The sequence below is a fragment of the Hymenobacter lapidiphilus genome, from assembly GCF_013377885.1.
Classification (GTDB): Bacteria; Bacteroidota; Bacteroidia; order Cytophagales; family Hymenobacteraceae; genus Hymenobacter; species Hymenobacter lapidiphilus.
Window position 1 is genome coordinate 1 of record NZ_JABKAU010000027.1, and the last position, 55,179, is coordinate 55,179.

The 55,179-nt window shown below is 58.6% G+C and carries 58 protein-coding genes; 25 read left to right on the plus strand and 33 right to left on the minus strand.

Translation table 11 applies throughout. The features are described from left to right. Positions 1-54: 54 nt before the first annotated feature. Positions 55-459 (minus strand): hypothetical protein, encoded by a 405-nt coding sequence (locus tag HW554_RS13870; RefSeq protein ID WP_176909182.1) that lies wholly within the window; start codon positions 457-459, stop codon positions 55-57. A gap of 194 nt (positions 460-653) precedes the next feature. On the opposite strand from HW554_RS13870, the gene HW554_RS13875 reads away from it, so the two are divergent. Together HW554_RS13875 and HW554_RS13880 are read left to right on the plus strand one after the other, a co-directional pair. Further along, positions 654-1,040 (plus strand): hypothetical protein, encoded by a 387-nt coding sequence (locus HW554_RS13875; RefSeq protein WP_176909183.1) that lies wholly within the window; start codon positions 654-656, stop codon positions 1,038-1,040. 133 nt (positions 1,041-1,173) lie between these two features. After that, the gene (locus tag HW554_RS13880) at positions 1,174-1,476 is read left to right on the plus strand and encodes a hypothetical protein (RefSeq protein ID WP_176909184.1); all 303 of its coding nucleotides are present in this window, start codon (positions 1,174-1,176) and stop codon (positions 1,474-1,476) included. Positions 1,477-1,565: 89 nt separating this feature from the next. Here HW554_RS13880 and HW554_RS13885 read toward each other — a convergent pair whose 3' ends face one another. The 4 genes from HW554_RS13885 to HW554_RS13900 all read right to left on the minus strand — a co-directional run bounded on the left by HW554_RS13885 (position 1,566) and on the right by HW554_RS13900 (position 3,473). Beyond that, positions 1,566-2,171 (minus strand): hypothetical protein, encoded by a 606-nt coding sequence (locus HW554_RS13885; RefSeq protein ID WP_176901552.1) that lies wholly within the window; start codon positions 2,169-2,171, stop codon positions 1,566-1,568. A 32-nt stretch (positions 2,172-2,203) separates the two neighbouring features. Further along, positions 2,204-2,518 carry a hypothetical protein gene (locus HW554_RS13890; RefSeq protein WP_176909185.1) on the minus strand — a complete coding sequence of 105 codons (315 nt, stop codon included), beginning with the start codon at positions 2,516-2,518 and terminating at the stop codon, positions 2,204-2,206. Positions 2,519-2,606: 88 nt separating this feature from the next. Next, complete coding sequence (locus tag HW554_RS13895; RefSeq protein WP_176909186.1) at positions 2,607-3,086, minus strand: hypothetical protein; 480 nt, start codon at positions 3,084-3,086, stop codon at positions 2,607-2,609. Between the two features lie 87 nt (positions 3,087-3,173). After that, complete coding sequence (locus tag HW554_RS13900; RefSeq protein ID WP_176909187.1) at positions 3,174-3,473, minus strand: hypothetical protein; 300 nt, start codon at positions 3,471-3,473, stop codon at positions 3,174-3,176. Positions 3,474-3,628: 155 nt separating this feature from the next. Here HW554_RS13900 and HW554_RS13905 point away from each other — a divergent pair, with 155 nt between their 5' ends. Beyond that, positions 3,629-3,964 (plus strand): hypothetical protein, encoded by a 336-nt coding sequence (locus HW554_RS13905; RefSeq protein ID WP_176909188.1) that lies wholly within the window; start codon positions 3,629-3,631, stop codon positions 3,962-3,964. 86 nt (positions 3,965-4,050) lie between these two features. Here the strand turns inward: HW554_RS13905 and HW554_RS13910 are convergent, their stop codons facing one another. After that, the gene (locus HW554_RS13910; RefSeq protein WP_176909189.1) at positions 4,051-4,470 is read right to left on the minus strand and encodes a hypothetical protein; all 420 of its coding nucleotides are present in this window, start codon (positions 4,468-4,470) and stop codon (positions 4,051-4,053) included. Positions 4,471-4,724: 254 nt separating this feature from the next. Here HW554_RS13910 and HW554_RS13915 point away from each other — a divergent pair, with 254 nt between their 5' ends. Continuing rightward, positions 4,725-5,588, plus strand: a complete 864-nt coding sequence (locus HW554_RS13915; protein WP_176909190.1) for a hypothetical protein — start codon at positions 4,725-4,727, stop codon at positions 5,586-5,588. Between the two features lie 78 nt (positions 5,589-5,666). Here the strand turns inward: HW554_RS13915 and HW554_RS13920 are convergent, their stop codons facing one another. The 4 genes from HW554_RS13920 to HW554_RS13935 form a co-directional block, all read right to left on the minus strand. Continuing rightward, the gene (locus HW554_RS13920; RefSeq protein ID WP_176909191.1) at positions 5,667-6,335 is read right to left on the minus strand and encodes a hypothetical protein; all 669 of its coding nucleotides are present in this window, start codon (positions 6,333-6,335) and stop codon (positions 5,667-5,669) included. A gap of 361 nt (positions 6,336-6,696) precedes the next feature. Next, positions 6,697-6,942 carry a hypothetical protein gene (locus HW554_RS13925; protein ID WP_176909192.1) on the minus strand — a complete coding sequence of 82 codons (246 nt, stop codon included), beginning with the start codon at positions 6,940-6,942 and terminating at the stop codon, positions 6,697-6,699. A gap of 183 nt (positions 6,943-7,125) precedes the next feature. Further along, positions 7,126-7,605, minus strand: coding sequence for a hypothetical protein (locus tag HW554_RS13930; protein WP_176909193.1), 480 nt, complete (start codon positions 7,603-7,605; stop codon positions 7,126-7,128). A 176-nt stretch (positions 7,606-7,781) separates the two neighbouring features. After that, complete coding sequence (locus tag HW554_RS13935; protein WP_176909194.1) at positions 7,782-9,023, minus strand: hypothetical protein; 1,242 nt, start codon at positions 9,021-9,023, stop codon at positions 7,782-7,784. A gap of 210 nt (positions 9,024-9,233) precedes the next feature. On the opposite strand from HW554_RS13935, the gene HW554_RS13940 reads away from it, so the two are divergent. Both HW554_RS13940 and HW554_RS13945 read left to right on the plus strand, forming a co-directional pair. Continuing rightward, positions 9,234-9,731 carry a hypothetical protein gene (locus HW554_RS13940; RefSeq protein WP_088466179.1) on the plus strand — a complete coding sequence of 166 codons (498 nt, stop codon included), beginning with the start codon at positions 9,234-9,236 and terminating at the stop codon, positions 9,729-9,731. Between the two features lie 41 nt (positions 9,732-9,772). Next, on the plus strand, positions 9,773-10,159 hold the full coding sequence (locus HW554_RS13945; protein WP_176909195.1) for a hypothetical protein: 387 nt from the start codon (positions 9,773-9,775) through the stop codon (positions 10,157-10,159). Between the two features lie 25 nt (positions 10,160-10,184). Here the strand turns inward: HW554_RS13945 and HW554_RS13950 are convergent, their stop codons facing one another. Next, entirely contained in the window at positions 10,185-11,072 is an 888-nt protein-coding gene (locus HW554_RS13950; protein WP_176909196.1) for an IS3 family transposase, read from the minus strand. Beyond that, positions 11,069-11,356 (minus strand): transposase, encoded by a 288-nt coding sequence (locus HW554_RS13955; protein ID WP_176909197.1) that lies wholly within the window; start codon positions 11,354-11,356, stop codon positions 11,069-11,071. The genes HW554_RS13950 and HW554_RS13955 overlap by 4 nt, the downstream gene beginning before the upstream one ends. A gap of 356 nt (positions 11,357-11,712) precedes the next feature. Between HW554_RS13955 and HW554_RS13960 the strand changes: the two genes are divergently transcribed. Next, a complete protein-coding gene (locus HW554_RS13960; protein ID WP_176909198.1) occupies positions 11,713-12,480 on the plus strand; it encodes a ParA family protein in 768 nt (255 codons plus the stop codon). Between the two features lie 2 nt (positions 12,481-12,482). Continuing rightward, entirely contained in the window at positions 12,483-12,794 is a 312-nt protein-coding gene (locus HW554_RS13965) for a hypothetical protein (RefSeq protein WP_176909199.1), read from the plus strand. Positions 12,795-12,946: 152 nt separating this feature from the next. On the opposite strand, the gene HW554_RS13970 is transcribed toward HW554_RS13965, so the two are convergent. The 8 genes from HW554_RS13970 to HW554_RS14005 all read right to left on the minus strand — a co-directional run bounded on the left by HW554_RS13970 (position 12,947) and on the right by HW554_RS14005 (position 20,177). After that, a complete protein-coding gene (locus HW554_RS13970; RefSeq protein WP_176909200.1) occupies positions 12,947-13,639 on the minus strand; it encodes a recombinase family protein in 693 nt (230 codons plus the stop codon). A gap of 312 nt (positions 13,640-13,951) precedes the next feature. Beyond that, positions 13,952-14,560: a hypothetical protein gene (locus HW554_RS13975; RefSeq protein WP_176909201.1), complete on the minus strand. Its 609-nt coding sequence runs from the start codon at positions 14,558-14,560 to the stop codon at positions 13,952-13,954. Between the two features lie 25 nt (positions 14,561-14,585). After that, positions 14,586-15,440 carry a DNA/RNA non-specific endonuclease gene (locus HW554_RS13980; RefSeq protein WP_176909202.1) on the minus strand — a complete coding sequence of 285 codons (855 nt, stop codon included), beginning with the start codon at positions 15,438-15,440 and terminating at the stop codon, positions 14,586-14,588. A gap of 65 nt (positions 15,441-15,505) precedes the next feature. Then, positions 15,506-16,897: a Y-family DNA polymerase gene (locus HW554_RS13985; RefSeq protein ID WP_246285235.1), complete on the minus strand. Its 1,392-nt coding sequence runs from the start codon at positions 16,895-16,897 to the stop codon at positions 15,506-15,508. Between the two features lie 45 nt (positions 16,898-16,942). Then, on the minus strand, positions 16,943-17,410 hold the full coding sequence (locus HW554_RS13990; RefSeq protein WP_088465841.1) for a LexA family protein: 468 nt from the start codon (positions 17,408-17,410) through the stop codon (positions 16,943-16,945). Between the two features lie 258 nt (positions 17,411-17,668). Then, positions 17,669-18,535, minus strand: coding sequence for an IS3 family transposase (locus HW554_RS13995; RefSeq protein WP_176909203.1), 867 nt, complete (start codon positions 18,533-18,535; stop codon positions 17,669-17,671). Then, positions 18,535-18,822 (minus strand): transposase, encoded by a 288-nt coding sequence (locus tag HW554_RS14000; RefSeq protein ID WP_176909204.1) that lies wholly within the window; start codon positions 18,820-18,822, stop codon positions 18,535-18,537. Before HW554_RS14000 ends, HW554_RS13995 begins: the two co-directional genes overlap by 1 nt. A 314-nt stretch (positions 18,823-19,136) precedes the next feature. Further along, positions 19,137-20,177, minus strand: a complete 1,041-nt coding sequence (locus HW554_RS14005) for a replication initiation protein (RefSeq protein ID WP_176909205.1) — start codon at positions 20,175-20,177, stop codon at positions 19,137-19,139. A gap of 3,854 nt (positions 20,178-24,031) precedes the next feature. Between HW554_RS14005 and HW554_RS14010 the strand changes: the two genes are divergently transcribed. Further along, the gene (locus HW554_RS14010; protein WP_176909206.1) at positions 24,032-24,541 is read left to right on the plus strand and encodes a hypothetical protein; all 510 of its coding nucleotides are present in this window, start codon (positions 24,032-24,034) and stop codon (positions 24,539-24,541) included. Between the two features lie 183 nt (positions 24,542-24,724). Next, positions 24,725-25,897 carry a DUF5712 family protein gene (locus HW554_RS20690; protein ID WP_246285245.1) on the plus strand — a complete coding sequence of 391 codons (1,173 nt, stop codon included), beginning with the start codon at positions 24,725-24,727 and terminating at the stop codon, positions 25,895-25,897. Between the two features lie 571 nt (positions 25,898-26,468). Here the strand turns inward: HW554_RS20690 and HW554_RS14020 are convergent. The 3 genes from HW554_RS14020 to HW554_RS14030 all read right to left on the minus strand — a co-directional run bounded on the left by HW554_RS14020 (position 26,469) and on the right by HW554_RS14030 (position 28,035). Next, positions 26,469-26,774: an HNH endonuclease gene (locus HW554_RS14020; RefSeq protein WP_176900933.1), complete on the minus strand. Its 306-nt coding sequence runs from the start codon at positions 26,772-26,774 to the stop codon at positions 26,469-26,471. A gap of 210 nt (positions 26,775-26,984) precedes the next feature. After that, positions 26,985-27,203 (minus strand): hypothetical protein, encoded by a 219-nt coding sequence (locus HW554_RS14025; protein ID WP_176900932.1) that lies wholly within the window; start codon positions 27,201-27,203, stop codon positions 26,985-26,987. A 232-nt stretch (positions 27,204-27,435) separates the two neighbouring features. Further along, a complete protein-coding gene (locus HW554_RS14030; RefSeq protein ID WP_176909207.1) occupies positions 27,436-28,035 on the minus strand; it encodes a hypothetical protein in 600 nt (199 codons plus the stop codon). A 281-nt stretch (positions 28,036-28,316) separates the two neighbouring features. Between HW554_RS14030 and HW554_RS14035 the strand changes: the two genes are divergently transcribed. After that, positions 28,317-28,535, plus strand: coding sequence for a helix-turn-helix domain-containing protein (locus HW554_RS14035; RefSeq protein ID WP_176900930.1), 219 nt, complete (start codon positions 28,317-28,319; stop codon positions 28,533-28,535). 161 nt (positions 28,536-28,696) lie between these two features. On the opposite strand, the gene HW554_RS14040 is transcribed toward HW554_RS14035, so the two are convergent. After that, positions 28,697-28,792: an HNH endonuclease gene (locus HW554_RS14040; RefSeq protein ID WP_176900929.1), complete on the minus strand. Its 96-nt coding sequence runs from the start codon at positions 28,790-28,792 to the stop codon at positions 28,697-28,699. Positions 28,793-29,945: 1,153 nt separating this feature from the next. Here HW554_RS14040 and HW554_RS14045 point away from each other — a divergent pair. The 7 genes from HW554_RS14045 to HW554_RS14075 all read left to right on the plus strand — a co-directional run bounded on the left by HW554_RS14045 (position 29,946) and on the right by HW554_RS14075 (position 40,480). After that, positions 29,946-30,395 (plus strand): hypothetical protein, encoded by a 450-nt coding sequence (locus HW554_RS14045; RefSeq protein WP_176909208.1) that lies wholly within the window; start codon positions 29,946-29,948, stop codon positions 30,393-30,395. Between the two features lie 198 nt (positions 30,396-30,593). Further along, the gene (locus HW554_RS14050) at positions 30,594-31,598 is read left to right on the plus strand and encodes a hypothetical protein (protein ID WP_176909209.1); all 1,005 of its coding nucleotides are present in this window, start codon (positions 30,594-30,596) and stop codon (positions 31,596-31,598) included. Positions 31,599-32,111: 513 nt separating this feature from the next. Continuing rightward, a complete protein-coding gene (locus HW554_RS14055) occupies positions 32,112-33,728 on the plus strand; it encodes an L-tyrosine/L-tryptophan isonitrile synthase family protein (RefSeq protein WP_176909210.1) in 1,617 nt (538 codons plus the stop codon). Between the two features lie 99 nt (positions 33,729-33,827). Next, entirely contained in the window at positions 33,828-35,594 is a 1,767-nt protein-coding gene (locus HW554_RS14060; RefSeq protein ID WP_176909211.1) for a TauD/TfdA family dioxygenase, read from the plus strand. A 50-nt stretch (positions 35,595-35,644) separates the two neighbouring features. Beyond that, complete coding sequence (locus HW554_RS14065) at positions 35,645-36,826, plus strand: NAD(P)/FAD-dependent oxidoreductase (protein WP_176909212.1); 1,182 nt, start codon at positions 35,645-35,647, stop codon at positions 36,824-36,826. A 215-nt stretch (positions 36,827-37,041) separates the two neighbouring features. Beyond that, positions 37,042-38,007 (plus strand): DUF4249 domain-containing protein, encoded by a 966-nt coding sequence (locus HW554_RS14070; protein WP_176909213.1) that lies wholly within the window; start codon positions 37,042-37,044, stop codon positions 38,005-38,007. A gap of 16 nt (positions 38,008-38,023) precedes the next feature. Continuing rightward, positions 38,024-40,480 carry a TonB-dependent receptor gene (locus HW554_RS14075; protein WP_176909214.1) on the plus strand — a complete coding sequence of 819 codons (2,457 nt, stop codon included), beginning with the start codon at positions 38,024-38,026 and terminating at the stop codon, positions 40,478-40,480. Between the two features lie 217 nt (positions 40,481-40,697). Here the strand turns inward: HW554_RS14075 and HW554_RS14080 are convergent, their stop codons facing one another. The 3 genes from HW554_RS14080 to HW554_RS14090 all read right to left on the minus strand — a co-directional run bounded on the left by HW554_RS14080 (position 40,698) and on the right by HW554_RS14090 (position 45,028). Next, positions 40,698-41,363, minus strand: coding sequence for an NHL repeat-containing protein (locus HW554_RS14080; protein ID WP_176909215.1), 666 nt, complete (start codon positions 41,361-41,363; stop codon positions 40,698-40,700). A gap of 676 nt (positions 41,364-42,039) precedes the next feature. Then, positions 42,040-42,465 (minus strand): response regulator, encoded by a 426-nt coding sequence (locus HW554_RS14085; protein ID WP_088466219.1) that lies wholly within the window; start codon positions 42,463-42,465, stop codon positions 42,040-42,042. Positions 42,466-42,469: 4 nt separating this feature from the next. Then, positions 42,470-45,028, minus strand: coding sequence for a PAS domain-containing sensor histidine kinase (locus HW554_RS14090; RefSeq protein ID WP_176909216.1), 2,559 nt, complete (start codon positions 45,026-45,028; stop codon positions 42,470-42,472). Positions 45,029-45,430: 402 nt separating this feature from the next. Between HW554_RS14090 and HW554_RS14095 the strand changes: the two genes are divergently transcribed. Together HW554_RS14095 and HW554_RS14100 are read left to right on the plus strand one after the other, a co-directional pair. Next, positions 45,431-45,919 carry a hypothetical protein gene (locus HW554_RS14095; protein ID WP_176909217.1) on the plus strand — a complete coding sequence of 163 codons (489 nt, stop codon included), beginning with the start codon at positions 45,431-45,433 and terminating at the stop codon, positions 45,917-45,919. Between the two features lie 181 nt (positions 45,920-46,100). After that, entirely contained in the window at positions 46,101-46,595 is a 495-nt protein-coding gene (locus HW554_RS14100; protein WP_176909218.1) for a hypothetical protein, read from the plus strand. A 58-nt stretch (positions 46,596-46,653) separates the two neighbouring features. Here the strand turns inward: HW554_RS14100 and HW554_RS14105 are convergent, their stop codons facing one another. The 3 genes from HW554_RS14105 to HW554_RS14115 all read right to left on the minus strand — a co-directional run bounded on the left by HW554_RS14105 (position 46,654) and on the right by HW554_RS14115 (position 49,152). Then, the gene (locus HW554_RS14105; protein ID WP_088465645.1) at positions 46,654-47,001 is read right to left on the minus strand and encodes a helix-turn-helix domain-containing protein; all 348 of its coding nucleotides are present in this window, start codon (positions 46,999-47,001) and stop codon (positions 46,654-46,656) included. Positions 47,002-47,054: 53 nt separating this feature from the next. Further along, positions 47,055-47,348, minus strand: a complete 294-nt coding sequence (locus HW554_RS14110) for a type II toxin-antitoxin system HigB family toxin (protein ID WP_176909219.1) — start codon at positions 47,346-47,348, stop codon at positions 47,055-47,057. A 136-nt stretch (positions 47,349-47,484) separates the two neighbouring features. After that, complete coding sequence (locus HW554_RS14115) at positions 47,485-49,152, minus strand: formate--tetrahydrofolate ligase (RefSeq protein WP_176909220.1); 1,668 nt, start codon at positions 49,150-49,152, stop codon at positions 47,485-47,487. 164 nt (positions 49,153-49,316) lie between these two features. Between HW554_RS14115 and HW554_RS14120 the strand changes: the two genes are divergently transcribed. Next, positions 49,317-50,432, plus strand: a complete 1,116-nt coding sequence (locus tag HW554_RS14120; RefSeq protein ID WP_176909221.1) for a PDDEXK nuclease domain-containing protein — start codon at positions 49,317-49,319, stop codon at positions 50,430-50,432. A gap of 115 nt (positions 50,433-50,547) precedes the next feature. Here HW554_RS14120 and HW554_RS14125 read toward each other — a convergent pair whose 3' ends face one another. Continuing rightward, a complete protein-coding gene (locus tag HW554_RS14125) occupies positions 50,548-51,033 on the minus strand; it encodes a DUF6756 family protein (RefSeq protein WP_176909222.1) in 486 nt (161 codons plus the stop codon). A 164-nt stretch (positions 51,034-51,197) separates the two neighbouring features. On the opposite strand from HW554_RS14125, the gene HW554_RS14130 reads away from it, so the two are divergent. Continuing rightward, positions 51,198-52,436, plus strand: a complete 1,239-nt coding sequence (locus HW554_RS14130) for an alpha/beta hydrolase-fold protein (protein ID WP_176909223.1) — start codon at positions 51,198-51,200, stop codon at positions 52,434-52,436. An 86-nt stretch (positions 52,437-52,522) separates the two neighbouring features. On the opposite strand, the gene HW554_RS14135 is transcribed toward HW554_RS14130, so the two are convergent. Further along, positions 52,523-52,888: a DUF1493 family protein gene (locus tag HW554_RS14135; protein ID WP_088466030.1), complete on the minus strand. Its 366-nt coding sequence runs from the start codon at positions 52,886-52,888 to the stop codon at positions 52,523-52,525. A 153-nt stretch (positions 52,889-53,041) separates the two neighbouring features. On the opposite strand from HW554_RS14135, the gene HW554_RS14140 reads away from it, so the two are divergent. The 3 genes from HW554_RS14140 (at position 53,042) to HW554_RS14150 (ending at position 54,759) form a co-directional block, all read left to right on the plus strand. Next, positions 53,042-53,551 carry a hypothetical protein gene (locus HW554_RS14140; protein WP_176909224.1) on the plus strand — a complete coding sequence of 170 codons (510 nt, stop codon included), beginning with the start codon at positions 53,042-53,044 and terminating at the stop codon, positions 53,549-53,551. A gap of 79 nt (positions 53,552-53,630) precedes the next feature. Then, complete coding sequence (locus tag HW554_RS14145; RefSeq protein WP_176909225.1) at positions 53,631-54,116, plus strand: hypothetical protein; 486 nt, start codon at positions 53,631-53,633, stop codon at positions 54,114-54,116. Positions 54,117-54,294: 178 nt separating this feature from the next. Further along, the gene (locus HW554_RS14150; RefSeq protein WP_116942414.1) at positions 54,295-54,759 is read left to right on the plus strand and encodes a hypothetical protein; all 465 of its coding nucleotides are present in this window, start codon (positions 54,295-54,297) and stop codon (positions 54,757-54,759) included. Between the two features lie 89 nt (positions 54,760-54,848). On the opposite strand, the gene HW554_RS14155 is transcribed toward HW554_RS14150, so the two are convergent. Further along, positions 54,849-55,139, minus strand: coding sequence for a hypothetical protein (locus tag HW554_RS14155; RefSeq protein ID WP_176900077.1), 291 nt, complete (start codon positions 55,137-55,139; stop codon positions 54,849-54,851). Positions 55,140-55,179: the final 40 nt, after the last annotated feature.

The following is a 55,179-nucleotide window of genomic DNA, read 5'->3' on the forward strand; positions in this document are numbered from 1 at the left end:
CAAAAACGGTCCGAAGCTAAACGCGCTCTATTCAGTTGCAGGAGCGTTATGTCCTCATTTGCTAGGGTAGTACGCCACTAGTTGCCACTTGCCTGCTCGGTACTCGATGCGGAATCCTGAGGGGTAGTAACCGGCCTCTAGGTCTAGTCGGCCCACTTCCAGCGCGGCTTCGGTCGGGCTCAGGAGCCGGACTCTCAGCGGCTCCTGTTGATACAACACGGCGAAGCGGCGCAGCGCTTCGCCGTACGCCGTTGGCTTGACTCCCTGCATCAGCGAGGCAAAGGCGGTATCGGTCATGAGTTCCTTGCTCGCAGCAAGTGAGCCGGTTTCCAGTTGCTTGAGCAGCCGGTGCCAGGCCTGTGCGACTTCCGTCTCTTGGGGGCTTGGCGCTTGCCCAAAAGAGGGGAAGGCGTGTCCAAGAAGAACGAGCATCACTACACAAGCGCATTTGGTCATCATCGTACGCGAAGGCAGCTGACAGTGAGGAGGGGCAACTTACAACAGTTCACATAAATGGTCCAAATAGCCAAAGGAGGATAAGTCTGTCCTCTATACCTTGCATTTTCGATATTTGTCTAGGACCGAGGCAACTGGGAAGGGCGCCGCCCCGCCGCGCTAACCCACCTTGGGGGGACTTCTATACTGCCCTTCGCATGCCCACTTTTTATTACAAACTGCTACTGTTCGCGGCCGTGCTGCTGCTGACCCGCTGGGGCTTGCGCGTCCTTCAGCGACGCTTGGGCGTGGCAATGCAGTATTACTTATTGGTTGGGACCACCGGCTTGCTGGCGCTGGTATTATTCAATATGCCGCTTGCCTTTTTGGACCGCATCCCCATGCTAGGATTTACCTTCAACTCCTGGCACGTAGTCCTGTGGTATGCGTCGCTCTGGTACTCCTTCGGGGCGCTGTTTCGCACCTCGTCCATCCCCCGGCTGCTCTCTCTGCCGTGCTTCTTTTGCTCGTTGCTTTTTTGCCTCATGCTGGCAGGAGCCGGTCTATTATGGGTGAGCACCGGAGGGGTAGGCCTCAGCATTTAGTTATCACAGTTCAAGAAAAGGGTCCGAAGGTAAACGTGCGCCGTTTGAAAATAGGAGCATTACTCTGTCCTCGAGAGGAACCAGCACCAAGCTACGCGTTCCTTCAATGCATCGCCTTTATCTTCGGGCTGCGATGGAAGACCTATATCTGGACGAATTGGAGGCCGTTTGGGAAATCGAAACTGGTTTTCTCGGGTGCTTGCGCGGAGGGGTCTTTGACCGTGCTCTCTACGGTGCGTTTGTGACCACCCTAATGCGGGTGCAGGTGGAGGAAGGCGCGTTGTTGCCTGCTCGTTTCGTGACGTTGCTCTGGTTTGTTCTGCCGTTTATGGAACAGCAGGCAGAACAGATAACGGCCACTTTTCCACGTGACGAGTACCAGCTCGCCCAAGCCCGCATACAGCAGCAGTTAGAGCGCATTTTGGGTTTTCCCTGAGCGTTCAAGAAAAGGGTCCGAAGGTAAACGCTGCGTTTGCTGAAAGGAGCCTTTGTTAGTTGCTGGTTCCTAAGTGAGAATATTATATATTATTTCAAGTCCATCCAAAAAGTATTACAATTGCCAAAATATTTTTTGCAACTGAAATTATTTCCAAGATCAATCGCGTTCAAATCAACTGATACGTATTTCGATGAAAAATACGCAATAGATTTGAATCCAGGATAACCTCTATTACTATTTGCGCCAATAAAAACTGTTGATAAAGGCGGAATAAAAAAAATAACTGAATCTTGGCGGTTAATATAGTCTAATTGTTTGTTAAAACTTTTAACACTGCTAAATGTTGGTTCTTTCAGGGATAGACTGTATGATAAATAATGATAACTTAATTTGGCACTAGTATTGGTTTTGGTTCTTATAAGGATGCATTTAATTTTTGTATTTGATAGGTTTCTAACATAAAAATGCATTGGTACAGTGCAACCTGCTACCATAAAGCAGCAAGAAAAAAGCAAGATTAAGGAAAAAGGCCAGTGAATAATATTAAGCCGGCCATTAGCTGATGGCTGGGTGTCGCTTACTGAATATCTGTGCTCCATTAGAACAGTGCTGCACTTGAGACTTAGCTGGCTTCCTCTCATAAAATGAGACCGATACAAAATATTAGATTTAACGGTGGCAAGGAAACGCATGCTGTTCAAACAAACGAGCGTACCGGCATATGTCAGTCGTAAAGCTGCATCATGCTCATGCCATTCTTAGCCATCAGGAACATAAATACCAATACCGCAACGCCCGTGAGTGCTTCCCTCGCGCTTCGGCCCACAACGGCTGTGTAAAGAGTCGTGCCAAGCAGCGCGAACGCAGGAATGAGATTATAAACGGTCATACCAAATAGCAGGTTAAACAGAAAGGGTTCGCTGGTTTCCGTATGGTCATCGGTGCTAAATAGGACCAGTCCCCACCAAGAAAGCAACGTGACGACCAGTACCACGACGGCCAAGGTTCGGTGAAGGGAACGAGTCAGGGAAGCCTCCATTTCGCATTTGTTGCCATTAGGCAGGTTAGTTCAAGAAAAGGGTCCGAATAGCGGAACAAGGAATAGAATCTATAGATAGGCAGCTCTCTTATCTTCTTAGTTTGTCAATCCGATCTTGAGGGCTGTAGCTAACCAAAGTTCCTCGGCGAAAATGCAGCGTCCACAGTTCATAGTTATCATTCGCAACGGGTCTTGGTGGAGGGCCCTTTTCAGGTGACCTGGTCTTAGGGATAGTCTTTTTCGCGATGTCGCTCGAGCTGATATAATAAAAGGCTTGATTTGGCTTCCCTTTAAAGATGACCGGATACCCTTTCACCGATTCCCTTCCTAGCATTTGGACTTCCTCAAGGCCAGGAAAGGCTTCCATGATGTACACGGTTGAATCATCTACTAGCTCGACCGCAACGCCATAAATTGCTGTGTGCTCTTGCTCCTTGAGCTGGATATAGGATGCGATGTAACTGTGTAGGATAGGATTTATACGTGCTTGGGGGGCGTCTCCTTGACAGGAGGAAAAACTTAGCAACAGAGCTCCGAAGAACAAGGAGAACAGTGGAAAGTGACGCATACAGGACAGATACTGAGGCAACCGGTTTTACACAAGGGGGGGCGGTGAGATTACTGTGTCCCGTTCAAGATAACGGTCGAAACATCACTAGATGGTGGTACTGAGCAAGTGGCTGCGGTCGCGGTCGGAGCCGTCGGCGGTGCCCCCTTGCACGTGCACATAGTATTCGACGAAGGTGCCCGGGGCGAAAACGTCTTCGTCCACGAACGGGCAGCGGGCGTGGACGGCCACCCGGTGCCAGGGGCCGGCGGCGCCGCCTACGCGGCGGAAGACGTGGGCGCGTTCGCCGGACTGCGCGGCAAAAGTCAACCGACGGCCCGTGGCCACCGGCGCGAGTTCGGGAATGGGCATGCCGTATATACGAACAAAAGGGTCCGTCGGAATCACCAAGCTACAAGTTTAGCGAAAGGGTCGAGGTCCAAACTCAATTTTTAACAAAGGAGGGGTTAGCCAAATGGCACTGGCGCAAGCGCCATTCAAGAAATGAAATGTTTGCAAATTACCAGTACCTTACAGCGGTTCTATGCTTGCTCTCTGGTTCTATGCTTGCTCTCTTTTGGGCATTCTTGCTGGGTGAACCTCGCACCACCACAGGCGCAAGCGCGCGGCCTTTCGTCAACGTTAACGTACCCCACATGCTTACCTCTTTGCGCGCCAAAATCCTACTCATCCTAATGGTCGTTGGGCTTTTCGTCGCCGGCGCGGGGATCGGGGCCAATGTCCGCCGTGACGGCGCCACGCCCGCAGGGGCCACCCAAGGGAGCGGACTGCATTTGGCTCCCGTCGCGGGATTCCTGACCTGGGGCGGGTTGGGCCTGGTTTTTGGCTGCTTTATGCTGCTTACAATCGAGCGCAAACGACAAGAAAAAACCAAGTAAGGTTCTTGATGATAACTTGTTAGTTCTGTTCAGCCAAACGGTCGGAAAGCTGAACAAGGAATAGACTCTCTGGATAGGCTACTCTCTTACCTTCTTATTTTGTCAATCCGATCTTGAGGGCCGTAGCTCACCAAAGTTCCTCGGCGGAAATGCAGCGCCCATAGCTCATAGTTGTTATTATCAACGGGCCTTGGTGGAGGCCCCTGTCTAGGAGTCCTTAGCTTTTGAGCCTTCCTTTTCGGGAGTTCGTGTGTGCTGCTATAATACAGATCTGGATTTGGCTTCCCATTAAAGACAACCGGGTACCCTGCTACGGATTCCCTCCCGAGCAGTTCGACTTGGACACCCCCAAGGCTAGGATCGTCTTCCTCAAGGGGAGGAAAGGCTTCCATGATGTACACAGTTGAATCGTCTACTAGCTCGACCGCAACGCCATAAATTGCTGTGTGTTCCTGCTCCTTGAGCTGGATATACGAGGCAATGTAGCTGCGTAGGGCAGGATTCATACGTGCATGGGAGGCATCTCCTTGACAAGCGTAAAGACTTAGCAACAGAACTCCGGAGAACAGCAGAAGGGGACGCATACGAGACAGATGCTGAAGTAACCGGTTTAGTAAAAGAAGGGGTGGTGAGTTTACCATATCCCGTTCAGGCAAACGGTCCGAAGGTAAACGCGCTTTGTTCAAATTTAGGAGCGTTTGCTTGAGTATGGAGGCAGCGTTCAGGGGCTGTCCTGCACTCGCGTTATTATCTTCCGGCCATGCGCCACCCCCTTCTGCTCTGTCTAACGATGTGCGGGCTGTTGTTTTCCTCCGCCTGTTCCACTCCCAATGACCCCGCCACGCGGGCCTTGCCGCGGTCCTTCGACTACGTCGGGCAGTTTGAGCCCTCTTTCCTGGAACACGCCACGTTTGCGGTGCGCTCCCAGCAGGGCACCGGGCAATTGCGTTTCACCCGCTACCACCGGCCCACGCCCGAGGACACCCTGCGCTACGCGGTGTTTGCCGATAGCGTCGCCCTCACCCTCCACGAGCTGCGGGAATTCTTCGCCGCCCTGGACAGCGTGCCGCTGCTGCGGATGAAAACCGGGGAACTGTGGGCGACCGACGGCATTTGGGTCCAGAATGAGGTCGAGCAGGACGGGGCGCGCAATGCGTTTGGGTTTCAATCGCCCCGAAAAGCACGCGAGCCGGCCGAGCACCGCTTGGTGGAAGCAGTCTTGGGCTTGGCCCGCCGAAAATTCAGGACCGTGCCGCAACGGGACTACTTCGAGCGGTTGGCGGAGTATTTCGATTTCGGGTTGCCCTGCGCCATCACCGCCACGCACCCGTTTGAGGTGCGGGTGCACGGCGTGGTGTACGACAAGTACGTAGCCGATGGCTCTTTGCCTGCCTTTTTGCAGCAATTGCCCACCGGGCAACCCGTCCTGATGGACTTGACCAACTCCCCGGGCATGGCCTACGGCTGCTTCCCGGCGCTGCGGCGGTTCCTCCGCGCCAACCCCCGCGTGTTTTGGGTGCCTTCGGCCGCCGCCGCCGAGGACTTGCAGGCAATGGGGGTTGAGCCGGGGCACCTTGCTGCGACCCTGGCGCAGGGGCGCGCGTTGTGCAAGGCCGCCCGTTAACTTGTTCCGGACTCCAATATCCGTTTAGTCAAACGGTGGCAAGGTAAACGAGCGCTGTCCAGTTGAAGAAGGATTACCCTAACCTTTCACTTCTACCTGCCACTCGCGGTGCGGGTAGCGGGCCGTCACCTTCACGGTTTGGTTGTCTACCCAGCTCACGGTGTGGAACTGCACGGGGTCATAGGCCGCGTTTTCCAGCAGGGGCGTTACGTGGGCGCCTCCGGTCGCTTTGGCCATCACCACCAAATCAACGCGGAACGAGTGCAGGGTCCACAGGCAGACCAAGCACGCCTTCGAGCGGCGGTCCGGGGAATACACAAACCGCTTCTTGCCCACCTGTATCACCCACGCATTGGCTAGATTGGCCCGTTGGCACTGCGCGTACGCCGCGTGAAACGGCTGGGGGTCCCATTGCTGGGCCGTGCCGACGGCCAGGCAGGCGGCGTGTAGCACCTCGAGTTGCAGCAGTGCCCGGGCCGGGTCGGGCAAGGTCGCGTACCACGACAAATCCAAGGACAGGCCCACCACAACTACGTTCAGCAACCGCAGCACGGGACCTATGGCTAGCGAGGCCACGTCTCTGGCCCCGGCGGTGTCCACGACCCCGATGTTCACTTTGACAATGCCAGCAGAATCAAAGGCCGGTAAAAAGGTGACGTACAACTGCGCCAGGGCCCACGTAGAGGAATTAAAGTCCCGATGGTGCGGCTCTTGCGCCGTTCCCAGCGAAATGTCCCGGATGGCCATGGCGTGTAAGAGACGCGACCCCGTGAGCCAGCGCGTGGAATAGGTGTAAACGAAGCGGTCCGTAAAATTACTCTTTCAAGGGCCGCACATCACCAATGGGGTAACGTCGGTAGCTACAGTTTACAAAAACGGTGGCAAGGTAAACGCGCTTCGTTCAATTGAAAGAGGATTATGTCAGCCGACTGGTCGCGATAAGGTTACCTTCGCGCTGGCCCTCTACGGGGAGGCTAACAAGCTCTTTGCTGGTAATAAACGGGCCCTAGCGCCTCATTTTGGGGAGTTTATGAAAATAAACACCCGTCAAAAATCCGCTACGGCCCGGCAGGTGCAGCGGCTTTTTGGGGGAGGCAATCCCTGGGGCTTACCCGGCGTCGCCGGACCCGGAAACGGTGGGCGCCGGGGCTTGGCGGGCCCGGGCCGAAGCCCGCAGCCGGCAAGCGTCGCGGTGCAACGCCGTGGCCGCGCGGGCCACCTGCTCGTTCAGTTCCACGCCCGGCAGGGCCCCACCCAGCACGCTGATGACCGCGAGGCAGGCCAGGGCGAGCCCCGCCGCGAGCAGCGCGGCCGTCCGGAACAACAGATGAGCATAGAACTGGAGCAGGGGCATAAGGCGGGGCAGCAAAAGCAGGAAGGGGAGTCCTTCCGGCGGGCTAATATATAGAAGAAAAATAGGCCAGTACCCGGGTGCTGGTGGCCTTATCCACCTGGCTGGTTGGCCAAGCAGAAATTGCGTTCAGCGAAAGGGTCCGAATAGAATAACGAGCATTTGTCAAGGACAGAGCTGCTCGGTTTAGGCATAGAGGTCAAATAAGAAGAGCGCTACACTCGCGGCGGTCCAGCTCCCGAGCCGTTGAGCAGTCAGTGAAAATCCATAATACGCGGCCGCGTTTTTGTGGACGAGCCAATAGGCAACGCCGACATAGAAGACCAGCAGCCCGGCAGTATACCCCGCTTCTGGGGTTCGGTTAACCAAGAGGGTGGTGTCCACCCACAGAAGGTTGTGGAGCACGTTGAGCGTCGAAACAATCAACGCGATGGCCAGCGCATGGCCTCCCCACCAGCGTTTGGCGAACGTGCCGGCCATGGCCACTAAACACACGAGTGAGAGTCCAACTTGGTGGGCCAGCCACATTGCGCCAGCCGGCGTGGGCAGTGCGTAGGGCCCCACCAACTCTTGATGCCCGAGATAGAAATTTCGGACTATCAGGGCAATGCCCACCGCAAACACGAGGGACAGCAGGCCCGCGGCGCTTTTAATTAAGAGATTCATGGAAGCGCAAGCATAAGGCGGCGGTTAAAAAGCACAATATTATACTGGCCCTGCTTATGCCACTGGTTCAGGAAAAGGGTCCGAATAGAAAAACGAGCGTATGTTTTACGTAGCTGACCACCGGGTCCGCACCCGGTGTTGTCATCCCACCAGTCCAGCCGCGGCGAAGAAAACCGTTAGTTCTGGATCACCCACGTTTGGCGGCGGCCATCGCGGCCCATGGCCAAGACCGTAAAGCTTCCCTTGGGCAGCGCGAAGCACTTCTTGTCTCCTGGGCCTTGCACTTCCACTACGTCCAGCGGGATGGCATGGGCTAGGTCTTCAGCGGCAGCATAGGCCAGCAGCAAGCAAGGATAGCCCACTGTGATTGGTTCGACAATGGCCACGGGCTCATAACCCGCGTGGAATACCCACGCGGGCCGACCGGCCTGGTACTTCGTGCGGGGGTGATAGACGTTTACGTCGACGGACATCGCCGGATCGGCGTGCGCATACGGCGCTTTGCCGGGCACGGGCAAGAACACCGCACTGCGCGTCGCGGTCGCCAGCCGGTAGCACGCCGCTTCCCCGGCCGGCGTTCCCGCTTCCGTGAGGGCGGTTTGGTCGATCGTGAAGGGGTCGATGCCGGTCAACTCCCGCAGCCGGGCCGCCATCGCGGGCAGCCCCCCCAGCCCATCGGGGCCCTCGTTGGCGTGGCTGAAGCCGCAGTGCACCAGAATTTTGGCCTGCGGATCGGTTTGCAAGAGGCGCGCAATGTTGCGCGCCTGCGCCGGCTCCCGGGCGGCGATGCTCGCGTGCATGTCGGGGCTCGGCTCCGCGCCGTAGTCGTAGGCCACCAGCTGGTACCCGCGCGCGTGGGCAATGCGCAGCAAGCGCCCAAACTGGGGCTCTTTGGTGTAGAACCCGGTTTCGCGGACCGGATACCCGCGGTGATTCAGCCGGGCGTCCTGCTGCTCGGCAATCGCCTCCACCGCTAAATACCGAAAGCCCAGCCGGGCCAGTCCCGGCAGCAAAGAAGAGGCGAAGACCCGGTGCCGCGGGTTGTGGTGCGCTTCGTTCAGGATGATAATCCGCTCGGTGCGCGCCCGGGCCAAGATGTAGCCCGCGGCCTCCACCGCGTGGAGGCCCACGAAGGCCAGGCTATCGGCCGCGGCCAACCGGCGGGGCGGCCCCGGCTGCTCGTCCCAGGCCCGGAGCGCGGCGGGGTAGTCCCCAATAAAGGAGTAGTCCCACGCGGCAACTTGGTTCGCGCCGGGGGTGTTCTTTGCGCATTCCTCCTTGATGACGGCCGAGAACTTATAAGGGAGGGGGGAATCGGGCCGCCGTACAGGCAGCGCACTTTCCGTCTGCAGGACCAAAAAAGCGACCAGGCTCCCAGCAAGCACCGGCCCCGCGAGGAGGAGTAAAGACTTTTTCATGGGGTCCAGCGGAGCGGTCGCCGGGCGGCGGTAAACGGGGTGGTAGACGGGAACGGGGGAAAAGCGAGCAGGACGGGCCCGCGGAATCCGTTGGGCAAAGTAAAGGTCTAAGCCGGCAACCACCTCCTCGTTTAGCAAAAGGGTCCGAAGCTAAACGCTCTCTGTTTGAAAAAACGAGGGTATGTTTAGGAAAATAACGATACTCGTAGCGTGACCAAGGAGCAAGCCATTGCCATCGCGACAGGTTTTGTCGCCCAGCAAAACCAGGATTCGTCTTTGCCCGCCGCTTACCACTGGGTGGTCGGCAAGCCGGTTGAACACGAAGAAGGATGGTACTTTGACCACGTCTTTGGCCTTCGTCCTGGTCAGTTGGCAGTCGAACCCCTCCTGCTCGGGGGCGCACCTGGTTTTCTGGTCTGCAAGAGCACGCAACGGATACGCACTATCTCCTGGAAGGAACTCCCCGAACTTCCCCTTCAAGATGCTCTGCGCAAGCAGGCAGTACAGCAAGCGGAGAACCTCTTGGCTGCGGGACTCACGTTGGCGAACCTGCGGTCCCACCTCCCGTTGCCGTTGTCGGAACTACAAGCCTTTAAGGCCCGGCTGACCGAAAGTAACGAGGCGGAACAACGTGCTATGTTAACCGCGCAACTGTACCAACACGCCTGGAAAGCACACGAACCAGACTTAAACCACAGCAACGGCTAGTTCACGCAAACGGTCCATATTCTTCACTACATTGCTTTTCTATGAGCAAGATATTATACAGCGCATGCTTGCTACAAGTGCTGGCGCATGCTACTTACGCGCAAACGGGGGCCGATATGCTCCGGAAGTACCAGGCCGCTATTGGCTCCTTCCGCACGGCCGATTACGTGGTACAGCGGATTGACACGTTTGGCAACGGCCAGGTATGGAATAATACGGGGCGCGTCGTTCTGCAACGCAACCCGACAAGCAAGTTGCTTGGGGCCGCCTTTTTAGCTTCCCGCCCCGACTTGGCCCAGTCCTACTTTTACGATGGTACTACCGGGTTTGAACTCGATGACAAAGCCAAGACCTTCATCCTGGTAAAGGAGCCGTACGAGCCAAGTGTGCTCGGCAGCCCGGCGGGTCAAATGCTGGTGGAAGAGTGAGGTGGTCTAGTTAAGCAGGAGAGAATTAGGCGATACTGTTAAGTTGTTGTTGGTGAAACAAATACGGCTTGCTGTAGCCAATGCTGGAGTGCCGACGCTCGTGGTTGTAGTAGTCAAAATAGTCCGTCACACTGGCCTGCGCGTCGGCCAGGTCGGCAAAGACAGGCCACTCACGGGCTTCGAGCTCCTCCGTTTTGAGGCGCGACCACAGACTCTCCGCTTGGGCATTGTCGTAGCACTCGCCGCGTCGGCTGTGCGAGAGCTGAGCCTGGGCCTCGCGCAGTAAGGCTTTGTAGGCGTTACTCACGTATTGTCCGCCGCGGTCGGAGTGCACGATTAGGCCGGGAGCGGGCCGTTGGGCCAGCAGTGCCCGCTGTAAGGCACTGGTGACCAAGGCTTCGGGCATATCGGCCCGCACCTGCCAGCCCACCACCTGCTTGCTGGCCACATCCTGGAAGGCGCACAGGTACGCCCAGCGGCCATTGGCTAGGGGCAGATACGTAATGTCGGACACCCACACCCGATTGGCCTGGGTAGGCCGCGGCTGGTCGAGCAGCAAATTGGGGGCGCACCGCCGGCCATGGGTCGAATCGGTGGTGCGCGGGGCGAAAGCCTTGGGCTGCAGCGCCCTTCGCCCGTGGCGGCGCAGGCTCGTACGCAGGGCCTGTCGGCCCACGCGGTGGCCCTTGTCCCGCAATTCAACCTGCAGGCGCCGGGTGCCATAGCGCCGTTTGTGGTGGTCAAAGACGGCTAGCATTTCCGTCTCCCAGGCCGGCGCTTGCGGGCGCACGGCCCCGCTGACTAGACGATGTCGCCAAGCGTAATAGGTGCTGGGCACCACGCTCAGTAGCCGGCATAGCTGCCCGACAGAATAATGAACGCGTTGCTGGTCAATAAATTGCAGCGCACTCATGGGGTCGGGGGATGTGAGAAGATGGCAATGGCTTTTTTTAAAATCTCCAGCTCCTGCGCCAGCCGCTTGTTGGCCAAGCGCAGGGCACGTACTTCGGCGGCCTCCGCCGGGTCTGAGGGCAAGGGTTGTTGCGCAGCTTTCTGCCACTGGTAGAGCAATTTGGCGTTGATATTGAGCGCGCGAGCAGCGGCCAGCGTCGAGCGGCTTTCGCTGGCCAAGCGCAGGGCTTCGGCGCGGAAGGCGGCATCGTAGCGCGGCCGTTTGGAGGGGGAGGCTTTTTCCATAGCTTCGGGAAGGTAGCACCCAATTCTCTCCTGTTTCACCCGACCACCTCACGCCTACCTCCCCTCCTCCCCACTGCCTCTTTTCAGCTTCCATACCTGTATTCGTTTAGAGGTAATTCCGGCATTAATCCTCTCACCATCAGATTTTAAATCTGTCTTACCACGTACTCACTGGTGCATACAGTAAACATGATATGCAGCTTATGCATACCATGTTTACTGTATGCACTATACATCACGTACAGACAATACGCATAATTATTATGAAGAATACCGTATGTATCATATTTTCTTTGTTGCACATGCAGATATTATGTCTCATATTTACCATATGCCCCAACCATAAAAGCCATGTAATGCAGATTCTCACATTTACAAACCAAAAAGGCGGAACCGGTAAGAGTAGCTCCGCTTGGGCTGTGGCGCATTGCTTAGCCAATCGAGGCAAACATGTTGTATTAGTTGACGCTGATCCACAGCGTAATCTAACGCAGAGCTTACTAGCGTTAGATGCCCAACAAAGCCTAACCTTAACTGATGTAATTGAAGGTACATATACGTTAGGGCAAGCAATGACTTCTGTGGCCAACAACCTCTGGTTGGTACCAGCGGCCAAGTCATTAGCGGCGGCCGAGAAAATCCTGGGGACTGACGCCATGTACGCGCTAATCTTCCGCAATGCTTTGCGGGATATGGATAGCCATATTGATTACGTGATCTTCGATACCAGCCCCAGCCCCAACTCGCCGCTAGCAATGGCTGCCATCACGGCCTCCGACTTGATATTCATTCCCACATCGCCGGAGTACTTCGCCTATAACGGCTTGGAAAATCTGCTGGACTTAGTTAAGCGCATCCAAAAAAACCTGACGCCGACGTTGCGAATAGGAGGGATCTTCTTTACCAAGTACTCGCCGACATATCGTCGTAGTCTGCACCACAGTTTCGTAAACATGATGAAAGAGCATCCGGAACTAGGGGCGCTAGTTCTTCAGACTAGTATTCGTGAAAACGTGGCCGTAGCTGAGGCTCAGGTTAACCAGCAGTCATTGTATCAGTGGGCTCCTGGTGCGACCGCGCTCCAAGATTACGAAGCCCTTACCGACGAAATTCTGACCCGATAATAATGGCCAAGAAACAGCACAATCTCAATCACCTCACTAGCCGGCCGGCCGCTGCTAAATTAGATGAGCTGTTGTTGGGCTCAACGCCCGACACACCGACTGTGACTGCCACAATTGAGAAGGTAGTAGAAAAGACACGCTTTACTAATGTGCTGCCTACCGATACTTTTCGTCGGCTACATCAGCTTTCATTCTGGTCGCGGCAAGACATGAGCGACATTCTGGACTCGGCTTTGGTTGCCTACTTTGCCAACCAACCTGATGCTGATAAGGCTCTACCGGAAAAGGAGCGACTTAAGCGTAAGATGCCGTAAGTGGGACGTCGCCTCCTTGGCAGCAGTTGCGCGATCAATCTATCTATTCGGGGTGGGGAGAGACGCACATATGCTTCTAATCCTGGATCTTTTTGACCCTTGATAAAAAATTGATTACTCAGGAGTACAAGGCCACAACCAGCGGAAACGACTTAGCCGATTGCATCAGTCCCTGTCAAGTTGGTCGAGGAGACATCCGGTTTGAGCAGGCGTAGCACGGTGGTTTTGTGGAAGCTTTTCCCGCGCCGCGTGCAGTAACCGTGAGCATTCAACTCGTCGGCAATAGCTAGCAACGTCAAGCCATCCCGTCGGAGCAGGGAGGCGAGGCGCCGGGCCTGTTTGTTGGGTATTGCTTCTTGGGCATTGCGCTGTACTGTTGCCCGGCCCAGGGCCCGGGAGTCGGCCGTGAAGTTGTTCGGGTTGCCCAGGGTGAAGCCGCGGGCCTTCTTGGCCAGCAGCCCCCGCTTCGTAGAATCGGAGATGTCCTTGGCTCCCTTCTGCGCGACGGCCGCCAGAATATTGATGGTAAACTCGTCGGCATTGGGAATGTCGCACGCCTTGAAGCGCACGCGCTCCTCCATGAGCTTGGAGGTGAAGTAAACGCTGCGGGCCAACCGCGACATTTCCGCCACCAGTAGTGTAGCCCCAGCCTGGCGGGTCTCGACAATGGCCTTCGCCATTTCGGGGCGATTATTCTTGCGCCCGCTCTCCACCTCGATGTACTCGGAGAGAATCCGGTCGCCGGGCTGCAGGAACCGATGCGCAATTAGGCGCTGGCCTTCCAGGCCCAGGCCACTTTGGCCTTGTCGCAGTGTCGAGGCGCGCAGGTAGAGAACGTAGTCCATGGCGGGTAGTCAGGAGGAGGAGACGGGAGGCCGAAGCTACGGAGTTACATGGTAAGAACCCTCGTCTTTAAGATGTAACTTTCTGCTATACGCTATGAGAACGTCTGCCAGCCTGTCGGTTCAGACCCAAGAAGTCAAAAGGTCACCCTTACTGGGGTGGTCTTTTGACTTCTTGGGTCTGAACCGACAGGCTGGCAGGTGAACACCAGGTGAGTCTGGAGGGGGCCAGTACCGACGCTGCTCACGCACACTATTCAGGCAGTAAGGAAAAAGGTAAAAGCGGGGAAAAGGGGAAAGACAGGCGGAGCCGGTTTAATAGGTTACATCGAAGCGGCCCTGTGTTACCTTGATAAGCTCCGCGCCGCGCTGGCCCGTAAACTCGAAGGTGCCGGCTACCACCCGGCCCACGGTGTCGAAGCGCGTAATCACCAGCTGGCCCGAGGCCGGGCCGGAGCCGGTGGGGTAATTGAAAACGGGGCTGGTGGTGTAGTCGGTCAGCACCCCGTGGCGGCCCTGCGCAGACGGAAAGGGAGCCGTAACCGATTCGTTTAAGGCAAACGAGCCCGGTGCCAGCACCGAGGGCAGGTAGAACCTGATGTTGGAATCAGGCTTGGGGTAATACTTTTCGCTGCCTTCCGGGGCCTGGCGCCTCAGCGAGAGCGAAAACTCAAAGCCCCGGCCACTTTGGGGCGTGCGGTTGACGCGTACCCGGTAGGCAGGGGACCCGAACAGCACCCCCGCCAGCGGCAGCCAGGTAGCGCCGTTGACCAGGGCACCGGCTTTGTTTGCGCCGGTTTGCGTTACCGGCGGCAGCACTTCGCGGGGAACTGAGGACGAGAGTTCGCAACCCGAAAGGGTGGGGGCCAGCAGGGTAAGGGTCAGGCCGGCCAGTAAGAGCCGGCTCAGGGGGGAGGTAGGCATAGGGGAAGGGAAGAAGGTGGCTAAACTACTGCGTTGGCCCGCTATCTACGCCGGTCTCTATCACCTGCTGCACTGCTATGGGCACGGCAGACAGCAGGTCGAGGCCAGTAGCAGCTTCGATGGCGTCGACGCTGACGCGGTACTGACCCCAGTCAGTGCTGATGGTGTTCTCGTTGGGCGTGTCAATGGCAATGACACGGGTGTTGGTGGTAATGCGGGTGGCGTCGTTGTCGCCGGTGGGCAGCACGACCACGACTTTCCAGAGGCGAGCGGGTACGGTGACGCGGCCCTGGTCGAGGGTAGTTTGGAAGCCATTGGAACCGGTACCCCCCTTGCCGTAGGACCCGCAAATGATGTAGACTTCGTTGCCGGTACTAAGGAAAGTACGGGTATAGTTTTCGAGGTTAGCCCAGGTCTGCTGGTTGTTACGCGGGGCCTGGGGGACCATATTGGTCATCAGGAAGGTAGCCGAGTTGTCAGCCACGGTGCTGGTGCGGTCAGCCGAGGGGCACTGGTGGCCGCGGTCAAAACCGGAGCCCGAGTAGCTGGTGGACTGGACCTGGTACCAGTCAGCGGGCAGCGTGTTGTCGGCCCGGAAGTCGTCCTGGCGGGCAGCGGCGCCGCGCCAGCTGGCGTCGAGGTGCCAGCTGACCCAGGTGGGAATACCCCGGTCGCGGTGATAGGACAGCGCGTACTGGGGCTTGCTGAGCAGATAGTTGGTTGGCTGGCTGCTATCGGTGGTAGCCCCGCTGGGGTTGCCGAGGGTCAGGTGCTCGGGGAGCGGGGTTGCGGGAGGCTGGATCGGGGTGGGGTCTTGGGTAGTCGAGCAAGCGGCGGTAAACGCCAGCAAAGCGACGAGAGCGTAACGGGAGACATACATGGACCAAAGGTAACGGGCCTGCCTGGGAGCTGCGGCAGGCTTTAGATTCTCTTTTGCGCAGGCAGTTACCCCACCACCAGCAAGTCCTCCAAGCGGGTGGTGTAAGCGGGGCTGCGGTGTTCGGCGCGGCCGAGCCAGGGCGCAGCGGACTGGCCAGGCGCAGCCGGCGGGGCTACACTGGCGGCGGGCCGCACGGTGCCGCGGCCGAACTGGCGGTTGAGCGAATCGAGACTTTGCATGAGCTGCCGGGCGCGGGCGGCGGACTCGGCCGTGGCGGCGGGCCGGTTGGTGACAGAATCAGTCGGGGCGAACAGGCTCAGCTGCTGGCCACGCCCGGGCGGTTCGAGGCCGTCGAGCACGACCCCGGCTTTGACGTAGCGGCGACCGGGCTCATAGAGCTTCTCCAGCATCCGCCGGCCGTAAGCCAGCAGCCGAAGCGTATCGGCCGTGGGGCCGCCGGGCAGCGTCAGGGTGGTTGAGCGGGTGTAGGGCGGGGGGATCCGCGTATCGTAGCGGTCCTGGCTGAGGAAGACGGTAAGGATATGGGTCTGGTCGCCCTGGGCGCGCAGCTTCTCGGCGGCCCGGCTCATGTACGTGCTCACCGCGCCCCACAGGTCGTCGAAGGCCGTCAGGCGCTGGCCAAAGGAGCGCGAGCAGCTGATGCTCTGGCGGGCCAGGGTGCCGTCCTCTGACGGGTTCAGGTCCTGGCAGGGCTGACCGCGCAGCTCCTGCACCAGCCGCCAGCCGACCACCCCGCCCAGGTGTTTGCGGGCCCAGGCCTCAGATACCTGACTCAGGTCCCAGGCCGTGGCCAGCCCCTGGGCGTGCAGCCGGGCAGCATATTGGCGCCCGATGCCCCAGACGTCTTCCACGGGCAGGGCGCGCAGGGCCCGTTCGCGGCGGGTTTCGGTATCGAGGCGCAGGATACCCTGCAGCTCGGGGTATTTCTTGGCCAGGCGGTTGGCCACCTTAGCCAGCGTTTTGGTGGGGGCCATGCCCACGCAGGTAGGAATGCCGGTGCAGCGGAGCACGTCCTGCTGCATGCGCCGGGCCCGGGCGTCGAGCGTGCCGCAGAACGTGGTCAGGCCGTGCAGATCGAGAAAGGCCTCATCAATGCTGTAGACTTCAACGGCCGGCACCTGGTCGGCGAGGCGGGCCATGACGCGGCGGCTCATGTCGCCGTAGAGCGGGTAGTTGGAGCTGAGCACGTGGCCCTGGTGGCGCCGCAGCAACTCGAGCACCTCAAAGAAGGGGGCCCCCATAGCAATACCGAGCTGTTTGGCTTCAGCGGAGCGGCTGACGACGTTGCCGTCGTTATTGGACAGCACGACCACGGGACGGCCTTCGAGGCGGGGCTGGAAGACCCGCTCGCAGGAGACGTAGAAGTTGTTACCGTCGACGAGGCCGTACATGGGTGATGAGCTGGTAGCTGACAGCTGTTGGCTATTAACTTTCATTCTGGGGGAAGCTTGAGCTTGAGTTATCAGCTCAAGCTTGAAAAATCAGTCGCGGCTGCGGAGCAGGGCAGTGAGCTTGCCGGGAATGAGCTCGTGGACGACGTGGGTGACGACGCCCCAGATGCGCAGGTTTTCGGGTTCGGTAATCGGGTAGTCGGGGTAGGCGGGGTTTTCGGCCTGCAGCCACCAGTTGGAACCCCGGCGTACGAGGCGCTTGACGGTGCATTCACCCTCTATCACGGCCACGACGATGTGGTTGTGGTCGGCCTCGATGTGCTTGTCGACGGCCAGCAGGTCGCCGGCATGGATTTCGGCCCCCTGCATGCTCTCGCCCGATACGCGGATCAGATAAGTAGCCTCGGGGTGGCGGAAGAGCAGGCGGTTAAGATCGAAAAGCTCCTCCAGCTCATCGGAGGCCGGGGAGGGGAAGCCGCAGGGAACCAGCGAGGCATAAACCGGCAGCCAGAGCGTGGTGATGGGCGTACCCACGTCAATCAGTTCGATGGTAGTCATAGCGCGAAACTGGCTGAACCAGCTACGCAATACTACTAATTTATTTAGTAAAAAGTTAATTGACTTCTCGCTTATCTACTTTATAGCATAGCCCAAATAGAGTAATAAGACTCATGATTACATTATTATACATCAGTTTATGCTCTGTCGGCCCCCTTAGCTTTGAGCTAAAATGAATGGTAATACCCCCTAACTATCGGCTAAGTGTCCCAAACTGGCTTCACTAGGCGATGTACTACTCCCCAAAAACTGGACAGTTTAGGAGGCGTTTGTTAAGCAAATGGGTTGGGGGCTGAAGGTAGGGTTTTGAGCGAAGATTTGCGCAGGTGTTTGGCCCTTCAGGCCTTGGTGAGGCCGCTGGTAATTGTAGTAGGTGAAGTAGGCCCGGAGCTGTTCGTAGAGGTGGCCGCCATCGGTGGCCGGGTTGAGATAGACACACTCCCATTTGACGGAGCGCCAGAGCCGCTCGATGAAGGCGTTATCCGTCGCCCGACCGCGCCCGTCGCGGCTGATTTGGCAGCCCGCCGCCAGCAAGGCCTGCTCGAAGAGCTGACTGGTAAACTGGCTCCCCTGGTCGGAATTGAAGATGTAGGGGGCCGGCTGGCGGGCCAGGGCCGCGCCCAGCGCGCTCAGACAAAAGCCCACGTCGAGCGTGTTGCTCAGCTCCCAACTGAGCACGTAGCGCGAGTGCCAGTCCAGGACGGCCACCAAGTACAGGAAGCCTTTGGCCATGGGAATATAGGTGATGTCGGTGCTCCACACCTCATTGGGAGCACTCAGCACCCGTTCGCGCAACAGATACGGATAGCGCGTCACGCCTTGCCCCGGCACACTCAGGCGCGGTTTGGGGTAGACCGGCTCCTGGCCCATAAGCCGCACGAGCCGGCGCACCCGCTTTTCATTGACCTGGTGGCCCAGTAGGCGGAGATGGTCGCGTAGGCCGAGTACGCCCTTGAAATTGTGGCGCGTGAACTCCTCATCGAGCAGGCGCATGAGCGTCAGGTTCAGATCCGTTTCGCCCCGGGGCTGGTAATAGTAGCTGCTGCGCGCCAGGCCCAGGGCCTGACAGCGGGCCTGCACCGAGCCCGCCTCACTGGCCTGCACCAGGGCGCGTTGTTGGGCCACTACCATGTGGGCAGCGTTTTTTTTAGCAGCTGGTTTTCCATTTCCAGCCGTCCGATGGCGGCATACAAGGGCTCGACGTCGGGCGGGGCCGCGGGGATAGCCCCGGCGTCGGTGAACACCTGCGCCGCCTGCTGGCGCAAGTGCAGCTTCCAGCGACTAATCTGGGGCACCGACAGCCGATAGCGGGCAGCCAGTTCGGCCAGCGGCTGCCGCTCCGTCAGCGCGGCTAAGGCCACTTCTGCTTTAAACTCGGCAGTGAAGCGGCGACGGGTACGTTTTGGGTTCATGGCGTTGACTAAGATAGCCACCACAAACTGTCCAAACTTTGGGGAGTACTACACGAAGAGTTGCATTATCATAATTAGCAAGCTGGGAAATGCAAACTACGGCCCTCCGAAAATCCGTATCAGAAGCTGCGGCTGAAGTACAAGATACGGAAGATGTAAGCAGTCTATAGTAGTATAAAAAAGTGCGTTTCTGAAGCGGAAATGAACTATTTTGTACTTTTAAGATTCGGTCTTATATGATAATGCGCAAACCTTGGTACTATAAGTTAATTGGAGAAAGCACCTTAAGGCTATCTGTTTAACGATAGCACTATTTAGGCTTTCTCATATGCATCACAAGCCTTCTTGACTTGAGTGAACTCTTTCTTCAGTCTGGCCCAAAGAACGGCTGGTGGGTTATCTAATTTATCCCAATCAGCATTTACGGCAGACATTGTATCCCGGAGCTTAGTATACTTTACGTCATCAGCACCGATGGTATCTTTCATTATCATAAGCTGCCATGAAGCAAAGGACCACTTCTTTCGCAACGAGTTCAGAATTGTAGCAGCCTTATCCATAGATGGTGAATCCTTGCTCGCGGATACTACCATGTCGATGGGCGGTTTGATTTCCGGATTCAGGCCAAGGGAGAGCTGGCGAGGAACAAGGATATCAGCTTTGGGGATTTCAAAATGGATACCGGTAACCTTTCGCCCTGTCTTGATCGGATTCCACGCTACCATAAACCCAACTTCTTTGGAGGTGAACTCCTTCATTATTGGCTCCAGAACGTAACGCTTGAAATCAGCAAAAACCGGATAAATGAACTCATCATTGAATAAAATATACTTCAACGATTCCAACGTTGGCGCGTACTCATGCTTCCCATATTGGTAACTCTTCAGTAACCAGTAAAACCGCTGGGCGTTCGGCGTCTTTAAAGTCAGCAGAGTTTCAATGTCGGCGCTAGTGAAATTACCAGCCTTAGTTAACTGTAGAAGATAGGGTTTAATAAGCGGAGCGAAGTTTCCAGTAACGTAACCAGTACCAGTATCGAGAGAAATATCGGATACGATACGAGTGAGGATAAATGAGCCCTTCTTATTACTTCCTTCGACCGGCTCCAAGTTTAGCTCCTTATCGAACAGGTCACGACAAGCCTGCTTAAGATTAGCATATGCAGAACCACCACGTTCACCATGAAGAATAGCATCGATGTGAATCCGGATGGGGGGAAGTTCATCATTGGATTGATGGATGCACCTTAAAGCTTCGACAAAGACACGAGCTTCGGTCTGGCCCATTTTCATCTGAGTGCGGATAAGATGGTTGTGCTGAAACACAATAGTGTTCTCCGCCTTAGTCGGATTCATAAGCAAATGAGCTGGTTAAGTTTCGAAGATATGAATCATGGAATAACTTTCAAACCTTTCCATGATTCAACGGCATTGCCTTCCATAGTTACCGGCATTGCCTTCCATAGTTACCGGCATTGCCTTCCATAGTTTACCGGCATTGCCTTCCATAGTTACCGGCATTGCCTTCCATAGTTAGCCTCATATATATTTGCTTTTCAGACAGTTGTGAGCTTCTAAGAATAGAAGAGAAAGAAGAGAAAGAAAAAACCGAAAAAGGGTTTCGGATTTTTAATTTATTTCTTCTTTCAAAAGCATCTACAGCGGGTAAATGCCTTGAGAGGGCTGGGAATAGCCAAAATCCTTGCTCTCCAAGACTTTCGTATCATCATGGGTACCAACGGTCGTAAGGGGTTCCAATCGTTCAGCAGGGCCACTAAACACGAGGATAAGTATAAATGGCCGAATCGTGTATGTACATGTATTAAATCTGCGTACCGGCATTTCCTTCCATAGTTCAGAGCGTGTGGCACCGGCATTTCCTTCCATAGTTCATAGTAAAAGACTCTATCATAGTGTCTTAGCGTTAGTATATTGAAATGTCAGGTAGGACGCTTTGATGAATAGGGTCATCTAACTATGGAAGAAAATGCCGGTGGATATTTAAGGGTAACAAGGGAGAGTCAAAAAATGTGGGGCAGGCTTATTGGGTTACTATCAAGCGGGTTTCTCATAGTACTACCGAAAGGACCATTCACCTGCTAGCGGCAGGGGCTACCTTGGCTACGCCACACTTTTTGATAATCCTCAAAATTGTAAGGCAAATTTTGGGGACCATTGAAAGACGGGCTGCCTCAAAATTGGGCATCGACTTATAATTAGAGCGAAAGGAAAAAGGCGGCTCGGGTGAAAAGTGGAGAAGAGGAAAAAAATTGCCAGCGTAAAAAACGGAACGACTCGAAAATTAGGGAAGGCTGGAGTTAGGGGAGGAGCGAGGAGGCGGGCGGGTTGGTTTTAAGTGGCCGGGATAGAAGTTGGTGGCGGCTGGTTACGGTCGGAAGTGCTGGAGCAGGGAGAGAGTGAAGAACCAGATAGCGCAGATGTTGGACTTGGAAGAATTGGAGGGGGCAGTCGAAAAATGAGAAACTGTGGAAAGGGTGGACGATCTTGAAATGGAATCAGACGGAAGGTTGGGGGAGTGCTTGGCGGGGGAATTGAGGTTTTGGTGGAAGGAGGACAGAACGAATGAGAAGGAGCTGTCCAAGGAGCGCACAACCGAGGAACAAGTGCAGTCGGTGGAGGTCGAGGAAAGGCGGGCTGACGCAATTTTGTAGAGAGTGGAGAGACAACCAGCTTGGAAGCAGTAAAATTATCGGCTGCGAATTTTGAGAAGATGGCTGAAAATCGGGCGATGTGAAAACAGGGCCAGCGTCAAATACTCAGGGTAGTTCGAAAAAGCAGGCAATCGAAAAAGAGCCAGTCGTAAGGAAGCAGACCAAGTAGAGAAGTGGCGGAATTGTGTGGGAGTAGCCAGGAGTAGCGAGAGGAAAAGCAACCGCAATGGAGAGAAATTACACCAGCCAAAACAGGAGCGACGGGAGGAAGGGCCAGCGTAAAAAAACGAAACCACTCCACAGGAAAAGAGCGGTGACGGGTATAGAGTGAGCGATGGTGGCAAAGAGCAGCTGGACATATTTTGGGGCGAATGCAAAAAACAGGAGAAGCGGATTTTGGTGAGGCGCTGATAAACGGACAAGGCAAACTTTGAGGGCTATCGAAAAAAAGGATGAAGCCGAAAGAGGGGCGGAGTAGAAAAATGGGTGGCGGCTTAAAATGGAGTTGGTCAAAAAGTTGGGCCAGTGGAAAAACTGACAGGAGCAGAAAAACGGGGGAGGTCGAAAAGCAATGTTGGTGCTGGAGGCGAGTAGTTCGAGAAAGTGCTGAGGTAGTTTCAGGTCGATGCTGGCGGGGGGAGGCGAGGAGTAAGTCCGGGTAAGGGGCGCGAGTAGTGGGTCGGCTGGAGGAGAGGCAACGCGCTATTTCGGGGAAGGTGAGTTGGTGGAGGTAGCCCAAAAAGCAGGGGTAGGTGAAATAGCTTGTCGGCGGGAAAAGGCAGGTTCACGTTTTAGACTTGCTCGGTGGTAATAGCAGTTGGGTGCGGCAGGCAGTTCAGAAATTCCGGCAAGATGAGCGGGCGGGTTCAAAGCAGAATGGAAGGGGCCGGGCTCATTTGGGAGGTGATGGAATTTCGGAGGAGCTGAAAAAATGGGAGAGGCAGCCGAGTAGAAAAATAGAATGATGGTCGGGTGCGGATTTTGGGAAGCTGGCGGAAAACTGGGTGGGATGGAAAAAGGGCCAGCGTCAAAAAATCAGGGTAGCTCAAAATAGAGAGTGCGCAAGTTGGGCGGGTCGGGGAGGTGGCGACTGAGGAGAGAAGGGGCGGGCGTAACAAATGCAGCTGGCGAAGAAAACGGGGGGCGCATGAAAAAGTCACTGGCGGAAAATCGAGCGGTGGGCAAAGTGGCCAGTGAAAAGAAAGACCCGAAACCACTCCAAAGGAAAAGAGCGGTGACGGGTGCAAATTGGTAGAAGGGCCGGCGTCAGGAAATCGAAAAGTGGGCCGCCGGATAAAAAGGGATAAGCGCTACTGGGGCAGAGAGTGGCGTCCGGTAGTCATAAGGTAAAAGGGAAAAGCGAGCCACTGAGAAAATGAGCCCAGTCGTGAAAAGTGGCGCGAGGAGTAGTTCGGTAGTAGGGCCAGGTCGGTAGTCGGGCAGGTAGTGGCAGCAGGCGGAGTAGTTAGAATAGTATCGGCAATGGGTTGGGATAATTCGGTAGAGCAGCGATAGAGTAGCGTGAGCCCAGGTAAGCAGTTAGAGCAGAAGAAGCAATAGCAGCTACTGAGCCATAGAGGTACAATGGCTGAAATGGGAAGGACTCGGTAGGCGCAGTAGTCGGGTAGTTGGGAAGGGAGCTGGGCGGGCTCAGGTGGATAAAGGGGAGGCAGTCCGAAAAGTCCAGGTGCAGGTAAAAGCCGTCGGGATGGAGCAGGCGGTAAAGGCGCAGGTGGAGGTAGGAACGGAAAACAGCAACCGGCAAAAACCAGAGAGCAGAGGTAACGGCAGAGGTAGTGGTTACCGGAGCTGGTCGATAATTTCTTAAAAGCTAATCGTTGGGTTGGACGCTTAGGGGCCGGAGTAGCAGGATAGCCAGGGTAGGGGGAAAGCCGACGCCTGAGAGAAGCACAGGGGTCGGAAGTAGTCGGTAAAGGCAGCAAGGACTTAGCGTAGCGTAGAGAGGCTAAGAGTAGCTGGTAGTGTCTAAGCAGATACAGAAACCGGCAGTAGGAAGTAGCGCCGGGGTAGCGTAGATTGGGGACGACATAGGGTTTCTAAACAGAGCCCTAGTCAGTAGTTAGCGAGAGGAGGACCTGAAATCATCGCTACCGCGCTGATAATCAGGGACAAACATAGTTTGTCGGCGGTCGATAAATGCTACCGCATTGATAATCAGAATAGTAATAGAGTATTTTAATTGTTTTAATAGGTGTTTCTAATCCTATAATAACAGTAAGTTACGCACAAAAGCGGTCTTTTTAATCTAAGTAGCTGACAATCATTGTCAATAAGAGGTAATTATAATTCATAACTGTTCTTTCACTCATGGAACCAGTCAAGAAGAAACCAGGTCGGCCTCCGGGCCCAAAAGACCCTGAAAAGCCAGGGCCAACGCTTAAACTGAGCGGGGCAGCAGACAACCTTCTGACGGCTCATGCGAAAAAGCTCAAGCTGACAAAACGCGAATACGCCAACGCGGCTATTGCCTATTTTGCCGAGCGGGGCCTCAATCCCACAGTAGAGCAGCCGCAAGGTTTGGCCGATATCGGTAAGCGCGTGTCGCAGGAGGGGCGCGCGATTCGGGTGCAGAACGTGGACATTGGCAACCGGCTGATTTCGATACTGCGCAACTGGGAGAAGTCGCTCTACGGGTTCTTGCAGCAGCAGCAGGGCGGGACGCTCAATTACCTGGAGCAGATTGAAAGCGACATTCTCCGCCACCAGGTTTCTGTCGAAACCAACTACCTCGCCCCGATGGTGGAAATGCTGGTGAGGAACAATATCGAAGCCTACATGAACCGCGTAATTGGCGAACAGACCAACCTGCACGTAAAGGGCAAAGATGATTCGGAGTGGGTCCCAACTAACAAAGCGCTCAACGACGACCGCGACCAGAAGGTGGTAGTGCAGATGCGCGAGTTCATCAAAACCAACAACGTGCCCGCACCAAGTCTGGCGGCCAAACCCCAGGTGCCGGTGCTGCCGCCCAAAGCGCCGGCCACCCAAAAAGCAGCAACTCCGGGTGCCGCCGTCCCCCCCCAATAGGGCGGCCCGCCCCAGCGGCCCAGCGCCCGGTTGCAGCGGCCTGCGCTCCCACCCGGCCGGAGCGCCCCGCCCGTTTTGCCGCTGCAACCGACGCTACAACCCGGGAGGCAACGGCAACTTTTTGGCCTTGCAACCGGGAAGGCAACCGGGCTTTTTTCTTGCACTTTCATTTCCCACCTGCCGATGTATGCCAAGGTAATCAACCCCAAAACCAACGGGCAAAAAGTCTATAACAACGCCGGCAGCTCCCAGCGGTGCGCCAACTATTTGGTGAAGGAAGCGAAGGAGGCCGGCGGCGAAGCCACCTTCTTTGGGGCCCCCGGCACCGAGGCCAAAACCGCCGCCGAGGTCGTGGCCATGCTCGACGGCAATGTGAAGGGCCTGGGAAAAGACGACCCCAAGTTTCACTCACTCGTGCTGAGTCCGAGTTCCGACGAGCTGCTGCTAATTGGCAATAATCCGAAAGCGCTGGAGGAGTACACCCGCAACGTGATGGACCTTTACGCCAAAAACTTCCAGCTGAAAAACGGGCGGGAGTTGGGCGAAGCCAACCTGGTGTGGGCGGCTACCATCCACCAGGAGCGGAAAAACCGGGGCACCGACGAAGGGGTGCAGGGCGAGAAAAAGGACGGGCTGCAAACCCACGTTCACATCATGGTTTCGGCCCGCGACGCTGACCAGAAAATCACGCTTAACCCGCTGGGCAAGGCCGACCGTTTCAACCGGGTGCAGTTCCAAGCCGAAGCCGTCACCCAGATGCAAGTGCAGTTTGGGCGGGTGGTGCCGCTGGGTATTGCGGCCAAGGAGCCGACGCGCCGGCAGCTGGTAGCCGAAAAAGTGGCGGAGATAACGAGCAAAGCGGCGGCCAACCGGAAAGAGAAAAAGTCGCTGACCCCGGAGCAGATGGCCGCCAAGGATGCCCGGCTCGACGTGCAGGTGGCGCGGGTAAACTCCAAGCTCATGGCCCACGAGCAGCTCGACCCAACCCGGGTGAAAGACATTGCCAAGGAGCGCAAGTACGACAACGTATTCTACGCCACGCTGGGGCAAATCGAGCGCAACGCCGAGAAGGGAAAGGACACGCCCGACCCGTATGCCTATCTCACCACCGGGCGGGTAACCCGCGAACCGCAGCTACGCACCGACCGGAACCGGGAGCCAAACGCGGCGTTTGCCACCCGCCTGCCCAAGCGCCAGCAGGAGCCGGCCGAGTTGCCCGGCATTGCGGCGTTGCAGCGCTCGGTCAGCAAGCTGGGCGTGGCCCTGGCTGCCAAAGGCCGGAGCCAGGACGTGCGCAGCGACGCAGAAAAAGAGCAGGAAAGGGGTACGGTGCAGGAGCGAGAAATGGAGTGGTAGAAGAAACGGATCCGATCTTCCTGCTTTAAAAAGGGATAGCGAGTGAGTGGTGGGCCGGAGTCGGCGGGGTAGTATATCGGTTGACCTGCTGCGACGATTGCGCATCCGTTCGCGTGGCGCGCTCATGCGCCGCCAAACGTTACAGGGCGGTTGTCGGGGCGGCCGGGCATGGGGGCGCCGTGTTTGTGTTGGTTGGGTTTACGGTCAGCAGTGGCGGCCGTTCATCGGACGAGTCCCCTAAGCGTGACAGATGGTCTTGGTTGGTTGAATCACCTCTGGCTGGACGGTTCGACCTCAACCGGGTCGGTGGTCACTCGCCACCGCTTTGGACCGGATTTCCAGCAAGACACGCTTCACGACGCTATTGCCAACCGCCAGTCTTTCGCTTAACGACACGAGCCGACGGCTTGGAATTTGGGCACCATCTGTCAGTTCGGTGAGTAAGCCAGCGCCCGCCCGGTAATAGTCGTCTAAGACGTGGGCCAGGTAGTACGCAGCAGCGCAGCAGAGCGGTGGGGCGAGGTCCGCGTAGTCGAGCCAGAGGCCGTTGCAGTCTTCCCACAAATCGGGCTCAAACGAGTGGAAAGCCTGCGCAAACGCTGCCACGGGCAAGGTGGGGGAAATGGTCGTGGAGCTGCTGCGACGCCCAGCGCACGGCCGGCGCGTGCTGGCGGGGGTGGCCCGGCGGCAGGGGACGGTGCGGCTTGCATAGCACGTGGAGGTTACTGCGCGCGTTGGTGCCCCCGAGAGCCCGGGCCAGCCTATGGTCCACCGTCAGCTTGTCCATCGTGTGGCAATACGCGCAGCGCTGGCCCTGCTGCACAATAAGCTGGCGCCGCTCATGGCTCGGAATGGTGTGGCGGGTGTTTACGATCACTCCGGGTTCGCCGTGTAATCAGTTTTGGGCTGCCGGCAGTTGAGGCATGTAGCGGTACATAGCGTATGCCTGGGTGTATGCATGCCCACTCCCGTAACTCTGGCTGACCCTGCTGCCGGGGGGCGTCACGTCGGGACTTGCCGTGGCGGGTCAGCCAAACCACTACGGCGCGGCGAGATGGTTTGGCTCGCCCTGTGCTGCCCCTAGCTGCTATCTTTTGCCCGGTTCCATATCGGCGTACTGCCGGTTGGCATCGAAGAAGCGCTGGAGGGCCTGGTTCACTACGTCGGTCGTGTGGGCGCCGCCGGGCTTGTTGGCCTGGTAGTTTGCAAGCCGCTGGTAGTTCTGCTCCGTGATTGACGTGCTGAAGGAACGCTTTTTTGCCTGCTCGGGGGCCGGTTTGGCTGGCGCGGTTTTTTTTGAACTCATGTAAAGGGACTTTATGGGGTGTTCTATGCTGCGGGCTGCACGGACGCGTGTAAAAGTGTGTCTATCCGGGACCGGCAGGCCTTGTATTGGTCGTGGGTGGGCACCTGCTCGAGGACCGGATTAAGGGCCAGGTAGGGAACATGCTCGCCGCACCGGGCAAGGCAAATCGCCCGCCTAAAAATTGTGGTAGGAGACGGTGAACAACGCCACGGCGTGTCCCCGGTTCCAGCCATCATTGGGTGCTCTGCTTTCTGAGCTGTGCAGCCCGTGCCTGCGCCTGCTGGCGTGCGAAGGCCTTGCTCCACACCATCAGCGTGTTAACAGGGCTTGAATTCTGAGTATCTGACGCCGTCCAAGCCTCCGTCCGGCTGCCTGCCCAGCGGGAGCCATCGTTTGTCGGAGTACCAGGGCCGTACAGGTATTCGGCCTGCTGCTGCAAGGCTTGGCTCATTTCGCCTCTGCCACTGGCCAGAAAGGAGACGAATTTGCCTCCTGAGAACGTGTAGCGGGTGTAAAAGTCGTTGGAATGCTCTTTGGTGCACTTGCCGAACCAACCAGTCTCTCCCTGCTGGACATAGTAGTAGGACTGGGCCCCAAATTCCTTCCCGCTTATCGGCACGAGGCCGGGAAAGGAGCTTAGGGGCTCGCCGAAGTGGTGACCAGGGATGCCGTTGAGCGAGTCCACCCGAGTGGCCCAGGTAGTTGTCGTTGCTTCGGCTGGTGCTGATTGATCCCTGCCCGCCTTTTGGACTGGGGAGCCGGAATCGGTACAACTGCCCAGCAATACCCCGATGAAGATAAACACGATGAGCTGAGGGGAGACAGTAGCCATTAAGAACTGATTATGCGTCAGAACACCACTTCAACTTTCCCCGAAAACGCCCTTTCCAAGCTACTCGCTAAGGTGGTGCATAACATCAGCTAAGAAGAAAGCAGCTATTAAAATGAGACGGTAGGAGCAGCCCGATTAACCGCTGCACCAAATTGTTACTCAAAGCCAGGAATATACCCGGGACAGGGATATTACAGACCAGCCAAAGATAAGCCACACAAAAATAATAATGACAAATATGTCATTGTAACCTGATGGGATGGGCCGGACTTTGGCGATGCATGTTGCCCCCCCTCTCAGATACCCTTCCGCTGGAAATAGTGCACCGGTTGCAGCGCCTGCGCCGGGCTCGGGGGCACACGTTGCAAGAGGTGTATGATGCCACGGGCATTCATGTCGCTCGACTGGAAGCCAGCAAGGCCAATATGCGGGTAGCGACGCTCGCGGTGCTGTGCCAGTACTACGAAATTTCCCTGGCTGAATTTTTTCAGGGCCTGTAGAAATCAGGACGGGGTCGAATTGAGGTGGTCTAGCTAGCAAAGCGACTAGAAAGCAGAACGCTGGCGGTTGAAGACAGCGGCCGGAGCTTGCCCTTACAAGCGGTTTTTATCAGGGTTGCAACGGCCACTTATTCTTTGAAGAAAGGACAGTTGCAGGGCAATCACCGGATCTGAAAGTTGCTCCGCTTGTTGGTGCCCTCGTAGACGCGGGGGATGATGTGGTCGAGGGTGATGGCCTCCGTAGCTCCGCAACGCACGCACACTTGCGGCAGCGTAGGGTGTTGTTAAAAAAATAGGGTAAAACCTCCGACCTAGGAGTGCAGAAGCCCACTTTGCAAGTGTAAAGTGCTGTAAATCAAATAAAAGCCGATATAACCGCGTGAGTGATAGTGCAAACGTTCATTTTCGACATCATCTTCGATTGCGTTAAGCAACATGTAAGGCTATTTGTCTTCCGATACCCTTACGTCGCGTTCACACTTTATCACGAGCATCCCAGCCAGTTGACCACGGACTCGGAAACTTTATCTATTTGTTTAACAATACCCAATAATCGCTAACCGAATCTAAAAATGCGGGTTAGCTTTGGGTACTCCCGTTTCAGTGAGTAGAAGTCAGGGTGTACCAGCACCCGCTTCAGGCCCCCCGGTTGTTCCACCAGCCGGGGGGTTCTTTATACGGTTGATTATATACATCACCCGCCTGCCTCTGAACCATCGCACCTCGGGCAACTTACGCCATGAAAAAGTCAACCAAAAAGCGTCTTCGGGTCGTTGGTATGGAAAGGAAACAGGCTCCTGACTCGGGTTCGCCGGCTGGTTCTTCTCCCCCTTTTCAGCACCCGATATTCGCCTCAGAAGCCGAGTATGACCAATCGGTTGAAAGCGTCGTGGCGCGCATCCGAAGCGGGCAGGTGAAGGCCCGCCTCCCCGACAGATAGCGGCTCGGCCCGTCCTCGTGGACCGATTCAACGCTGGGCGTACTCAGCAGCTGAGTAGCAGGCGGGCTTCGGCCAAACTATGACTCTTCTTCTCGGGACTGTTGGTGCTTGGGGGATAGCGGCAATGCGTTGCGCGGGCCCGCATTCCGTTGCTTGCTCCGGGCAATGAAACGCGAAATTTCCTGCAACTCCTTCGCCGTTGGCGGCTTGGATTGAATCAGGCCGGCGTCTGCTGGCTCTTCGTCGGGAAGCTGGGTCATCTAAGTAGCCTGTCTTAAAAGGGTTGCTTAACGTAATCTGGCTTGTCGGACAACTCACGGAATTGTAGTGGCTTTGGCCTTACAGAGCGGGGCGCTACTGGCATGGTACCTTGGCGGGGGCCAAGCGCCTCTTGAAATGGCAATGTTGGCAGCTCAACGCTAGGGAAAGCCCTCAAGTAGGGGTATACATCATCGTTTACACCCATTCCCATGTCCACAAGCCAGGGTTTCTCCATCATTACGCCGCTCCATATCCAGCGGGCGAAAGCGGCCTTGCGCGAGGCAGGCATTCCCGTGGCCGTGGGCTGTCAGGCCCTGGACCTGGCCACCGCTTACTACCACCAAACCCCGCAGGTCAGCCAAACGGATGCCATGCGCCGGGAGCGCAACCGGATCCAGGACGAACTGGAAACCGTCAGCAGCCAGCTGCAAGAGGAGCGTCACAAAACGCAGCGGCTGGAACAGGAGTTAGCCGCGGCACGGCAACTGCCTAAAGTGCACCAAAACAAGGCGTACCAACTGCGCAAACGGCTGCGGGCAATACGGGCGGTGCTGGAGCATGCTCAGGCGAAAGACACGACCAAGCTCAGACGCATTGCCGAGTTGGTGGCCGCGGCGGTGGCGGGGGACGAAGAACCAGTGCGGAAAATTCTGGGGTAGAGGTCTGCAGGAATTTGCTTACCCAGGGCCTATGCAAATCACCCTTTTCGTAAACTTCAATCAGTGGTGTTTACAACAAGATGTGCTGGCGATAAAGCGACCATTATGGATTCTGGTCTCGCGCTGCATCGGGTAGTAAATCCCTGGCCCGGGTCGTTTTCACCGTCTGAAGCATGGACTCCATTTGCGTTTCTCCTTATGAGCCGATTTTTTCTCCTGCTAAGCCACTTGGTTCTCATGACTATTGGGAGCCCTTACACGGGTCGTGCGCAAGCCACTGTTTCGGTCTCCAACCTAATTCAAACGTGGCAAGCCAGTTTACAAGTAGTCGCCGAACCACTCTATTTGCCAGCTAACCAGCGGGGTATTGAGTACGTCCGGACATACATTCAGTATGCGGGGCAGCAATACCTGCTGAACCGAGTGCATTATGACCAACAAGGGCGCTTGGATACCAGCACAGCCTATCACATGGTGGTGAACGAGGAACAGCTTCAAACCAGCTTTGCGTCCCGGCTTGTTTACCACACCAGGGTAACTGGGGACTCGCTTTTGAGTCTGGTCGAATACCATTGGAGCACCGATACCAGCCGTTCTTCCTTCATGCCTTATATGCTGAAGGGTGCTGTCCCTCCGGTTGAACCGTTGCTGGGCAAAGGAATCCGAGCGCATCACATCCTATTGATGTCTCCTGGCCGACTGCGTCGGATAGAGACGGCTAAGAATTTGGACCCTGCGCAAAACCGTTCCTGGTGGGAGTGGTCCCTTGAGCCGGCTGCACATACGGGCAAGTTCTCTTTCTCCTCCTACTATTCGCCGGGTGGCTACTACGGCAAGAGCGCGGAACTAAACTCCCGAAAGCGGACCCTGTCTGCCGTTGCCGGCGGGGGAGGAAACAGAACTACGTTTACCCGTGTCTACAGGGGCAACAGCCAGGATTACGTGGAGCAATGCCACCGTTCCTCGGTCATTATGGGGACAGGAGGAGCATCTATGGAAGGCGATGCTTATACGCGCACGACGCACTGGGTCAAAGGCTTGTGCCGCACGGAGCATTTTGTCGCTCTCGATCAAATAACCGCAACCGGTGCCCATCCGGAGTTTAAGGTGATTCATCGGTACACCTTTTATAACGCCAGAAGAGCTCGGCAACTTAAAGGCTCGTTTCACCAAACAGAGCAAATTTACCTTCGGACCGATTGAGTGAACTCGGTTGGGGCGGGCGAATCGGGTGATTCTGGTAGTTTTGGCTAACCTGATGTGATAGCTTGTGTCAAGATGATAGGCCAAGCCTATCAAGAAGGAAAACTAGGCGAGCCTTCACAACTATCAGTTTTCGGTGCTATTCCACCATTCATCCAGAATTAGAAGTTATGAAAAGAGATGTAATGTTGGTTAACCTACTGTTGGTGGTAATTGGAACACTAATTACAGGTGCTAGCGCCGACAGAGAAACATCGCAAAACACTGGGCTATTCTTACTCTCATTACTGCCAATGCAGGGTTTTTTGGTAGTCGCGAACCTAACTATGCTCTTGGTTTCCCTATTCATAAAGACCGAGCGCAAAAGGGCATCTGGATACGCGTTATCAGCTTTTATACTAGTAATTGGAGCTGTGCTTACGACTGTGCTTGGTTTCCTGACAATGGGAAAAATTGGTGGTTAAGCGTCTCCTTCTGGCCGGCCTACGGTATCACTTTCTACTACTTATTTAGATGACATCCGTTCTGGCCTTCTCACTACCCGCTTCTTCAAGCCGTCGGCGCTTGCTCGATACCGGTCTTCGCCTGCTGGAAGAGCAGGGGTTTGACGCCGTATCCATGCCGGACATTGCCGCCGCCACCGGCCAGCCCCTGGCGGAGGTCTACCGGCACTTCGGCTCCAAAAATGACCTGGTAAGCGGCTTCTACCAGCGCGTACATGACGAGTTGGAAGGGCGCGTCTGCGACCTGCCCGCCGGAACGCTGGCCCTGCGCTTTCAGACCCTGGTGCGCTGGAAAATGGACTTGGTGGTGCCCCAGCATCGCTTGCTCCGTTCTCAAATGGCCCATTTGCTCGATGCCGAGGACCCGATTGGGGTGCTCAGCCCCGAGACGGAAAGCATTCGACTCCGCGGGCTGGCCCTGTTTGAACTCGTGGTGCGGGGCGCTACCGATATGCCCGCTGAAGCGCTCATTGCCTCCCTGGCCCAGACCCTGTATGCCGCGCACTGGGGCGTACTGGGCCTGCGGCTGCTCGACCGTTCAGCCGAGGGACGCGCTACCGCCGGGCTGCTGGAAATGCTAAGTGCCGGCCTGACGCTAGCCACGCCTCAGCTCTCGACCCTGTTCGGGCCCTTGTTGCTGGGGCAGGTCGCCGCGGCCGTTGGGCAATTCCTGCAGGTGGCACCGGACGTCGACTTTGAGGTGGCCCGGCGGGTGGCCAAGCTCCTTTTGCTGCACCGCAAAGTCCTGCCCACCGACCCGGCTGACGAATCCACGCAGGCCGCTGAGCAGAGCATTGCCCTGCACCTGCCCAAGCTGCACTACTACATCGGCCAGGGCCTGCCCATCCACCTGATTCTGCCGGCCTTCCCCGCCAAGTCCCCCAATCCGCACAAAGTGCTCGGCAAGCTGCCCGACCTGGGCGAGGAAATAGCGCTCACGTTTCTGCAAAGCCTCTGCGACGCTATCGGGCAGGTGTATGCGCCCGGCGCACGCATCAGCATCTGCGCAGATGGGCGCGTGTTCGCCGACCTCGTGCAGGTGAGTGATGCAGACGTATCGGCCTACAATGAGGTGCTCCAGCAGCTGATTCAGCAGCTGGGCACGCCGGCGCTGGACGTGATCAACCTGGAAGACCTGCTGGTTACTGACTCGTTCGACGCGGCCCGCACCTGGATTATGGACCAGTACGGCGAGCCGCTGGAGCAGCTTAAAGCCCGCGTGCGGGACACGGCCCACCACCGCGCCATGTTCAACGGCATTCACCGCTTCGTGTCGGAAGACGGCCTGGCACTGGCGCCCGAAAAAAGCAGGAGCCGGGTGAAGGAGGAAAGCAAGCAGGTGGCCTACGAAGTCATCCGCCGCAGCAATGCCTGGACGCGGCTGCTGGCCCAGGAGTTTCCGCACGCCGTGCGCCTGAGCATCCACCCGCAGCATGCGCAGTCCGACAAAATCGGCCTGCGCATGACCCGGGCCGTGGATGACTGGCTTACGCCCTGGCACGGCGTGGTGCTGCTGCGCGACAACGACTACGTGCTCGTCAAGCGGCACCAGGCCGAGGAAGCGGGCGCCGTTTTGGTGCAGAAGCACGGGCTGCCCAGCCACTTTGTGGCCGGCCCGAATTCGTAACCATTGCGGCAGAATACGCCACCGGAATACTCGCCGCGGCGCCCCATCTTTACCGGACGCACCCGACATTCGGATGCCTGCCTTATCCTGCTATTTCCTATGCCCGCCTACACCCTCGAACCCCAGCTGCCCTTCGGCCTGCTCGTACGCGCCGATTTCTCTGGCCAGACCATTGCCGGCATTTCCGCCGCGCAGCTCACGGAGTGGGTGCAGGCGCACCGTATCCTGATTTTTCGCGGGTTTGAACTGTTCGACAAAACGCCGTTCGCCCTCTACGCCCAGCAGCTGGGCGAGCCGCTGCAGTGGCCGTTCGGGGCCATCAACGAGCTGAAGGTGAAAGCCGATGCCAAGAACTACCTCTACACGCCCAGCGCCGTGCCCCTGCACTGGGACGGCGCCTTTATTGGCCGCATTCCCTACCTGATCTTCTTTCAGTGCGTGAAAGCGCCCCGGGCCGAAGACCGCGGCGGCACCACGTTCGCCGATACAAGCCGGGCGCTGGCCCGCGCGACGGCCGCCCAGCGCGCCCGCTGGTCAAAAGCCACGCTGCGCTACCGCACCGAGAAAATCGTGCACTACGGCGGCACGCTCACCCAGCGCCTGCAGCAGGCGCACCCGGTCACGGGCGAACCGACCCTGCGTTTTGCCGAACCCGTGCGCGACCTCAATCCTGTCAGCGTGGAGGTACTCGATGCCACGCCCGCCGAGCAGGCCGAGTTGATTGCCGAGCTGCAGGCCGCCCTGTACGCGCCGGAGGTGTTCTACATCCACAGCTGGCAGGACAACGACATCGTGCTGGCCGACAACCACGTGTTGCTGCACGGCCGCGACGCGTTTCTCAACCCCAATGAGCGGCATATCCAGCGCATCAACCTGCTGGCTCGCCCGGCCCAGGGCGGGCTGGCCCAGTTTCTCAAGAACAGCAAGACCCTGCGGCGCACGGAGTTTTTGATTGCCGAAATCCCGATTTTCCTCATTCCCATCCTGCTGAGTGCCGAGGACTTCCGCTTTCTCAAAACGCCGGTTCTCTACGTGGGCCTGGCCGGCATCTACCTGCTCTTCAACTTCGGCGACCTGGTCAATGCCTACGCCGACCGCCGGGTGGATGCCGTTTATAAAAGCCACCTGTCCAACGCTATCTTCGAGTTGGGCGGGCCCGGCGTGCGCTGGCAGATGCGGGCCTCGGTGGCGGGCACGGTGCTCATCAGTATTTGGCTGACCCAGCACACCGGGCGCTGGCAGTTCGTGCCGCTCACGCTTATCGGCTGGGCGCTGGGCTTCCAGTATTCGTGGCGGCCCATCCACTTCAAGTCGCGCGGGCTGTGGCAGCTGGCCGCGCTGTGGGCCGTCATTTTCTTTGGCCCCATGGCCTACACTGGCAGTCTGGTCACGCGCTTTCCCAAGCCGGCCGTGCTCACGCTGGCCGCCGCTTACGGCCTGCTGCAGGTGGGCGTGCTGATGCTCAACAACGCCGAAGACTACACCGAAGACCGCGCCGCCGGCTTGCACACGGCCATTGTGGCGCTGGGCCTGCACCGCAGCATGCGGGTGGCCCAGGCCCTGACGGGTGGAGCAGGCCTGCTGGTGCTGGGCAGCTTTGCGTATGTATTCCGCGCCGAAAAGCTACCCAAAGCGGCCTACGGGGCGCTGCTGCCGCTGGCCGGAGCCGTGGCCTATGTAGCCCAGGGCTACGAAACGGTGAACCGGAAAATCGCGGACCTCGACGAGGTCGCCGCTACGGCCGTGCTCAAGGAAAACGGCATGTTGGTTCCGCAGTGGCTTAAGGCTACGGCCTACACCAGCCTGCTGGCGGCGGGCGTGCTGTTTGCCGCCCGCATGCTGCGCCCTAAGCCGGCTCTGGCCTGATTGACCCGCTTGTCCAGCTCCTTTGCTCTGTCATCCCATCGCCCTACGTCATGCCAGCTCCCCCCATTACGCCACCCAGCACAGCCTCGGACACGGCCGCAGAACTCTATGACTGCGCCATTATCGGGGGAGGCGTGGCCGGCCTGACGCTGGCCGTGCAGCTGGCACGGGCGGGGCGGCGCGTGGTGCTGTTTGAGAAGCAGACCTACCCGTTTCACCGCGTGTGCGGCGAGTACATCTCCATGGAGAACTACGCCTTTCTGTGCCGTATCGGCGTGCCGCTGGACCAGATGGATCTGCCAATCATGACGCGCTTTACCGTCTCCTCGCCCACGGGCGTGGCGCTGCACCATCCGCTCGATATCGGGGGCGTCGGCATCACCCGCTACGTGCTCGACCAGTTGCTGGCCCGCCTGGCGGCCGAGCACGGGGCCACGATTCAGGAAGGCACTAAGGTAACGGACGTGGTGTTTGCCGATGAGCAGTTTACGCTCACCACCGCCGGCGGCGCCACGTACCGGGCACGCACGGCCTGCGGGGCCTGGGGCAAGCATGCCAACCTGGACAGCAAGCTCAATCGCCCGTTTCTGGAGCCTAGTCGGCAGGGCCGCCAGTTCGTGGCCGTCAAGTACCACCTGCAGGTGGAGAACTTCCCGAATGATCTGGTGGAGATGCACAATTTCCGCGATGGCTACTGCGGACTCTCGCCGGTGCCCGGGGGCCTGACCAACTGCAGCTACATCAGCGACGTGCGCAACCTGCGCGCCCACGGCAACAGCGTGGCCGAAATGGAGCGCGGGGTGCTCATGCAAAACCCGCTGCTGCGCCCCTACCTGGAGCAGGCCCAGCGCGCCGGTACCGTCCCGATTGTCATCTCCCAGATCACGTTCCGGGAGCGTTCCACCGTCGATGCCCACGTGCTGATGCTCGGCGACGCGGCCGGCACCATTGCCCCGCTGGCCGGCAACGGCATGAGCATGGGCATGAGCGCCAGCTTTCTGCTGCACGGGCTGCTGCTCGATTTTCTGGAGGGCCGCCTTTCCCGCGCCGAGCTGGAGCAGCAGTACACCCGGGCCTGGCGAAGCTTGCTGCGCTTGCGCATCCGGGCCGGCCACCTCATCCACCAGTTCTTTGGGCGCCCGGCGCTTACCACCCTGGCAATTCAGGCCCTCAAAAGCCTGCCGGGACTCACGACGCAGGTGCTGAAGCTCACGCATGGAAAAAGCTATTAGCAGGTAGTGAGGTCTGCTTCCACTGATTCAGTAGTCGAAGCCATCCTGCAAGCTCACTCCCCGAGGTTTAGGCACGATAACGGGCCCTTATCGTACCCTGTTCCAAAGGCATTCGCTTCGTTTTTTATTGCAATTCACTTAAACAGGCGTATAAGGCCACCGGCATACGATTACCGACTAGCCGCCGTTTGCTTTCGCAGCACTTATCCTATGCTATGAGAGTCCTATTCAAGCCCCCTGCTCTATCGGCTTTTGCCGGCTTATCTTTCCTTTTAGCCAGCTACATCGACCAAATCAGCGTTGACTTGCCGGCTCCGCCGAAGGTGTTGGTTATGAACGCCATTCTCACGCCCGATAGCGTATTCCGGGTGCAGGTGAGTCGCGTCAGCAGCACCATAGATTCCTCTTCGCGGCTACTAACTACGGCCAACGTACATCTGCTCGTTGCGGGTCGGGCCGAGGAGTTGTTGCGCCATCAGGGCCGGGGGCTATATACCAGTCCGAATAAACCCCTGGCTGGCACACCCTATACCCTGCGGACGCAGGTTGCTGGCTACCCAACCGCTAGTGCCACGGATACGGTGCCGGCCGTGGTGCCGATCCGAGAGGGGTGGTACTCCTACCCCACTGGAACCGACCGCAATAACGAACTGCTGGGTACCATTGTCGTGCGTTTCGATGACCCCGGGCAGACGGCTAATTTTTATGAAATAGTGGCCTTCCAATTTGAACCCCTGGGGCCGAGGCGGAATTCGAATCAAAGTCAGGATTTTGAATTGGATGCCCGGGGAAATGCCGCGCTGGCTGCGGAAGGCGACGCGGCGTTTGAACCGGCTTCGCTGGTCTTTTCCGATAAGCTCTTCAATGGGCAGTCGTTTGAGTTGCGCGCCTCCTTTTCGCCGTTTGGTCGAATCGCAGGAGGTATCAGCAATGGGCAGCCGGTAGGCCCCCGGGTATCGGGCGAAGTGTACGTGGTGTTGCGCTCCGTCAGCCGGGCCTACTACCAGTACCGCAAAAGCTGGACCCGGCACTTCTACAACCAGGGCACCAAGGGGTTGGGCGGCGGGCTGAATCAACTCCTGTTCCTCGGCGACCCGACCCGGATGTACTCGAATGTGGGGCAGGGGTACGGCGTGGTGGTGAGCCAGGCGCAAGAAATCAAACGACTGTCCGCCCGTTGATATGCGTCCGATTGATATGCGTCTGACTGATCGGATTACCTACCCCACCTCGTCCGGCCTGCTGGTTTGCTTGCTGCTGCTGCTGACGGGGACTTTAACGGCGCAAGGCCAACGCCTGGAAACCCGCGTCACCTTCAGCGGAACGGTGCAGGATGCCCGCACGGGCGAAAAGCTGCTGGGGGCCGCCGTGTACGTGGCCGGGAGCCAGGCCGGCACGACCACAAACGCCGCGGGCTTTTACTCGCTGACCTTGCCGGCCCAGGATTCGGTGCGCCTGACGGCCAGTTACCTGGGCTACCAGCGGGCCACCATCGCCCTGACGGGTCGGCAGACGACGGCGCACACCTTTCGCCTGGCCGCGCGCAATGAACTGGGCGAGGTGCGGGTAAGCGGGACGACGGATGCGCCGCTGGCGCGGCGGGTGGAAATGAGTACCCTCCAGATTCCGATGGCGCAGTTGCGGCAACTGCCGGCGCTGCTGGGCGAGCCCGACGTGCTGCGGGCCTTCCAGCTCATGCCCGGCGTGCAGGCCGGCCGCGAAGGCAGCGGGGCGCTGTACGTGCGCGGTGGCTCCCCCGACCAGAACCTGACGCTGCTCGACGATGTACCCATTTACTACGTCAGCCACGTCGGCGGCTTTCTTTCCGTTTTCGACGCCAATGCCATCAGCGACGTCCGCCTGCTGAAAGGGGGCTTTCCGGCCCGCTACGGGGGCCGGCTGTCCGCCGTGCTCGATGTGCGCCTGAAGGAAGGCAACCAGCAAAAGCTGAGCGGCACCGCCGGCGTGGGCGTGCTGGCCACCCATGTCTCGCTGGAAGGCCCGCTGAAAAATGGCAAGACCACCTTCCTCGTGTCGGCCCGGCGCGGCAACCTGGACTTGTTTTCCCGGCTGGCCAGCGCCCGTTCCTCCGGCGGTACCAGCGTAATCGGCTACTCTTTCTATGATGCCAGTGCCAAACTCAGTCACCAGCTCACGCCCCGCGACCAACTCTTCGCGGCCGTGTATCTGGGTGGCGACCGGCTGTTTATAAATCAAAAGCCCCAAACCATTGCCGGCCCGCAGGGGCAGCTGCGCTACCAGAACACCAGCAACCTGCGCTACGGCAACGCCCTGGCTTCGCTGCGCTGGAACCGCCAATTCACGCCCCGGCTGTTCGGCAACGCCACCCTCGCGGCCACGCGCTTTCACTACGAAAACGAGCAGGCCTTCCGGCTGGAAGACCGCTCGGCGGCCAGCCCGTTGAGCGAGAACAGCCAGGCCAGCTTTACTTCCGGCGTCCAGGACCTGTTGATTAAGGCCGATTTCGAGTACTACCCCCGGCCCGCCCACCAGCTGCGGTTCGGGGCCACCGCCATTGGGCACGCCTTCACGCCGGGCAGCAATTTCTTCTCCAGTCGCAGCAGCGCGGTGGCAACCGATACCACCTTCGGGGCAAGGCGCGTAGGCGCCCAAGAGGTAGCTGTTTACGCCGAAGATGAGATTCGACTAACGCCGCGGCTATCGGCCAACCTGGGCCTGCGGGCCGTGCGGTACTGGGTGCAGGGACAGTCATTCGGCGGCGTGCAGCCGCGGTTACTGGCCACCTACCTCCTGGGCGAACACACGGCCCTCAAAGCGTCCTACGCCAGTATGCAGCAGTATTTGCACCTGCTCTCCAACAATGGGGCGGGCCTGCCCACCGACTTGTGGGTGCCGGCGACCCGGCGCGTGGCCCCGCAGCGGGCGCGGCAGGTGGCGGTGGGCCTGGCCCATACGCTGCCCGCATGGGGGCTGGAAGTCAGTGTTGAAGCCTTCCAGAAATCGTTGCGCCAGCTGATCGAGTTTCGGGAGGGGGCCACCTTCTACAACAGTTCCCAGAACTGGGAGGATAAAGTGGTCACTGGCGGACGGGGCCAGGTACGGGGCCTGGAGTTGCTGGTGCAGCGCAAAACCGGTCGCCTGACGGGCTGGGTGGGCTACACGCTGGCCCGCAACGAGCGGCAATTCGACCAGCTTAACCAGGGCCAGTGGTACCCCTACAAGTACGACCGCCGCCACGATGGCTCAGTGGTGCTCATCTACACGCTGCGCCCCACTATTACGCTCTCGACCACCTGGACCTATGGCACGGGCAACGCCCTCACGCTGGCCCAGGGCAACTACCACGTCGTGGACCAGAGTTATGGCCGCCTCTCCGGGGATGCCGCGAACCGCTACCTCTACCCCGAGGCCGAGGTGTACGGCAACAAAAACAGCTACCGGATGCGGGCCTATCATCGCCTGGACCTGGGCGCAACCTTCACCAAAGCCGTCCGGCACGGCGAGCGGTTGTGGCGGGTGGGGGCCTACAATGCGTACAGCCGGCACAACCCGTATTATATTTACTACAGTGCGGGCGAGAATGATAGCTACTACACCAAAGGGCAGAAGCAGCTGTACCAGCTGAGCCTGTTTCCCATCCTACCGGCCATCAGCTACGAACGCCGCTTTTGAGCCTCGTGACCATTCCCTGGTATGGTGGCCGGCAGGACCTTTTGCGTCTCCTACAACCAATAGCTACCTGCCAGAGGCGTAGCGTATTTTTATTACCCGCTGCTATGAGCAGGCCATCGTCAACCAGCTTTAGGTACAATAACGGGCCCTTATCGTACCTAGTCCGAAAGACGGCGGCTGTTTAAATCACCCTTTTGCTGAACAATCGGAAGCAGATTTACAGGAGATAAATGCCGTCGTTCAGCCGCACCAGCTCGTGCTTCTGGAAGCGTCGGTACTGCCACACCGGCTGCTCAAACGTGCGATAGGTGCCGAAGCGTTTGGTACGCGTGTTCATGAGCACCACGCGCTGATGGCCCATGTCGCTGATGAAGGCGTGTTCTTCGTAGACGGCGATGTCTTCCGGGTGGTCGAACTCGCCGGGTTCCCACGCCTCGCTCCCGCCCAAGGCGAAGAACTGACGGCCCGTGGTCACGTCGTACTGCGCCACCTGGTGGTAGCAGGGGTCGGCCGTCCACAAGTGTCCCTGGACATCGAGCGCAATGCTGTAGAAGCTGCACACGGGCGCAATGGCGTCGGGCAAGGCGCGCCGCAGCGTGCCGTCCGGGGTGAACAAGCGGACGACCGATTCTTGGTAAAAGCAGCGCAGAGTGTTGCCACCGGGCAGGTAAACCACTTCTTCTCCATCCTGGTACGGCCCGGCCGCCCCGCAGTATTTGGCCTCGTTGAACTCCTGTTCCGTGACGGCAACGTTGTGGACCGTGTCGGTTTTGAAGTAGGCGTAGGGCACGTGGCGCAGGCGCGTGCGTTGCACCCGGTAGTAGAGCCAATCAGGGGTACACACCAAATCGAACGCACCGGCTTCGGTTGGAAGCTTGGTCATGAAAGGTCGGAGAAATAATCGGCCAGCGAAGCACACAAAGGTGGGGATTTCAGCGTCTTTCTCGCTTGGCTAACCGCTCTCTAGCCGGAACGCAGTAAGTTCAGGCTTGGACCGTTTGGGTAGACTGCGTATATTCAGAAACTTAAATGAAAAAGTCGGTGTGCAACCTATAGCTTGCGTGGCCGGTCATCAAGCGGAACTCATTACCTACTTCTTCATGAACTCGAAACCTACTCGCTTTGCTGTTTGGCTGTTCGGCAGTCTGTGTTCTTTGGCAACCGTGGGCTGTACCGGCGAACAAGAGGACCCGGCACCAGAGTTGGTGGGGGTACGCTACGCTCAAACTCAATGTGCCGACCGCTGGGGCCAAGCCGCAAGCACACAACAACTCCTAGCCGCAGCCCAGGGCTACCTAGCTCAACAGAACCTCACGCTGCATCAGCCACGAGCCAGCATCAAAGACGCTGGCGCTGTTTGCACCGCCTGTACTTGTCCCACAGGCCTAGTGCTGGAGGGTACGGTGCAACCAGCCGACTTACCAGCCGTGCTCGCCTTGGGCTTTACCAAGCAGTAGCCACCTTGTCTCTCACCCGTTCCTATTGCCATTCCCCGGGCAGTACCCGCATTTGCTTGTGGCTGCGAAAATGCTCGTTTGTGTTTGACTTGTAGCCGCTGTCTAATTCACGGTGGCGGTGTGGCCGAAGTGCTCTTGCAGCACCTGGTTGATTTTGTCGCGGGTGAGAGGCTTGGTAAGGTAGCCTTGGATGGGCAACCCCTGCATCTGCTCCAGGTCGTTGGGGTTGAGGGAGGTGGTGAGCATGATGATGACCACCGTGGGGTTTTCCCGTTCGGGCCGTTGGGCGTAGACCCGCAAAAACTCGAAGCCGTTCATCAGCGGCATGTTGATATCGAGCAGGATGAGGGCCGGGCAGGCGGACGAGGTGGACAGCTCGCAGTGGGCGTGCAGCAGGTCGAGGGCTTGCTGGCCGTTGACAGCCACCAGCACTTCATCGCTGATGGCCATGCGCCGGAGCAGTTTCGAGTTCAGGTAATTGGTGGTGTTGTCGTCGTCGACGAGCAGGGCACAGGAAATAGCGGCCATGGACTTATTGGGGAACGAATTCGGGAAAGGGAGCCCCGCCGGGGTTGGCGTGGGGCAGGAAAACGAAGAAGGTGGTGCCGGCCCCGAGCTGGCTGTGCACCTCGATGCGCCCGCCGGCGTTTTCGACCATGCGCTTGACCATGTACAGGCCGATGCCGGTGCCCTCGACGTGGTCGTGAAAGCGCCGGAACATGCCGAAGAGCTGGGGCAGCTGGTGGGCAGCGAGGCCGAGGCCGTTGTCGTGCACTTCGAGCACGGTGTGGCCCGGCCGCACGTGGGCCTGCAGGTCGACGCGGGGCGGGCGGTCGGGCGAGTGGTACTTGACGGCGTTGGAAAGCAGGTTGTAGACGATGCTGCGCAGGTTCTTTTCGGAAAACTCGATGGCCGGCAAGGCCGGCACGTCCACCACCAGATTGGCCCCCGTGGCGCGCAGGAGCGTCTCCAAGTCCCCGCGCACGTCCTCGATGACGGCCGCTAGGTTGACCGGGGCGGTGGCGAGGGCATGCTCTTGCTGCAGCTTCGACACCTCGGTGAGGTGGTCGATGGTGCGCTTGAAGCGTTCCACGGCATCGAACATCCGGGTCAACGTGGGGCCTATTTCCGGGTCTTGGGCAACTTCAGGGGGCAGCTCTTCCTGCAGCAGGTAGAGCAGGCCTTCGATGTTGGAGATGGGGGCTTTGAGGTCGTGCGAGGCGGTGTAGATGAAGTTGTCCAGGTCCACGTTGGTGCGCGTGAGCTGCTGGTTGGACGCGGCCAGTTCAGCGGCCAAGGTCCGCGCCTGCTGGCCGCTTTCTTCCACCACGCGCCGGGCCTGCACCTGGTCGGTCACTTCGTGGGCAAAGACGAGCACGCCGTCGATGGTGCCCTGCGCGGTGCGGCGGGCCTGGTAGGTGAAGGTCGAGTAGACGTCCTCCAGCGGGCCGCCGGCGTGGCGGGCCAGCATCAGGGGCAGCTCCTGAGCCACATAGGTTTCGCCGGTTTCATACACCCGCTGCAGGATGACCGGGATGTCGGTGCTGCCCAGCTCGGGCAAGGCCACCAACAGGGGCTTGCCGGCCAGCTCCCGCCCGGGAAAGATGCGTTGGTAGGCCGGGTTGACGAGTTGGTACACCAACTCAGGGCCGTCGAGGATGACGATGGGCGCAGGGGCTTCCATGAAAAGGTGATGCAGCTGCTGGCGCTCGGCCTCGCGCTGTTGGCGGGCCCGCACTTGCTCGGTGACGTCGTAGGCGAAAACGGAGACGCCGGCCACCGCGCCGCCCTCCCGGTAGGCTTGGTAGGTGAAGTTGAAGTAGCGGGCGCGTGACGCCTCCCCCGGGGCGGGCCGCGGCGTGAAGGGCATCTCCTGGCCGTAGTAAGTTTCCCCGGTGCGGTACACTTGCTCTATCAGGGCCACGAAGCCCTGCTCGGCCATCTCCGGCGCGGCTTCCGCCGCATCCCGACCCACCAGTTGGCGGCCGGGAAAGAGGGCCTGGTAGGCGGGGTTGACGTACTCGAAGCGGTGGCCGGGGGCCCGCAGTAGGGCCACCAGGGCTGGGGTTTGCTCGAATACCTGGTAAAGTAGGGCCCGCTGGTCGGCCTGCTGCTGGGCAGCGGCCAGCAGGTCGGCCTGCAGGGACAGGGCTTCCTGCGTGCGCTCCTGCACGCGGGCTTCGAGCTCCTGGTTGAGCTGGTGCAGTTGCTGGCGCGCCACGACTTGCTCGGTGACGTCCAAGCCCACCGTGATGAGGCCCGTGGTCCGCCCCTGGGCGTCGTGCAGGGGCTGGTAGGTGAAGTTGTAGTAGCCCAGCGCCGGTGGCTCGGCCGGGTCGCGGGCCAGCCGCGTGGGGCGTTCCCGGAAGACCAACGGCTCGCCGGTGCGCAGCGCCTGGTCCAGCAGTTCCTCCAGCCCCTGCCCGGCCAGGTCGGGCAAGGCCTCAAACAGGGGGCGGCCGAGCGCGGGCCCGACCGGGCGGCCCCACAGCGCGCCGAGCGAGGGGTTGGCCAGCTCCACGACGAACTCGGCCCCCCGCAGGATGGCGATGGATACCGGGGCCTGCTCGAAGGCGCGGCCCAGCGCGGCCCGTTGCTCTTCGGCGTCGGCGCGAGCGGCGCGTTCGGCCGCCTGGGCGTCGCGCAGCGCGTTTTCGACGGGCGTGCGGGGCTGGTCGCCGGTGTCGGTGCAGCTGACGACGAGCAGGTCCTGGTGGCGCTGGGCGGCGAGGCGGAAGTAGTTGTCGATGCCGTCGGCCTGGTAGTACAGCTCAAAGGCACCGGGCGCGTCCGACGCGTACGTGCGGCGGTAGAAGTCGAAGACGCCCGTGCTGGCCATTTCCGGGAAGCGGGCCAGGGCCGTGGTGCCCGGCTGCTCGGGCAGGCCCGTCATGCGCTGGGCGGCGGGGTTGAGGTAGTCGAGGGCGAAGTCAACAATTTCGGGTCCGTCGGGGCCGTCAGGGCCGTCGGGGCCGTACACGGGGCGCAGCAGGTTCACGGCCGAGAGCGAGACGGCCAGCAGCGTGGACAGCAGGGCGTCGGGGAAGGCGTACGCGGACACAGCCGGAGCTAGGGGAGAGCGAAAGGCCATAGATAAACGGGGGCAAACCCGTGCGACTAGACATCGGGCAATGAAGATGCGAAGTAATACAGATTACCGGTAAATAGGTATACCAGGCCTGTGGTCGGATGGCTAACGGCCCCGCCCGTGAGGGACAAACCAACAGGTGCCAACCTTGTTATTCTGCGCTCCCCACCTTTTGTCTTCTTTTGGTTTTCCCATGCCCCCACCCACTGCCCTGGCCCCTGCAACGGAACGGGTGATTTCGGCGCAGGCGCTGCTAGCCAAGTTGCTGCAGGGCAGCGAGGAGGGGGTGAATGGGACGCACGCAGGAAACGGTGCGGAGCTCCCCCGAGCTGCCAAGCCGCGCTGAGCAACGTGGCGCTGTGCTGCTGTTCGAGGCCGCAGGCTAAGGGGCCTGCCTTTGCAACGATGAATTCAACCACTCCCCCCGAAGAACACACCATGCACGCGGAAATAACCGAATTTACCGCGGTGCAGCAGCAGCAGGGGGTGCTCGGGGCCCTGGGCTACCTGAACCACCGCACGCCGCACCGCTACACGAGCGTGTTCCGTTTCGACGGGGACATGCTGCGCAGCGAGGCGCTGTTTGAACGGAATAAGCCCGACGTGCGCCTGGGGACCGACGCGCTCCTGGCCACCACGTACTACTCACTGGTGAGCCGCACCGAGGCGCCGGTGCAGGTTCTGGACACGGCCGTCGACCCGCAGGCGTTGGGCATCGACACGCCGGTGATTTCCTACTGCGGGGCACTTATCCGCGACGGGCAGGGCAAGGCCTTCGGCACGCTGTGCCACTACGACCTGCAACGCTGCCAGGAGCGCACCACCGACCAGCCCCTGCTGGAAGCGGCGGCGCAGCTGCTCTACCAGCGGATGCACCCGGACGGGGCGAAATAAGTCCGGATGAAGCGGGCGGATCGCTACCTCGGCTGTTAGCTGCGCTGTTTGGTTAAAAAAACGGCTCCTTCAATTGAACAGAGCACGTTTAGCTTTGGACCGTTTGCGTGAACTCTGGGGAGGGGATATGTTATTTCTTGCGCTCGATATGCAAAATCAATTGCCTGAGCATCCTGTACGCATGCGCTACCTTCTGCTTATTCCGCTGGCCTCGCTGCTGTTCGGCCCCTTGCTTGCCTTCGGGCAACCCTCCCCCGTGCCTGCGTCCCCCGACAATCGGGCGTGGCTCGACAGCGTGCAACGCCTCGCGCTGCAGCAACAAGTGGCGGCCGTGCGAGCGCGGGCGTGGCGCGACACGTTGCAGGCCCCGTCTCAAACGACCCTGTGCTGGACGGGTGTTTCCGCAGCTAAGCGCAACGCCACCCCGACCCTGGCCCTAACCGGCCCCTCCAAGCTCGACGGTTGCCCCCTCCTATACGTGGTGAACGGGCAGCCTTTCCACCACAACGACCCGGCCACGACAGCAGCCCTGCAACGGGCGCTCACGCGCGGCCCCATTCGACAGGTGACGCTCCTATACGGGACCGCGGCGGCCGCGCTCTACGGTTCGCGCGGGGCCACCGGGGTCGTAGTGCTCTCGGACCGGAAGGCCAAACAACGGGAGCGTGCCCAGTAGCCAATTCACTATTTCAACCCTCCTATTTCTGAACGCGCCCTGTGCCTGATCAGGCCCGTTAAGCGGCCTCTAAAATGAAGTCGGCGGGAATGCCCAGGCGCTGGTAGAGGCGCTTGGCCAGGTCCAGGTTGATGCGGCGGCCCTGCAGCACGTCGCTCAGGCGCGAGGCCGGGATGCCCAGCAGCGCGGCCAGGTTCTTCTTGTTGAGCTTGCGCCGGTACATCTCCAGCTCCAGCCGGCCCACCAGCGTCCGGGGCTCGGGCAATTCGTAGCCCTGCCCCTTTTCGTAGGCACTGATGGCGTCGCGCAGTGCCCGCATGGGCGCCAGGTCCGCGGGTTCGTGGTCCATCCAGGCCGTGAACTGGTCCAGGGCCTGTTGGTAGTCGGCTTGGGTGCGAATGTCCATGAGTAAGAAGCGTATAAAATGGGAGAGAAGCAACGGGTGCTCAACGCGGGTGCTCAAACGGTGTCGGCGTCGATGTTGTCGTATTGCTGGTGCGTGCCCACAAAGCGGATGAACACGGTGCGGGTGGCGAAGTGCAGCCGGGCCACCAGGCGGTAGCGGTTGCCCCGGATGTTGAACACGTAGCGCCCGTCGCGGGTGTAGTCGGCCGTGTTGTAGTCGCGGATCACATCCGCGTGCCGGGCCCAGTCGCTTTCCTGTACGAAGACGTACCAGGCACTCAGCGCTTCTTTCGCATCGGGGTGCTTTTCCCAAAACTCCCGCAGCGGCTTCTGGGAAATGATGACCATACCCAAAGGTACGATGCACAGTTCTGGAATTGATAATTTCCTCCTGAAATATGTAATTACACTTTCTGGAAATTAGTTCCCCACTTAGAACGTCTCCTTTTGCTCCAGCAGTATAATCAAGTGAAGATAATCACGGTTACGACAGCCCCGTGATGACGCCGTCGTCGTCGATGTCCATGCCCTCGGAGGCGGGCACGGCCGGCAGCCCGGGCATGCGCAGCAGGGAGCCGAGAAGGGGAATGACAAAGCCGGCCCCGGTGGCCAGCTCAAATTCGCGCACCGTCACGCGGAAACCCACTGGCCGGCCGATGAGCTTTTCGTTGTCGGAAAACGACTTCTGCGTTTTGGCCATGCAGATGGGCAGGTGGGCAAACCCCAGTCGGTTGATGCGGCGAATATCGGCTTCGGCTTTGGGCGAGTAATCCACCCCGGCAGCTCCGTAAATCTCCCGGGCAATGGTCTCGATTTTGGCCTTGATGGGCTGGTCCCAGGCGTACAAGGGCCGGAAGCGGTTGGCGCCGCTCGCGATGCTGGCCAGCACGGCCTCGGCCAGCCGGGTGGCGCCGGCGCCGCCCTCGGCCCAGCTGGTGCTCACTACGGCCTGGACCCCCATATTCTGGCACAGGCGCTGCACCAGGGCCACTTCCTCGGCTGTGTCGCTTACGAAGTGGTTGATGGCCACCACGGGCTGAAATCCGAACTTTTGGGCGTTTTCCAGGTGCTTTTCGAGGTTGGCAAACCCCTGCTCACACCGGGCCAGGTCGGGGGTGTTGATTTCCACGGGCGGGGCCCCGCCGTGGTGGCGCAGGGCCCGGATGGTGGCCACCATCACCAGGGCCGCCGGTGCCAGTGCTGCGTAGCCGCACTTGATGTTTAGGAATTTTTCGGCCCCCAGGTCGGCGCCGAAGCCGGCTTCCGTCACCACGTAGTCGCCCAACGAGAGGCCCATGCGAGTGGCCAGCACCGTATTAGTGCCCTGAGCAATGTTGGCAAAGGGCCCGCCATGTACCAGGGCCGGGTTGCCTTCCAGAGTTTGCACCAGATTGGGCTGCAGGGCGTCGCGCAGCAGGATGGCCATGGCTGCCTCCGCCTTCAGCTGGCGGGCGTACACGGGCTCGTTCGTGTAGGTGAACCCGACGAGGATGTTGCCGAGCTTGGCCTTCAAATCGGCCAGGCTGGTGGCCAGGCACAGGATGGCCATCACCTCCGAGGCGGCCGTGATGTTGAAGCCGTCGCTGCGCATCACCCCATTGGCTTTGCCGCCGAGGCCGATGATGATGTCGCGCAGGCTGCGGTCATTCAGGTCAATGACCCGCTTCCAGAGCACGGCGCGCGGGTCGAGGTTGAGCGGGTGGCCCGGCGTGTGGAGGGCGTTGTCGATGAGGGACGCCAGCAGGTTGTTGGCCTTTTCCACCGCGCTGAAATCACCCGTGAAGTGCAGGTTGATGTCGACCAAGGGCCCCACCTGCGCATGTCCCCCGCCCGTGGCTCCGCCCTTGGCCCCGAACACCGGCCCCACGGAGGGCTCGCGCAGCACGGCAATGGCCCTTTTGCCCAGCTTGTTCAGCCCGTCGCTCAGGCCGATGGACATCGTCGTTTTGCCTTCGCCCGCCGGGGTGGGCGTCATGGCCGTGACCAGGATGAGTTGGGCCCGCGCCATCTTTTCCGCGTCAATCAGCGCCAGCGGCAGCTTGGCTTTGTGCTTGCCGTACAGCTCCAGGTCGTCCTCGGCAATGCCCAGCCGGGCGGCTACGCTTTTGATGGGCGCGAGGGCCACGGATTGGGCAATCGAAAGGTCAGTCATGTACAAAAAAGCAGCGGTTCGAGACTAGTAACAGGGAAGCCCTCGTTATTCTTTCGGACCGGTTAACTGAACAATAGCCAGAAGCAACTTTTCGCTTGATAATCCGCTTTTTTGTAGCTGCCGGCCATGCGGCCGACTCACTGGACAAGCGTAACTTGGTCCCGATGGAAGAACGTACGCTTTCGCTGCTAGCGGAACAGATTGGGCAGCTGCACGCGCAAACGCAGCGGGCGGCTGCCCAACAGGTAAACTATTGGTTGACGGTGCGCAACTGGCTTATCGGCTGGCACATCGCCGAGTACGAACAGGACGGCAGCGACCGGGCCGAGTACGGTGAGCGACTGCTATCGGAGCTAGCGCGGCAGCTGCATGGCGTCAAAGGGCTTGCAGAACGGCGACTTTATCAGTGCCGCGAGTTTTACCGGGCCTACCCTCTGATTTTGCAGACAGTGTCTGCGGAATTGCAACAAGCGGGTCTATTGGATGCGTCCAAGCCTTTCCCAACGGCCGTGTCGGCCCTGGCCAGCGGCCCGCACGCCCTGCCGGGCCTGGCACCGGAGTTGCTGCTGAACCGGCTGAGCTTCTCACACTTTCTGGAGTTGCTGGCCCTGGACCGGCCGGTGCAGCGGGCGTTTTATGAGGTACATGCGGTGAAAAACAGCTGGTCGGTGCGGGAGCTGAAGCGCGCCATTGAGTCGGCGTTGTACGAGCGCACGGGGCTCTCGACCGATAAAGCGGCGGTGCTGGCCGGCCACGCCGGCACGCAGCCGCTGTCGGTGACCGATGTGGTGAAAAACCCCTACGTGTTGGAATTTTTAGGGCTGGAGGAACGGGCCAGCTACAGCGAGAGCGACCTGGAGGCGGCGATTATTGCGCACCTGCAGACGTTTCTGGTGGAGTTGGGGCGGGGCTTCTGTTTTGAGGCGCGGCAAAAGCGCATCACCTTCGACAACGCGCACTACTTCATTGACCTAGTCTTTTACCACCGCATTCTGAAGTGCCACGTGCTGGTAGACCTGAAGATTGGGGCATTCAGCCACGCCGACGCGGGGCAGATGAACGTGTACCTGAACTACTACCGGGAACAGGAGATGAGCGAAGGCGACAATCCGCCGGTGGGGCTCATTCTGTGCGCCCAGAAAAATGACACCCTTGTGCGCTATGCGACCACGGGCATGGCCGAGCAACTGTTTGTGAGCAAATACCAGATGAACCTGCCATCGGAAGAAGAGTTGCAGCAGTTGGTACGAGAGGAGCAAGAACGCTTAGGCAACAGCTGACGGTAGCCGGTCAGAAGTCCAACCGGGTGCCATTACGCTTCCAGTCCATCATATCCGTCGCTTCTGAGGTTCGGACCGTTTCAGTGAACCACAAGTGTATCAGCAGGCGCCCATTTTAAAAGGTCCTATTTGCTGCCTGTAGTGCCTCCATTTTCGGAATTACGCTTTTTAAACCCACCAATACATCGTGGTCCGTTTCGCATAGTAACCACTCATACTTTTTGGAAACGAGGTAGTATTCAAAGGCATAGTGCTCCCGCAGAATCAACTGAATGGCCTGTATGCGGCCCTGAAAGAGCCAAAATTTGCTGGGGTCCCGGCCGCTTTCACAGGCCACAAACCAGACCTGTTCCTGTACGTCAATCAGTTGGTCTAGACACTCGTAGGCTTGACCGTTCTCAAAGAATAGACTGAACTGTGGTCCTTTGAAACTCTCCCACCACCAATTGAAATGGGTATTGGACGAAGTTTTGACGACGAAGGACGCCTCAATCTTGTGGAGCACCGAAGGCCAAGCATGAATACCCACGGCGTCAAACGCCTCGAAGGACAGTTGCAGTTGTTTGCCTAGTTGTAGCAGTTCATCTTTAAATCCGGGCATAAGCGACCTGTCTGGGGCTTCAAAGAAGTAAGGTAGGAAGCCAATAGAATAACGCTTGTTTCAACAAAAGCATCTCGTTTACCTTCGGACCGTTTGAGTGAACTCGGTTGGGGCGGGCGAATCGGGTGATTCTGGTAGTTTTGGCTAACCTGATGCGATAGCTTATGAAACACGCGCTCTTGAGTTGCTTCTTGTTGCTGACGACCGCAGCCGCGGCACAGTCCTCCCGCCTCGACTTGGGTCACGTCGACAGCCTGCGCTCGCAGGTGCTGCATGAGAAGCGCGGCCTGTGGGTGTACGTGCCCCCGGCCGACCCCAGCGGCGTGTTTGCCCCCAAGCGCTACCCCGTGCTCTACCTACTTGACGGGGACCTACACTTTGCGTCCGTCATGGGCCTGGTACAGCAACTAAGCGCCGTCAACGGCAACGCCTTATGCCCGGAAATGATTATCGTGGGCATTCCCCACCCGTTTCCGACCCGCACCCGGGACCTGACGCCCACGCACGCCACCAAGCGGTGGGATAACCAACCGGACCGCACCCTAGCCACCTCGGGAGGGGGCGAGCCATTTCTCGCTTTTTTAGAAAAGGAAGTCGTTCCCTACATCGACACCCAGTACCCGACCGCACCCTACAGGCTGCTGGTCGGCCACTCGCTGGGCGGCTTGGCCGTACTCAACGCCTTGGCCACAAAGCCCGCGTTATTCAACGCTTATGTGGCGCTCGAACCGAGCGTATGGTGGGACCAGCGGGTCGTGCTCCCCAAACTTGAGGCCGCGTTTCAGCAGGGCCACATCAAGGACCGCAAGCTATTCCTGGCCGTGGCCCACACACTGCCCGCCGGGCGCGACACGACGGGAATTCGGCGTGACACGAGCGCCAGCACCGAGCACCTGCGAGCCGAAATGGCGGGCGTGGACCTACTGCGCCGGCAGTCACCCGCTGCGCTGGCCTGGACGTGGAAATACTACCCGGACGAAAGCCACGGCTCGGTGCCCCTGCGGGCCACGGACGACGCCCTACGCGCCTTCTTTCGGCACGATGAAGCTCCATTGTCCACGAGCGTGGCGGACCCGACGTTTTCTGCAGACGCTCTTCGGCAGCAATACCGCACGCGCTCGCAGCAGTACGGCTACCCCGTCTTACCGCCGGAGGAATTGGTCAACTTGTACGCTTGGGGGTGCCTGCAGAAACAGCAACCCGCGAAAGCCTTCGACTTGTTTCGCCTAAATCTGGCCAACTACCCCGCCAGTTTCAACGCCCACACCAGCATGGGCGCCTATTACGAACAACAAGGCAAGCTCCGGAAAGCCCTGCCGTACTACGTCCAGGCGTTGCAGCTGCGCGACGACCCCGAAACCCGGCAAAAAGTAAAGGAACTGCAAGCTTTGAAAAGCAAGTAAACGTTAAAGCTCCTAATTTTGAACGAAGCTCGTTTATCTTCGGACCCTTTGGCTAAACTCCACTTACATAGGGTCCATGAGCATGCTTATGTAGCTGCTGGTGTCGTGGAGGAGGCCTTATGGTAATCACACCACTGCCCTTGTTGGGCTACGGCAAGTAGGTGGCGCACCGGGAAGGAAAATTTTACCAATGCGCGGCGATTGAATACGGCGCGCCACAATGTTTTGAAAATATTGGCCAAATCGGCTTCGCTCATGGCGTACCGCTCGGGGTCGTATCCGCTCATGTCGACGTCAAATTCGTTCATGAAGTCCTCCATGAAGGTGTAGGCGTCCAGCCCGTCGATTTGCAGCTCGTCGAAGATCAGCGTGTCGAGCGACACCGGGCCGTCGCCGCCCGTACGTAGCTGCACGAAGGAGAGCACGGCCTGCTCAAGGGGGGAAGGCGTCATAATGGATTCAAAGATTGGCTCCTTACTTTGAACGGAGCGCGTTTACCTTCTGACCGTTTGCGTGAACGGTCCGCCACCAAGGCAGAAAGGTTAACCCTGCCGTTGGTCCGCGCGTCCAATGGCCCTTAGGCCTTCGGGGTTCATCTTTGTTGAATGAAAGACCAGTTAGTGAAGCGGCTGACGGAGTATTACAAACTGGAGCGATTCCACGTCATCTGGATTTCGCTGTTTGGGCTTTTCCTCAACGTCAAGTACGGATGGCGGCCCTCGCTACTGTTGACCTACGGCGTCGGTTTGATAGTGCTGGTGCTAGCGCAAGGCACCTATTACTGGCGCCGGAAGCTGGCCACTGTGCAAGGCGAAGGCCACTGCCCCGAACGCGTCTTGCGGCAATTCCACCGCTATCAGTGGGTAAACGTGGGCGTTATCGCGGCTTACCCGGTGCTGGTACTGCTGCTAAAGAATGAGTTTGAGGACACCTGGGTCGCGCAAACGCACACCGGCTGGGCGCTGTTCGCCTACGCTTTTGGCGTGGCAGAACACGTGAACTACTACCATGTGCAGCTGATGTATGACAACCGCAACGATTGGCGGTTTCTGCGGGTGTACCGAAGGTTGAAAGTTGCTGCCCTTCGGAAGGATTTCAAGACGAATACCTTTTAACCGCTCCTTAAACTGAATTGCCGCGTTCAAGGCACGACCCTTTTCTTAAACTTCAGGGGTGCCCCATCGAATACCCACTATGACTCACGTCTCCAATTCGTCGCAGCAACCGGTTTCCTTGGAAGTGGTCAATGAGGCCATTGTGGCCGCCTACGGGTCAGCTACGGAACCCCATTACGGGTTTTCGCTTCGAGCATTCAATCGACGGCCCTATCAAGCCATTGTAGACGAATTGAGCCGAGACTTTATCTTGGAGGACTTAACCGACCTGAATTACGAAGTCGCATTTTCCTATGAGGTACGGGGACAGGAACAGCATAATTTGCGGCTATCTCTGGTGGGGAAGTTTTGTGTGCTGTATCGGTCCTTCTCCGAGATAGAAACGTCAGCGAAGCAACTCGACACAGAGGAAGCAAAGGCCATTCTGCAACTGGTGGAACGCCACGGGCTTACGCGCTTGGACCCGGCCATGCTTCAGCAGCGCACTTGCTTGGAGCATAGACAAGGACGTACCGCAGTCCTAATGACGGTCTGGGAGGCCCTGTTTGATTATAGTGAGCTATGAGCCAAGATAATGGTACACAAACGCTCCTTCAACTGAACAGAGCTCGTTCAAGGCACGACCGTTTTCGTGAACACGCTGCTGCTGCATTTGACGCTTCATGCGATTGGGCAAGGAGCCCCCTACCTTGCGCGTCCCTGCCGGAGCCGGTTGTCGGTCGGCGTTTACTTTTCCCCTGCCCATGCGCTCTTGGTTGCTGCTGCCGCTCTTTTTCCTTACATCCGGTACGCCCCGCTCGCCCCGCATCGTGCTGCCGGGGTATTTTACCTGCCGCGGGGCCCTCATGCTGGAAAGCGGCAACGGGCTCTCATGCTACGCCAAGACCCAGGCCGCGTGCCAAAACGGCCAACTCGTCTTGGCGTTTGAACGGCGCCTTTCCCCCCGCACGGCCCGGGCTCGGTTTGAAATCGCGGACACGGTGCACCTGCGCGTGGCCGCGCCCCGGCGTCAAGTAGACATCACGTACTGCTCGGCGGCCACAGGCAAGCCCCGCCAGTACTTCGTGCTGTACAAACGGGTGCCTGCCGCTGAGAAACGTTACCTGCCCTATCCGCTGCGCGCCTGGGGAGTCAGCGCACAGGGACACTTGGTGGAGGTGCCGGTCAAATCCCTTCGCTGCCTCAACAACGATTACGGAGCGTATTAATCCCTCCTTTTTTCAAACAGAGCGCGTTTAGCTTCGGACCCTTTGCGTGAACTCTCCTTGTAAGCGGAAAGACATGCTAAGCGAACTGCTTATTTGTCTTGATACGCCACGGATTCGTAGTGGTACTCCACAAAGTTGTTCATCTGCTGTCCCTTTGGGTTGTCCCGTAACACGGCGAATACAATCGTTTTATTGACGGGATTGACAATAATCACGTCCCCATCCACCTCGTTGTCGGAGCCCTTTGCCGCGTTGCAGATGTACATGGTGATGCCCATGCCGGACAGGTCAGGCCGGGTTTGGTCAATGCGGTAGGATTTACCGTGGCCGCTTTTCAGAAAGAGCGTGGCAATCACCTTCTGCTCTTCCAAGACGGTCAAGAACGCCTCGGTCAAAGGGCTGCTGGATTCTTGTTTCCCG

Coding starts and splice junctions, on each gene's coding strand:
- HW554_RS13870 (WP_176909182.1), bottom strand. CDS start 459: ATGATGACCAAATGCGCTTGTGTAGTGATGCTCGTTCTTCTTGGACAC.
- HW554_RS13875 (WP_176909183.1), top strand. CDS start 654: ATGCCCACTTTTTATTACAAACTGCTACTGTTCGCGGCCGTGCTGCTG.
- HW554_RS13880 (WP_176909184.1), top strand. CDS start 1,174: ATGGAAGACCTATATCTGGACGAATTGGAGGCCGTTTGGGAAATCGAA.
- HW554_RS13885 (WP_176901552.1), bottom strand. CDS start 2,171: ATGCGTTTCCTTGCCACCGTTAAATCTAATATTTTGTATCGGTCTCAT.
- HW554_RS13890 (WP_176909185.1), bottom strand. CDS start 2,518: ATGGAGGCTTCCCTGACTCGTTCCCTTCACCGAACCTTGGCCGTCGTG.
- HW554_RS13895 (WP_176909186.1), bottom strand. CDS start 3,086: ATGCGTCACTTTCCACTGTTCTCCTTGTTCTTCGGAGCTCTGTTGCTA.
- HW554_RS13905 (WP_176909188.1), top strand. CDS start 3,629: ATGCTTGCTCTCTTTTGGGCATTCTTGCTGGGTGAACCTCGCACCACC.
- HW554_RS13910 (WP_176909189.1), bottom strand. CDS start 4,470: ATGAATCCTGCCCTACGCAGCTACATTGCCTCGTATATCCAGCTCAAG.
- HW554_RS13915 (WP_176909190.1), top strand. CDS start 4,725: ATGCGCCACCCCCTTCTGCTCTGTCTAACGATGTGCGGGCTGTTGTTT.
- HW554_RS13920 (WP_176909191.1), bottom strand. CDS start 6,335: ATGGCCATCCGGGACATTTCGCTGGGAACGGCGCAAGAGCCGCACCAT.
- HW554_RS13925 (WP_176909192.1), bottom strand. CDS start 6,942: ATGCCCCTGCTCCAGTTCTATGCTCATCTGTTGTTCCGGACGGCCGCG.
- HW554_RS13930 (WP_176909193.1), bottom strand. CDS start 7,605: ATGAATCTCTTAATTAAAAGCGCCGCGGGCCTGCTGTCCCTCGTGTTT.
- HW554_RS13935 (WP_176909194.1), bottom strand. CDS start 9,023: ATGAAAAAGTCTTTACTCCTCCTCGCGGGGCCGGTGCTTGCTGGGAGC.
- HW554_RS13945 (WP_176909195.1), top strand. CDS start 9,773: ATGAGCAAGATATTATACAGCGCATGCTTGCTACAAGTGCTGGCGCAT.
- HW554_RS13950 (WP_176909196.1), bottom strand. CDS start 11,072: ATGAGTGCGCTGCAATTTATTGACCAGCAACGCGTTCATTATTCTGTC.
- HW554_RS13955 (WP_176909197.1), bottom strand. CDS start 11,356: ATGGAAAAAGCCTCCCCCTCCAAACGGCCGCGCTACGATGCCGCCTTC.
- HW554_RS13960 (WP_176909198.1), top strand. CDS start 11,713: ATGCAGATTCTCACATTTACAAACCAAAAAGGCGGAACCGGTAAGAGT.
- HW554_RS13965 (WP_176909199.1), top strand. CDS start 12,483: ATGGCCAAGAAACAGCACAATCTCAATCACCTCACTAGCCGGCCGGCC.
- HW554_RS13970 (WP_176909200.1), bottom strand. CDS start 13,639: ATGGACTACGTTCTCTACCTGCGCGCCTCGACACTGCGACAAGGCCAA.
- HW554_RS13975 (WP_176909201.1), bottom strand. CDS start 14,560: ATGCCTACCTCCCCCCTGAGCCGGCTCTTACTGGCCGGCCTGACCCTT.
- HW554_RS13980 (WP_176909202.1), bottom strand. CDS start 15,440: ATGTATGTCTCCCGTTACGCTCTCGTCGCTTTGCTGGCGTTTACCGCC.
- HW554_RS13985 (WP_246285235.1), bottom strand. CDS start 16,897: ATGAAAGTTAATAGCCAACAGCTGTCAGCTACCAGCTCATCACCCATG.
- HW554_RS13990 (WP_088465841.1), bottom strand. CDS start 17,410: ATGACTACCATCGAACTGATTGACGTGGGTACGCCCATCACCACGCTC.
- HW554_RS14000 (WP_176909204.1), bottom strand. CDS start 18,822: ATGAACCCAAAACGTACCCGTCGCCGCTTCACTGCCGAGTTTAAAGCA.
- HW554_RS14005 (WP_176909205.1), bottom strand. CDS start 20,177: ATGAATCCGACTAAGGCGGAGAACACTATTGTGTTTCAGCACAACCAT.
- HW554_RS20690 (WP_246285245.1), top strand. CDS start 24,725: ATGTATGCCAAGGTAATCAACCCCAAAACCAACGGGCAAAAAGTCTAT.
- HW554_RS14025 (WP_176900932.1), bottom strand. CDS start 27,203: ATGAGTTCAAAAAAAACCGCGCCAGCCAAACCGGCCCCCGAGCAGGCA.
- HW554_RS14030 (WP_176909207.1), bottom strand. CDS start 28,035: ATGGCTACTGTCTCCCCTCAGCTCATCGTGTTTATCTTCATCGGGGTA.
- HW554_RS14035 (WP_176900930.1), top strand. CDS start 28,317: ATGTTGCCCCCCCTCTCAGATACCCTTCCGCTGGAAATAGTGCACCGG.
- HW554_RS14045 (WP_176909208.1), top strand. CDS start 29,946: ATGTCCACAAGCCAGGGTTTCTCCATCATTACGCCGCTCCATATCCAG.
- HW554_RS14050 (WP_176909209.1), top strand. CDS start 30,594: ATGAGCCGATTTTTTCTCCTGCTAAGCCACTTGGTTCTCATGACTATT.
- HW554_RS14055 (WP_176909210.1), top strand. CDS start 32,112: ATGACATCCGTTCTGGCCTTCTCACTACCCGCTTCTTCAAGCCGTCGG.
- HW554_RS14060 (WP_176909211.1), top strand. CDS start 33,828: ATGCCCGCCTACACCCTCGAACCCCAGCTGCCCTTCGGCCTGCTCGTA.
- HW554_RS14065 (WP_176909212.1), top strand. CDS start 35,645: ATGCCAGCTCCCCCCATTACGCCACCCAGCACAGCCTCGGACACGGCC.
- HW554_RS14070 (WP_176909213.1), top strand. CDS start 37,042: ATGAGAGTCCTATTCAAGCCCCCTGCTCTATCGGCTTTTGCCGGCTTA.
- HW554_RS14075 (WP_176909214.1), top strand. CDS start 38,024: ATGCGTCTGACTGATCGGATTACCTACCCCACCTCGTCCGGCCTGCTG.
- HW554_RS14080 (WP_176909215.1), bottom strand. CDS start 41,363: ATGACCAAGCTTCCAACCGAAGCCGGTGCGTTCGATTTGGTGTGTACC.
- HW554_RS14085 (WP_088466219.1), bottom strand. CDS start 42,465: ATGGCCGCTATTTCCTGTGCCCTGCTCGTCGACGACGACAACACCACC.
- HW554_RS14090 (WP_176909216.1), bottom strand. CDS start 45,028: ATGGCCTTTCGCTCTCCCCTAGCTCCGGCTGTGTCCGCGTACGCCTTC.
- HW554_RS14095 (WP_176909217.1), top strand. CDS start 45,431: ATGAATTCAACCACTCCCCCCGAAGAACACACCATGCACGCGGAAATA.
- HW554_RS14100 (WP_176909218.1), top strand. CDS start 46,101: ATGCGCTACCTTCTGCTTATTCCGCTGGCCTCGCTGCTGTTCGGCCCC.
- HW554_RS14105 (WP_088465645.1), bottom strand. CDS start 47,001: ATGGACATTCGCACCCAAGCCGACTACCAACAGGCCCTGGACCAGTTC.
- HW554_RS14110 (WP_176909219.1), bottom strand. CDS start 47,348: ATGGTCATCATTTCCCAGAAGCCGCTGCGGGAGTTTTGGGAAAAGCAC.
- HW554_RS14115 (WP_176909220.1), bottom strand. CDS start 49,152: ATGACTGACCTTTCGATTGCCCAATCCGTGGCCCTCGCGCCCATCAAA.
- HW554_RS14120 (WP_176909221.1), top strand. CDS start 49,317: ATGGAAGAACGTACGCTTTCGCTGCTAGCGGAACAGATTGGGCAGCTG.
- HW554_RS14125 (WP_176909222.1), bottom strand. CDS start 51,033: ATGCCCGGATTTAAAGATGAACTGCTACAACTAGGCAAACAACTGCAA.
- HW554_RS14130 (WP_176909223.1), top strand. CDS start 51,198: ATGAAACACGCGCTCTTGAGTTGCTTCTTGTTGCTGACGACCGCAGCC.
- HW554_RS14135 (WP_088466030.1), bottom strand. CDS start 52,888: ATGACGCCTTCCCCCCTTGAGCAGGCCGTGCTCTCCTTCGTGCAGCTA.
- HW554_RS14140 (WP_176909224.1), top strand. CDS start 53,042: ATGAAAGACCAGTTAGTGAAGCGGCTGACGGAGTATTACAAACTGGAG.
- HW554_RS14145 (WP_176909225.1), top strand. CDS start 53,631: ATGACTCACGTCTCCAATTCGTCGCAGCAACCGGTTTCCTTGGAAGTG.
- HW554_RS14150 (WP_116942414.1), top strand. CDS start 54,295: ATGCGCTCTTGGTTGCTGCTGCCGCTCTTTTTCCTTACATCCGGTACG.